Genomic DNA, 57,529 nt, shown 5'->3' with positions numbered 1-57,529 from the left:
CGTGGCCGACGGCTACGGCGAATACCTGATTCACCGCTACGACAAGGACGGGCGCTGGCTGCAAAGCTGGGGCGGACGCGGGGATGCGGAGGATGGGAAGCTCTACGAGCCTCACGGCCTATGGGTCGAAGGCTCCGAATCCGGCGAGACGACCGTTTACGTTGCCGATCGCAGGCACCGGCGGTTCGTGCAGTATGCGGCGGACGGACAACTGCTGCGCGCGTTCGGCGGAGATTACATGCTGCCGTGCGATCTGGTCGGCGCAGGCGACTATTATTGCATCCCCGATCTGAATAGCCGCGTCGTCGTCGCGGACCGCGAGTTTAACGTCATCGCCCGGCTAGGCGAGTCGAGCTCGCTCTGGCAGGACGCCAGATGGCCCGCGATCCCGCCTGCCGAATGGCCGGAGCGGGGCTTCGTATCGCCTCATGCGGTGCATGTAGACGGCGAAGGCGCCATCTATGTCGTGGAGTGGGTGCCGGAGGGCCGGATCACGAAGTGGGTGCCGCAGGCTTGATACGATAAAAGCTGTCTACCGCGCCGTACGCGCGGTGACAGCTTTTTTGGCGTGGATGATTGGCGGCCGGCGGCGGTCTCGAGCGGACTTGCCGCTTCGCCGCTCTTTCTTCTCATATCGCCGTAAAGCCCCCGTCCACCATCAGATCGCTGCCCGTCACGAAGCTCGCGTCGTCCGATGCGAGGAAGGCAACAGCGCCCGCGTCCTCCTCGACCGGATCGATGCCGAGGAGCTCGCAGGATTTATCGAAGGCCTCGGTTCGAATGTATCCGGGACATACCGCGTTCACGCGGATGCCGTCCGGTGCCAGATCGTACGCCCAGCACTTGGTCAGCCCGCGCAGCGCGAACTTGGTGGCGTTGTAAGTGGCGAACTGCCGCTGTCCCACGAAACCGCTGACGGAGGACAGAGTGACGATCGAGCCGCCTCCGGCCGCCTTCATCAAGGGCACGACGGCCCCGGTCAACGCGGATGTACCCTTAATGTTAACGTCGAGTATCCGGTCCCAGTCGGCCGGCGTCGCCTCGACGCCCTTGAACACGAACGCCGCGGCGTTGTTGACAAGCACGGTCGGCTGCACGCCGCCCTGCGCCCAGCGCTCCGCCAGCGCGGCAATCTGTCCGGCGTCCGCAAGATCGATCTGCTCGAAGCGGACCCGACGTCCCGTCTCGTCCCTTATGCGCCGCGCCGTATCCGCTCCTGTCCCACTTTGGTCGAGCAGCCATACGTCGCAGTTCTCCTCGGCGAGCCTGCGTACGATCGCTTCGCCGAGTCCCTGCGCGCCGCCGGTAACGACGGCCGTCTTGCCTGCCAGTCCCCGCATGTCCCCTGCCCCCTCATTGATTCAGTTCAACGCCGCCGTTTGGCTTGACGATAATCTTTCCGTAAGGACTGACGCTGCGGTCCAGCGCCTCGAACGCCGCGGCGGCCTCCTCCAGCGCGCAGGCTCCCGTCCATCCTTCCATACGGATGGCCCCGGATGCCAGCAAGCCGACAGCTTCCGCAAAATCACCTTCGCTGTACGTGTACGAGCCGAGCAGCGACAGTTCCTTTCGCACGGCCAGGTTCATCGGCATCGGGCTCTCGTCCTGTCCGAGCCCGACGAGCACGACGCGCCCGCCCGCGCTTGCGAGCCGGACTGCGGTCTCCCGCGTCTGCGCCACGCCGACGCAGTCGACGACCGCCTCCGGGCCGTCCTCGCCGAACAGCGCCCGGCAGGCGGACTCGGCTTCCTCCGGCGCGCAAGACTCGCCGCCCAGCGCCCGGACAAAAGCAAGCCGCGACGCCAGCCTGTCGGAGACGAGCACGCGCGGCGCGCCCAGCGCCAGCGCCGCCTGCAGCGTCAGCAGGCCGATCGGGCCGGCGCCGAGCACGAGCAGCCCGTCGTTGGAGGCGCGGTTGTCCGCCCGTGCCAGCCGGATCGCGTGCACGCAGACGGCCAGCGGCTCGGCGAGCGAAGCCAGCGCGGCATCCATGCCGTCCGGAACGACGGTGACGCTCGACGCGGGCACGGCCACGTATTCGGCGAAGGCGCCCGGAAGATGAATGCCGACGATGCGCCGCTCGCGGCAGACGTTAGGTCTGCCTTCCAGGCAGCGCGGGCAGCGGCCGCAGGCGAGCAACGGGTTGACGACAACGCGCCGTCCCACGAGGTCGGCGGCGGCTCCAGTCCCGGTCGCGGTGGGGGGGACAGTCACGGCTGCTGCGGCAGGAGCCGCTTCGGCCGACGCGGCGACGACCTCGCCCGCGAACTCATGCCCCATCACGAGCGGTGCGCGCCGCACTGCGCTGTGGCCGCGATAGCCTTCAAGCTCGCTGCCGCAGATGCCGACTGCCTCTACGCGGATGAGCACCTCACCGGGACCGGGCACGGGCTGCTCGACGGTCTCCACCGCGAGCGAGCGCGGTCCGTGCCAGACGAGCGCCTTCATCCGCCGACCCCGTTTACGACATGCTGCGGGCTGCCGCCCTCCAGTACGCGCCGGACCTCAAGCGCTGCATACCGCTGAAGACGGACCAGCGAGCTCTCCGAATACCAAGCGCAGTGACTTGTTAGAATGCAGTTGTCCAAAGCCAGCAGCGGATGCCCGGCGGGAACGGGCTCCTCCTCCAGCACGTCGAGCGCCGCGCCCGCCAGCTTGCCGTCCTGCAGCGCCCGCACGAGCGCTTCCGTGTCCACGACGCCGCCCCGCGACGTGTTCACCAGATGCGCGCCGGGCTTCATCGCGGCGAACGCGCGATCGTCGAACAGGCGCCGCGTCGACTCCACGAGCGGCAAATGAACGGAGATGAAGTCGCTCTCCGCCAGCAGCGTTTTCCAGTCCGCGCGCGCCGTATCATGCTTGGCGAACAGCTCCCGATCCGCGTACGGATCGTACGCGATCGTCTGCAAGCCGAACGCCTGCGCCCTGCGGACAACCGCCCGCGCGATGTTGCCGAAGCCCGCCACGCCGAGCTTGCGGCCCTGCAAGCCGACAATCGGGCGCCGCGGCGCGATCTCCCAGACGCCCGCCCGCACCTGCGCCGCGACTTGCGGGATCTTGCGGACCGAGGCGAGCAGCAGCGACATCGCATGATCCGCGACCTCCTCGATCGCGTAGTCCGGCACGTTCGCCACCGGAATGCCCTTCGCCCGCGCCGCTTCCAGATCGACGTTGTCCACGCCGATGCCGTACCGCACGATGACCCGGCAGCGCGTCATGCGCTCGATCGCCTCCGCCGTCACGGGCGCCCACTGCGTCAGCACCGCGTCGGCGTCCGCGCACAGCTCCGCCACCTCGCCGGCCGTCCGGCACTGCCCGGGCAGCAGCACCGCCCCCGTGCCGGCCAGCGCTTCGGCCTCCGGCGCCAGATCGGGGAAGCCGCTGTCCGTGACCGCGACTTGCCAGCTTGCTTGCTGCGTCATGATCGCGCCCCCTCTTCCGCTGCATCGCGGCTCGATTGACCCACATTTTCGCCGGATGCCTTCTTTTCCGTTAGCCCGGTCTGCCCGCCGTCATCCACCATGCCTACCGCCCGGATCGGCGCGCCGTCCCGCCCGGTAATCTTGAGTGGCGCCGCCATCAGGAAAAATTCGTCCCGGCCGATCGCCCCGAGATTCGCCAAGCCTTCCACAATCACGATCTCCGCCCGTAGCAGCGCCTTGTGCACCGGGTCGAAGTCGGTCGGATTGGGCGTCGGCACGTCCATCCCGATGAGCGCGATCCCCCGGTCGGTCAGCCATTCCGCCAGCTCCAGCGTCATGTACGGGAAGTCGCTGAAATAATGCTTGCGCGGATACTGCAGATGCCAGTCCGTGCGATAGACGAGCCGGGTCCCTTCGCCGATCCGGTCCGCATAGGGAGCGAAGTCCGCCACGCCGATCGGCTCCTTTGGACGCTTGTGCGACAGGTCGACGAGCAGCGCTTCCCCGATGCAGCGGTCCAGGTCCAGGCGGTCCACCGTATTCCCTTCGTTCAGAAAATGGAAGGGGGCGTCGAGATGCGTGCCCTGGTGCGTGCTCATTGACAGCTGCGAGATGTTGTAGCCGATCGTGTCCACCGTGTTGTGGACGATGACGGCGCATTTCGGATCGTAGGCGAACGTCGGCGCCCCGTGATAAATATCCATCGACAGATCGATCAGTCTTCGCGTCATGGCTGCGAGCCTCCTTGAGGATGTTGAGGGTGCCATTGGGATTTGAAAAGATAGCGCCCGGACGCGACCCGGTACGTCTCGCAGTCGCAGAGCCGTCCCAGCGCTTCAATCCCCTCCGCTTCGACGGGGGATTTGCCCGATTCCAGCACGGGGGTCCCGGCGTCGGCCGGTACGTGCACGATCGCCTCCCCGCCCGTGGGCACCCTCACCGCCAGCTCAAGCGCGCCGCCGTCCGCGAGCCGCCAATCGACCTCGTAACGGCCGCGGATCGAATCGTAGCCGCACATTGCCCACGTAAATCCGCCGAGCGGACGCGGCCGAACGATAGCGCGTCCAAAGCCCGGCGACGCAGGATCGGGAGCGATGCCGCCGACATGCTTGTAGATCCATTCGCCCACCGCGCCGAACGCGTAGTGGCAGAGCGAGTTCATCCCCGGCCGCTGGAAGCCCCGTTCCTCCGTCCAACCGTCCCAGCGCTCCCAGATCGTCGTCGCGCCCTGGATCACCGAGTACAGCCACGAAGGATACGCTTGACGTGTCAGCAGACCGAAAGCCAGATCCTCGCGTCCTCCGTCGCTCAGCACGTCCATGACCAGCCGCGTACCGTGAAAGCCCGTCGCCGCCATCACGCCCGCGGACTCGATCTTGCTCGTCAGACTCGCCATCGCTGTCTCCCGCTGCGCCGGAGGCAGCAGATCCCAAGCGAGCGCCATGGCATACACGGTTTGCGTATCGCCTTTGATGCGTCCGTCCCGGTCTATAAATTCGCGTTGGAACGCTCGCTTGATTCGTTCATGCAGCGCTGCGAATCGCTGCGTGTCGTCCGTCTCGCCAAGCTCGCGCGCGATGTCGGCCATGATCGCCGCCCCGTTCGCATAATACGCGGTGCCGAATACGTCATACGGCGTCGTCGAGAGGTTGTCGATCAGCCAGCCGAGCTCGGCCTTCGCTTCCTCGTAAGGCCGCTCCGGCAGCGACAGCCAATCGCCGTATTGCGGCGCATCGCGGCGGATGCCGTCCGGGTATAGCATTTCGTTAAAGTCCATCCAACGCCGCAGCGCCGGATAATGTCGCCGCAGCACCTCGCGGTCGCCGTACAGCTCGTGCAGCAGCTTGGCGATGATCGGCGGCGCATCCGCCCAGCCGGACGAGGCCGTGTGCGTGTAGGTAAAGTCATTGTCGAACTCCGTCTTCGGCCCGAAGATGAACGGCGCGAAGTCGGTATACGCCCCGGTCGGACGCTGGCCGTCGTCCAGGTCAGTCAGCCATTTGGCCAGAAAAGCGGACACGTCCATGTTGTAGGCCGCCGTCCGCGCGAAAATCTGCGCGTCGCCCGTCCAGCCGTGGCGCTCGTCGCGCTGCGGGCAGTCGGTCGGCACGCTCATGTAGTTGGCCCGCTGCGTCCAGCGGATGTTGGAGAGCAACCGGTTGACGAGCGGGTCCGACGTCTCCAGCGAGCCCGCCTCGGGCAGCGCGGAATGCACGACGACGCCGACGATGTCCTCGGGCTTGGGTGCCGGGCCGCCCGAAATCTCGACGTAGCGGTAGCCGTGATAAGTAAACAGCGGCTCGAACGTCTCTCGCCCGTCGCCTGCGCAGATGTAGGCGTCCGTCTGTCTCGCATAGCGCAGGTTGGCGGTGTACAGCTCGCCTTGCTCATCCAGCGCTTCCGCGTAGCGCAGCGTGTACTGGACGCCCTCCGCCGCTTCAAATACGACCCGCAGGTAGCCGCTCGTCATCTGCCCCATGTCCACGAGGGCGCGGCCTTCGGACAACAGCCGCACCTCTGCTGGCGCGAGCTCCTGCGTGACGCGGATCGGCGGGGACATCTGCGGGACCACCATGCCGCGGTAATCGTACATGCGCGTCGCCGGGGACCATGCGGCGTCGTCGAATGTCGGCAGCTCCCATTGCGGCTCCGCAAGCCGCGCGTCGTGCGTTTCGCCCATCTGAATGTCCGCTGCGACGATCGGACCGTAGCTCGCGCGCCACGTTTCGTCGGTGCATACGGACTCGGTCGTCCCGTCCTCGTATTCAATGTTCAGCTGGAGCAAAAAGGACGGATCCATCCCGTACTTCTGATAGCCGTACATGCCGATGTAGCCGGTGTACCAGCCGTGTCCGAGCGTGACGGCCAGCGCGTTGTCCCCTTCCAGCAGCAGCTCCGTGACGTCATACGTCTGGTACTGCACCCGGACGTGATAGTCGGTCCACTCCGGCGCGAGGGCATCGCGGCCGATGCGCACGCCGTTCAGGTGCATCCTGTACAGGCCGAGCGCCGTCGCGTACACGGTCGCGCGGCGCACGCCTGCGCGCAACGCGAAGCGGCGACGCAAATAAACCGCGGGCAGCGGCTGCTCGCGAGTCGGTTTGCGGCCGATCTTGCGGCCGATCCAGATCCCCTTCCATTCGCCTCGGCTCAGCAGGCCGATGGTCCAGCGCGCGCTGTCGCTCCACGCGCCCCAGTCGCCGCGCTCGTCCCGGATTTGCACCTTCCACCAGACCTGTTGTTCGGAACGTAGCGCAGCGCCTTGATAGAAGATATGAGCGGAGGAGGCCGACGCCGTGATGCCGCTGTCCCATAAATCTCCCTCGTCGGTCGCGAGTCGCTCCGGCGATGACGCGGCCAGTATGCGATAAGCCGTCTGTGCCGCGCCCCGTCTCCCGCCCGCGTCCGGCAACGTCCACCCGAGCCGCGGCGCGAGCGTGTCGATGCCGAGCGGGTCCTCCAAATATTCCGCCCTGAGACGTACGGCTTGCAGCGTCGTCATGATTTTTCTCTCCTTAAAGACGTCATTTGTCGAGCCAATCTGCCCAGCCCAGCCTTGCCTTGCAAATATGCGACATTGGTTCCGCGAAGCGCACAGTCGGCTTGCTGCGCGGACAAGCTCGTGCCGTCACCCCTTCACGCCGCCCGCCGCCACGCCCTCGATGACGCGGCCGGAGAAGAAAAAGAACAGGATGAGCAGCGGCACCGTCGCCATGACCGAGCCGACCAGCGCGAGATCCATGTTGTACAGCACGTTCGTCGTGAACTTCATGATCATGAGCGGGATCGTCTTGCGGCTCTCGCTCTGGAGGAAGATGAGCGGCACGAAGAACTGGTTCCAGATCTGCATGGACATGATGATGCAGACGCTGAAGGTGACGGGACTCGCCAGCGGGAACATGACGCGCAAAAAGGTCGTCCACTCCCCGGCGCCGTCGATTTTGGCCGATTCGTACAGGTCGTGCGGCAGTCTGGCGAAAAAGGTGGTCAGCAGAAACACGGGCATCGACAGCCCCGAGGCGAGCACCAGGATGACGGCCCACTGGCTGTTCAGCAGATGCATGTCGCGAATGAGCAGGAAGATCGGGACGATGCCGAGCTGCACGGGAAACATGAGGCCGATCAGAAAGTAGAGCAGCAGCCCGCCTTTGAAACGGAAATTGAACTTGCCGATCCCGTACGCGACCATCGTGGACAGCAGCACGACGATAGCGAGCGAGCCGAACAGGATAAGCGCGCTGTTGAGCAGGTAAGTGAAGAAGCCGGCCTCGGCGAACAGCTTGCGGAAATTGCCGAAGCCCAAATGCTTCGGCATGCCGAAGGTGGCGGAGAGCAGCTCTTTTTTGGGACGCAGCGATTGGTAGGTCATGTAGCAGAGCAGCAGCAGCGTCAGCAGCGAGTAGATCCAGAGGATCGCCGCGCTGACGGGCGTCCGCTTCGGTCTCAGTCTCATGTCAGTCCTCCGCTCTGCGGTAAGTGAGGGCGACCTGGACGAGCGCGACGGCGAAGACGATGACGAACATCACGCAGGCGATCGTCGTCCCCATGCCCATCGCGTTCACGTTGGTCGTGCCGCCCACCGCGCTGTTGTCGCCGAACGAGATCCGGTAGAAAAACAAGGCCATCACGTCTACGCTCCGATTGATGCCGCCCGACGCGCCGCCGAGAATGAAGCTGTAATCGAACAGCGTCATGGCGAAAATGTACGTCAGGATCAGCATGTTGAGAATCGTCGTCTTGATCTGCGGCAGCACGATGCGGAAGAAGCGCCCCCAGTAGGAAGCTCCGTCAAGCAGCGCAGCCTCGATGATCTCGCCGGATATCATTTTCATCGCGCCGAGGAAAAAGATCATGCCGACGCCGATACCCGACCAGGCGACGAGCAGCCAGACGATGTAGATGCCGAGCTCGGGCAAGCCCATCCAGGGCCGCGTCCAGCTGCCCAGGCCGACCGTCTCTAGCAGCTTGTTGAACACGCCGATGTTGCCGTCGAACACGAGCGTGCCCATAAATACGATGACAGGCGTCGCTATGAATTGCGGGGAGAAGATCATCGCCTGGAAAAAGCGGTGCCCCCGGATTTTGCCGTAGATAAGATAGGCCAGGTAGAGCTGCGCGGGAAGCACAACAAGCGCATTCAGCGCGAAGATCGTGGCGCTGTGGCCCAGGGCGTTGGTGAGCTGGCGGAACAACTCCGGGTTCGAGAACAGCTCGCCGTAGTTGCCGAAGCCGACAAACGTCTTTTTGCCGATGCCGTCCCAGCGCGTCAGGCTGATCTGGATCGCCGAGAAGATCGGATAGACGGAAAAGAGCGAATAAAGCAGGAAGCCCGGCAGGATGAACCAGATAAACGGCTTGCTGCGGATCCAGGCCATGGCGGCCACCTTCCTTCATGCGCGAGACGCGCGGGCGGCGATGCGCCGCCGCCCGGACGTGCCGGATTTCGTGGATTAACGTGCCTTATTGACCTGGATACTTGGCCGCTTTGTCGAGGATGGCCGCGCCTTCTTCGCCGGTAATCGCGCCGGTCATCAGCTTCGGAATGACGTCCTTCATCATGATGTCGGCGGCGTTGGATTCCGGCGTGGACAGCGCGGTGAGCACGGAATAGATGTTGAGGCCGGCTTCGTCAAATACGGCGAGCTCCTTGACGCCCTCGTCCTTCGGCGTGATGTCCTTAATCGTCGGCACGAGGCCCGTCGAGTCCTCCATGATCTGCTGCGCTTCCTGGCTGCTGAGGAACGCCAGATACTTCACCGCTTCGGCGGGATGCTCCGACTTGGAGGAGATCGCGTAGGTCATAAAGTTGCTGTAGCTCGACTGCACGACGCGTTTGCCGTCCTTGTTCGGCACCGGGAAACGGCCGAGATTGATGCCCGACGCGACGTAAGTGGCGTTGTTCCAGGTGCCGTCGATGATGGCCGCCGCCTTGCCGTTGGTGAAGGCGAACTGCGCGCCCGCCATGTCCTGGGCGAGGAAGTCTTTGCCGAAGTACCCTTTGTCGGCAAAATCGCGGAACGCCTGCAGCGTCTCGGCGACGGTCGGATCGGTCAGCTTGCCCTGGCCCGCTTGCGCCTTCTGAAGCGCGGCGTTGGCGAACGCCGGGGCAAAGGCGAAGATCGGCCAGGCGCGGTCCCACTCGCTCTTGCCCGCCAGCGCGATCGGCGTGACGCCTGCCGCCTTCAGCTTGTCGAGGCCCTGGACGAATTCGTCCCAGTTGGCGGGTACGCTCAAGCCGTTTTTATCGAACAAGTCTTTGTTGTAGTACACGACGTTCGTATCGAAAAAGGACGGGAGCGAGCAGTAGAGCTTGCCGTCAACGGTGCAGTAGGCTTTCTCCGGGTCGGCGTTGCGGCCAAGGTCCATGTTGTAGGACGTCAGGTCGAGCAGAAATCCGTTTTTGACCATCTCGCCCATCTTGGACGTCTTGTCGCCCTGCACCCAGAACAGGTCGGGCAGCTCGTTGGCCTGCAGGGCCACGTTCAAGCTCTGGTCGTTTTGGGCGAAATCGTAGGTCAGCTTGATGTTCGGATACTTTTGCTCGAAGGCCGCGTTGACCTTTTTGAATGGCTCCTCCAGCACGGCCTGGTTGCCCAGGTCTCCCCACACTTTGAGCGTGACGTTCTCTCCCGAAGGAGCGGCGGCGCTCGGCGAAGCCGATGCGGACGAGCCGGCGGAGGAAGGCGCTGGCGCACTGGAAGACGCGCTGCCTTCGTTGTTGTCGTTGCCTCCGCAGGCTTGCAGCGTCAGCGCGAGCAGGGCGGCGGCGGCGAGGACGGCGAACGGTTTGCTTTTTTGCAAGATGAACCCCTCCTGAATAAACAAATCCTTAGATGGTGGCGCAAGGCACAGCGGATCGCGATCTGGTTTTATTGTAAGCGTTACCACGTCGTCCGTTCCATGCACGCCGCCCCGCGTTCCGTGCCATAAAAAACGGAACCTGCTGTGCCAGATTCCGCTCGTATGCCAAATTCAACGAATCTCGTGCCACGATCAACGCGGAACGCGTGAAGACGGTGCCGTCCGTCGGCTGGGAGCGGGCACGCAGCCAATAAGCGCATTTGTGGTGCCTATCTAGGCACCGCCAAGCCCCCGCGCGAGCCGCCGATAAGCGCTTTTGCGCCCTATCTCGGCACCGCCACGCCCCCGCGAGCCGCCGATAAGCGCTTTTGCGCCCTATCTCGGCACCGCCACGCTCCCGCGAGCCGCCGATAAGCGCTTTTGCGCCCTATCTCGGCACCGCCACGCTCCCGCGAGCCGCCGATAAGCGCTTTTGCGCCCTATCTCGGCACCGCCAAGCCCCCGCAAGCTGCCGATAAGCGCTTTTGCGCCTTATCTCGGCACCGCCAAGCCCCCGCGCGAGTCGCCGATAAGCGCTTTTGCGCCCTAGCTCGGCACCGCCACGCTTCCGCGAGCCGCCGATAAGCGCTTTTGCGCCTTATCTCCCGCAAGCAATCACCGCCGGCCCTTGAAATGGCTGATCGTCTGGCCCGTGGCCCGCTTGAACACCTTGACGAAGTAATTGGGATTGGCGTAGCCGACGCGCGACGCAATCTCCTCGGTCGACAGCTCCGTCTCGCGGAACAGCCGGACTGCCTCCTTGATGCGCACATCCGTCAGGTGGTCCGAAAAGGACTTGCCCGTCTCCTGCCTGAATCGCTGGCCGAAGTGATTCTCGCTGAACCCGGCCAGCTGGGCCACGTCCTCCAGGCGAATCGGATCGGCATAATGCGCGTCCACGTAATCCCGCACCCGCGCAACCCAGCCGTCGCGCGCCTGCTTGCGCGCGACCAAATCCGCCGCATTCGCAGCGATGGCGCCGAGCGTCCGGCTCCATTCCTCTGCCGTGCGGACGCTTCCCGCCGCCTCCGCGAAGGGCCACAGGGCGCCGAACCGTTCGCGCAGCTCCTCCGGCCCCGGATTATATTGCTCGATCAGGAAGTCCGCGAGCTGCGAGACCGCCGCCACGCCCAGCCGGATCCACTCGGCGGGCCTGTACCGATCTCCGCGCTCCGCGCGAAGCGCGAGCAGATCGTCAGCGAGCGCGCCCGGCTGCAGCAGCCGAAGCCGCTGCTTAAAGCCTTTGTACAGCGCCAGCCATTCGGCATCCGGGATCGTGCCTCGCTCGCCCGCCGTCTCGCGGAAGCGGACCCCGCCCTCGAACAGCGCGACGGCCGCCGCCGACTCGGCGCCGCGCCGCGCGGCAGCCCAGTCGCCGTCAACGTCCTGCGGCGCGGAAAAACCGATGGCCAGCGTCACGTTGAGCTTCTGCTGGAAAGCCGCCGCCCACTCCTGCGCGATGCCGGCGAAGGCGTCGCGGTCCGCCTCCGCAACCGTATCCGACGGCGGCGCATCCACATCCACACCCACATCCGCCCGCGTATCCGCATTCGCGCGCTTCTCCACCGCTCGTTGCTGGTCGGCCGCAGCCTCGGGCCGGGGCGCCGATGCCGACTCCCCCCAGGCGCAGCCGCCGTGCAGCATGTTCTCGCTCTCGCCGAACAGCACGGGAAGACGCAGCCGCACGAACAGCTCCTCCGCCAGGTGCAGCATCGCCCGCCGTTCCGCCGCGGCGTAGCCGCCCTCGCGCGGGACGGGCTTCAGCGCCGCCCAGCGGAAAAGACGGCCGCGGCCGCCCAGCGCGCCCGCGAGCGCCGGGAACGCCGCCGCATCCGCCGGCGGCGCCTCTCCCCCAGCCGAAGCGCGGACGTCCGTGCGCTCCAGCAGCAGCCGCGACTCGTTCGCGATCGCGGCCTCTCCGCCCCCTTCCGCAGGCGCACCGCCGACGGGCGTCCCCGTCCCCGTCTCCGTCTCTTCCGCCGCCTCGAATTCGAGTCCGCCCAGCACCCGCAGCAGCTCCTCCGGCTCCATTTCATACTTGGAGATGTAATCCTGCACCCCGAGCCGGATCGCCTGGCGCGTATGCTCGAAGTCGTTGTAGCTGCTCAAGATGACGACCCGCGCGGCAGGCGCGGCCGTCCGCAGCCCGCGGATCAGCTCGAAGCCGTCCATGCCGGGCATCCGGATGTCCGTGAGCACCACGTCGAAGGCTTGCTGCGCGCATGCAGCCAACGCCTCCTCTCCGTTTTTGAAGACGCCCGCGATCCGAAATCCGTGCGCCTCCCAGTCGATCATCGACTGCAGGCCGATCCGGACGAGCGATTCGTCATCCACGATCATGACGCTGCGCATCCGCCTCTCCCCCTTCCTCCCGCAGCAGCGGCAGCCTTACCGTTAGCGTCGTGCCTTCGCCCGGCGCGCTCGCGACCCGCAGCCCGTACTGCGCTCCGTAGTGCAGCTGCACCCGCTCGTGCACGCTCCGCAGCCCGATCCGCGCGCCGCCCTCCTCGGGCAGCTGCCGTCCGTCGGCGCCGTCCAGGCTCGCGACCACCGCCGCGTGCCCCTCGGGCGACATGCCGACGCCGTTGTCCGACACCGTCAGCACGAGCGTCCTGCCCGCAGCCGCGGCCTCGACCGAGATTTCTCCCGGCCGGTCGGCGTCCGCCAGCCCGTGCAGCAGCGCGTTCTCGATCAGAGGCTGGAGCAGGAACTTCGGCACGAGCGCATCCTCGAGCGCCGGCGGGACCCGTGACTTGAAGCCGAAGTGCTGGTACCGCACCTTCTGGATCGTGACGTAGCTCCGGAGCATCCCTACCTCCGTGCCGAGGGGGACCGGCCCGCCGCCGCCTCGCAGCGCGTACGTCAGCAGCCGATTCAGGGAGTCGACGGTTTCCTTGATGTTGTCCTGCTTCTGAATCATCGCCATCCAGCGGATCGAGTTCAGCGTGTTGTGCAGAAAATGGGGAGACAGCTGATTTTGCAGCACGCGGATTTCCGCCTCTTTTTTCTGCCGCTCCTGCCGGGACGCTTCCTCGATGAGCCGCTCGATCTCGTACATGACGGAGATAAACGTGTCGTTCATCTCCACGATCTCGATCGCGCCCCCGAACCGCTTGAGCCGGCCGGGCCGCACGCCTTTGACGCCCTGCTTCATGTTGACCATGAGCCGCCGGATCGGGATGACCAGGTCGATGACGAGCAGCTGCGTCAGGACGAGCCCCAGGACGATGCAGCCCAGCACGATAAACGTCGCCATGCGCGCCGTACGGTAGATCGGCTCGTACAGTTGATTGAGCGGGAGCTGCGCGGACAGCTGCCAGCCGTTGCGGATGCTATCCTGCGAGTAGGTCAGCAGCTGCCGCTCCCCCGCCTGCGCCGTTTTCCCGTTGCCGAGGATCTCCTCGCCCTTGGCCGTCAGCAGACGGATCGCGGCGTTCTCTCTGAACTTCGTCTGGCTGAAAATATCCGTGACCGCCTCCGTCCGAATCACGATCGTCAGCGTCCCGAGCGCGCTCAGCTTTTTGTCCCGGATCGAACGGCCGAGCCGGAACGCATCGAACGATGCGTAGCCGTCGCTGTAGGCTTCCGGCCGAAACCAGACGGCCCCGCCCTTCATCGCGGCCACGCTCGCCTGATAATCGGCATCGTCCGCCCCAAAGCCGTCGATCGCATCGGTGCCGTACGTATACTCGGTCTCCGGCGTCGTCAGCTTGATCGCGCGGATATAGGCGTTCTGGTCCGAGCCGAGCCAGAAGACGTTGAGCCGTTCGTTGATCGCGTTCTGGATCTCGAAGCGCTCGTACACCGAGGCCGGCTTCACCGCAAGCCGCGACAGCAGCTCGTCGTCCGTCATAATCTGCTTGCTCAGCTGTTCGTAACTGCCCAGCCTGTCGTCGATCTTCTGCGCCATCAGGGCGAGCAGGTCGGTCGCATACTCGGCGGTCCGCGCCTTGGACGAAGCCGTAAAGCTGTCCGTCAGAATGTAGATGCCCGCCAGGGCGGGCAGCAGGATCAAGGGCATATAGACGAGCGGCAGCTTAAAAGGCAGACGGATGCGCCGCCATCCCGGCGGCCGCAGCTTGAACATATTCATGGCGATTCTCCCGTCCGACGGTGTCGGTCTCATTATGGAAGCGCTATCGCCATCATTCTAACACAATGTTCGGGCCCGGAGTGTGCTGCCTTCCGCCGTTTCCAGCACTGTCAGCAATACCCGCTTCAGGACCTTTTTACAACCGGATCGACCGGCCCTCGTCCGCCGATTCATTCGCCCTCACGACCAGCTCTAGCGATCTGGCCGCATCCGCGTAAGAGGAGCGGATCCCCGACGTATCGCCGGAACGCACCGCTTCGAGGAAAGCGGCCGCTTCGTCCACGTACATGTTCTCCTCCGGAAAATGCGCGGACACCTCTTCGCCGCGAAAATCCCCGTACAACCGGCTGCCCAGGCGGGACAGATCGACCGTGAGGCGATAATCCCGGCCCAGCAGCTCGATCTCAACCCGCGGCCGCTCCACGCCCCACGAATGCGTATGCGATTGGATCGTCCCGCGCGCATATGCCAGGTTGACGACGAAGTTGTCCTCAACCGTGTAGTCCGCGCTCTTGGGCCGCTGCACGTTGGCGCCGAAGGCGTGGATCGCTTCGATCTCGCCGCCCTGCGCGCCCGCGATATATCTGGCGGCGTCGATCAGGTGAATCGCCTGGTCGAACATCGGTCCGCCGGACCTGGACTTGTCGAGCAGCCAGCGCGGGGTAGGCGCTTCGGGCAGGCCGGCGGCGCAGGCATGCACGCTGCGCACGATCGGTACCGGCGCGCCGCTGCGCGCGATCAGCTCCCTGGCCATAGCGACGGCTCCCGCATAGCGGTACATAAATCCGACCGCGCATACGATGCCGCTCTCGCGGACGATCGCCGCGATCTCCTCCGCCTCGCTTACCGACCGCGCGGGCGGCTTCTCGACGAAGCAGGCGATGCCCCGCTGCGCTGCCTCGTGGATCGGGCCCTTGCGCACCCCCGGCGGCGTGCAGACGAACACCGCGTCGAGCGGCGTGCGCTCGAACAGCAGCCGGTAATCCGTAAAGGGCTCGGCGCCGTATTCTCCCGCGATCCTGGCCGTTTTGTCGGCGTCCGTACCGCAGACGGCGGCAATGCGGACGTCGTCCCCTTTGACCAGATTGCCGATATGCCTTAAGCCGATTACGCCAATGCCGATAATGCCGATGTTCATGAAAAGCGCCCCCTTCTTGTCATGCCAAACCGCGTTCATTCACGCCGTTCGCTATTCTTCCTTGCACCCCGGCTCGTCGAATGCAATGCCGCGAATCCGCAGCGTCGCATCGGTCGGCGTGCTCCAGTTGACCATCACGGCACGCGTGCGCGCGTCGGGCGGGTCATTGCGCATCGCGATCTCGTCATGCTCGTCCGCGCCGCCTTCAATGCGGATGCCGTATCTGCCGGACCTGTACACGGCCGCGCCGCCCGACAGTCGCATGGTCATGGGCCCGGTCGCTTCGAGTCCTGCCCCGCTCAGTTCGCCTTCCTCCGGCGGGAACAGGCAGACGGCCTGCAGATAGATGCCGCGAGGATCGTCCGAGACGACCCGCATGTCCAGCCCGTCCTCCAGCAGGGTCAGCTCGATGTCGACGGACGTGCGCACGGTGCCGATCCGGCGCCGCAGATGGTTCGGCATGTCGACGTAGCGGCCGCCGGCGTGCAGCGTATGCTCGTCCGCGAGCGGGCCGAAGTAGCAGCCCTCCAGCTCCGCGCGTAGCAGGTAGCGGTCGCCGCCGAGCGGCTCGATGCCCGGAAAAGAGACCGCGCCGGCGCCGAACCAGCCGATGCCGAGCTTCAGTCCGAGCAAACGCGCCTCGCCGTATTGGACGTACAGGCATTCCGCCTGCCCCGCCATGGCGGTGACGCTTAGCGGCCCCCGCCGATGCCGCAGGACAGGCGCGCCGTGCGGATGCTTGACGACCGGGCCCAGATAGGGCACGCGGTCGGGGACACGAGCGAGATTGCCTTCGCCGAGCAGCACGGTATAACGCTCGTTCGGCGGCGCAGCGGAGACCGTCGGCGTCATCCGCTCCGGCATGAGCATCCAGTGAAGCAGCGCCACGCTCCCGCGCGGCGCCGTCCGGTCCGCGGCCGCCGCGAGCGCGGCCAGCTCCGGGTCGCGCTCGCGCGCGGCGATCAGGTGAAACGCCACGTAGTAGCGGTCGTCCATACGGGCCACCTGCCCGAAATCCTGGCGCCCGGAATATTCAGTCGCGAGCGTGTCCCCCGGATGGAGCATGTAACGCATCATCCGCAGCGTGCTCGCCGACGCGGCCAGCGCAGGCGCATAATTGAACACCATGCCGACGTCATAGAGGTAATAAGCGCAAATCGCGTTGTAGATCGAATTGCTCCGCTCGGTCCACTCGCCGTAGTCGGTAATGTCCAGGCCTTCGTTTAGAAATTCAAACGCCCGCTCGCGGTACGCCAACCCGCCGAACAACTCCTCCATTTTGGCAAGCGCCGACGCCATCACCCAGCGGTGATTGGGCGTATGAATGCCGCCCTCCAGCAGCGCGGGCGAGGCCTGCCGCAGAAACGTCAGAACGGCGTTCGTCGCCTTTGCCGCCCCTTGTCCCGCATCCTTCAGCAGCAGCTGTGCGACAAGCGCGACCAAATGCGACGTGAACGCCGTGTCGGGCGGCGAATCGATGTTGCAGTTATAGAGCGATACGTTGCCGCTCGGCAGCTGAATGCCCAGCAGCTCGTCGGCCGTCTCCTCGAGCGCAGCCAGCAGCGCCGGATCCCGATAACAGGGCGATTGCTGCTGGCAGTAAAGCACGGCCAGCAGCGTCAGCCGGCTCAGCTCCCGTCCCTGAACCCTCTTTTTGCGGACGCTTCGCTTTTCGGCCTCCATCAGCTTCCATTCCTCCACGAGCCTCGCCTCCTGCAACCGGACGAGCTCGGCGATCCGCGCTTCGGCAGTCGTTTGCATACGCCTCCTCCTTCCCGCCCGAGGACAGACAGAAGGACGGACGGTTCGCGGACCGGTCCGTCCTTCGGCCTGCCCCGGGCATGCGCCCCAAGCGTTTATTCGTTCGTCGTCTTCCAGTTCATGGCGACCAGGTTCTGCGTCACTTCGGCGTCGTATTCCTCGCCGCCGTTTTTCTTCCAGCCGGACACGACGTTCTCCCATTCCGCGTCGAAGTCCTTGGCGATGACCGCCTTGGAGAGCGCGTCGTACAGGAACTTCGTGATGTTGGCGACGCTCTTGTCCGACACCGGCCGCGGCGTGTCGATGAGCGGACCCTGCTTGCCGAACTTCTCGAAGGATTTGAAGTAGGGGTCAAGAATATCGGCGATCTCGTCTGGATTCGGCTCGTTGGCGAACTGCTTCTTCATCTGATCCTTCGTCGGATTGCCCATGTAGCCTTGGGTGAGCAGGTTCAAGTCCTTGAAGTACCAGTCGATCTCCTCCGCGTTTTTGACCGGATCGATCGCCACGTACAAGCCGTCCTCCTCCTTGAAGTGCACGCCTTCGATGCCCGCCTGGACGAGCTTGATGTTTTTGGCCAGGACGTTCAGGTACTTGACTGCGGCCGCCGGATTTTTGGACGACTTCGGAATCATGTTAAGCAGGCCGTATACGTTGGCCTCGGTCATCGCCTGCGTGCCGTTCGGCCGCACGAGGGGATCGAGCGTCACCCATTTCGCTTCAGGCACCGTTTTGCGCGTTTCCTTGGTGACGGTCCACGGGTCCTCGTTCGAGTCCATGAAGCCGGCTACGCCGGACGTGTAGTTCTGGATGAACTGCTGCGAGTTGACGTCGGTGACGAATTCCTTGGAAATGAGACCTTCCTTGTACAGCTTGTTCAGGAAGCGGAAGAACGCCTTGCCTTCATTCAGCGCGACTGCGGAGTGGAACGTGCCGTCCGCGAAATTGCCGCTCGGCATATACATCTCGGTGGCCGGGCCGTCGATCGCCACGCCCGCGCCCCACATCGGGCCGAAGAAGAAGCCCTTCATACCCTGCGAGATCGCCGGCAGCGCATACGGCACGACGTTGTCCTTGCCGACGCCGCCCGGGTCCTTTTCCTTGAACGCCTTGAGGGTTTCGTACAGCTCGTCGAGCGTCGTCGGCGCTTTCATGCCAAGCTTGTCGAGCCAGTCCTGGCGGATTTTCATGTTAGAAGCCGCCGCCGTGCTCATCCGCATCGCCGGAATCGCGTAGCGCTTGCCTTTGTACGTGCCCGCGACCTCAAGCGATGGAGCGATCAGCTTTTTAATGTCCGGGCCGTACTGGTCGAGCAGGTCGTCCAGCTCCCACAGGCCGCCCTGCTCCGCCCATTTGAACATGGCGTTCATATCGTACGTGATAATAATGTCGGGGCCGCCGCCGGACGCCATCCAGATGTTGTTTTTCTCGCTTTCCTGCGAGCGCGGCAGGATGACGTATTCGACGTCGAGGCCTTCCTTGCGGGCTTCCTCCTGCAGCTTTTTGACGATAACGGTGTCTTCGAGCTTCTGGCCGTTCGGCGAATTCGAGCGGTCCCACAGCGACACGCGCACCTTCTCCAGCTTGCCGTCTCCCGCCTGCGTCGCGCCGGACGTGCCGCCGGTCGCGACAGCGCTCGATGCGCCGCTGTTGTCGTTATTGCCTCCGCATGCCGCGAGCGGCAGCGTGACCAGCGCGATCGCCAGCGCCGTCTGCAATCCCTTTTTCCAACTCCCCATCATTCCGGTTGCCTCCTCGGTAATCTAGACTGAAGTAGCGCTATCGTGAACCCGAACGGCGCGGCGCCGCGCGATCCGGACGTTCAACCTTTTACGGAGCCGAGCATCGAGCCTTTGACGAAGTACTTTTGCAAAAACGGATACACGATCAGGATCGGCACGGTCGCGACCACGATGACGGCGGCCTTGAGCGATTCCTGGATGACCGTGAACTTGCTCTCCATCGTCATCTGCTCCAGCGACGTATCCATTTGCGACAGCAGCAGGATGTTGCGAAGCTTCGCCTGCAGCGTGAGCAGGTCGGGATCGTTGATGTAAAGCACCGCGCCGAAGTAGGCGTTCCAATGGCCGACCGCATAGAACAGGCCGATCGTCGCCAGCGACGCTCCGGACAGGGGAAGCACGATCCTGATCAGATAGCGCATGTTGCCGCAGCCGTCCATGACCGAGGCCTCCCGCAGCTCGTCGGGAATCGTCTGGAAAAAGCTTTTCATGATGATGACGTTAAACGCGCTGATCAGGCCCGGTATGATGAGCGCCCACAGCGTATCGAGCAGATGGAGCGACTTGACGACGAGGAAGAGCGGGATCATGCCGCCGCTGAACAGCATCGTGACGACCATAAACCGCATGAAGATTCCGCGGCCCTTGAGATCCCGGCGGGACAGCGGATAAGCCGTAATGATCGTGAACAGCAGGTTCAGCGTCGTGCCGACGACCGTCAGGAAGACGGTGACGAACAGCGATCGCATGACCGAGCTGTCGGCCAGAATCATCTTCATCGAACCGGTCTGGAACTCGACCGGCCACAGCAGTACTTTGCCCGTCTGGATCGCGGTGCTGCTGCTAAAGGCATTTGCAAGCGTATTCAGAAAGGGAAACAGGCAGATAAACGTAAATACGATGAGCGCGCTGTAAACCAAGATGTCGAAGACGAGTTCGCCGGGCGTGCGCTTGGCCTTCCTCGGACGGGTCGCCGGAGCGGGCCGGGCGAGTTCGCCCGTCGACTTCGCCTCGCTGCTTGCCGAGCTGCTTCCCGAGCTGCTTGCGGTGCCGCCTACCATAGTCCCTCGCCTCCCGCCCTTTTGGCAAAATGGTTGGCCGCGACGACAAGGCATAGATTAATGACCGACTGCACCATGCCGACCGCCGTCGTCAGCCCGAATTCGCCCTGCTTGATGCCGACGCGGTACACGTACGTGCTGATGACCTCGGATACGTTGCTGACGACTGAATTGGCCAGCGCGAGCGGCTGCTCGATGCCGATCGACACCATGTTGCCGACGGCGAGGATGAACAGGATGACGATCGTCGGCATGATGCTCGGCAGCGTGACGCTGGCGATCTTGCGGATGCGGCCCGCGCCGTCGATAGACGCCGCCTCGTACAGCGCCGGATCGATCGCCGTGATCGCCGCCAGGTAGATGATCGTCCCCCAGCCCGCGCTCTGCCAGACGGCCGACAGCGTGTAGGTGATGATCCACCACGTCTGGTCCGCCATGAAGTAGATTTCCTTCATGCCCAGCCAGCGAAGAATCTGGTTGACGACGCCGTACTTCGGCGACAGCACCGCGTACACGATGCCGCCGAGCACGATCCAGGACATGAAGTGGGGCAGATAAAGCATCGACTGCGATATTTTCTTGAGCGACCGGGACCGCACCTCGTTCAGCATGAGCGCGAGCAGAATCGGCGCCGGGAAGCAGACGATCAGCCCTAGCAGATTCAGCAGCAGCGTATTGCGCGTGATCCGGAAAAACTCGGGGATCGAGAACATCTCCCGAAAGTTGGCGAGTCCCGACCAATCGCTGCCCCAGAGGCCCCGGAACAGATTGTAGTCCTTAAAGGCGATGACGAGCCCGCCCATCGGGACATAGGCGAAAACGATGAAAAAGACGGCTGCCGGCCCGAGGAGCAAATAAAGATCATAGTTTTTTTTCCATTCCTTCACGGTCCGCTCCCTCCCTGCGAAATGCCGAAGCGTTCGGCGGCTTAAGATGTGGCTGTGGAGACGAATGATGCTGAGCCTATCGATGATGCTGGTTTTGTCGATGTTGCTGATTTTAGTGTAGAGAGGTTTGTAAGCGTTTTAAATGCGGAAAATTGGACGTTTTATTAGATTTCTTGCACCGGTTCGGCCGCATGCTTGAGACTCTCCGCCAGCATGAGCAGCGCCATCGATTGACCATACGGCATCGGACAACGGGGAATTTGCCGGTAAAAGTCCAGCGTGTGCCCCATCCGCGTGCCGTAGGACACGTCATGCACGGCACCGTCCGCGTCGATCCGTCCGACGACGGCTTGCAGCGCGCGCAGGCCCGGCTCCCTGTACCGCGCGTCCAGATAGCCTTTGCGCACCGCCTTGAGCAGTCCGTAGGCGAAGCCCGCCGTCGCCGACGTCTCCTCGTACGAGGACGGGTCGTCGAGCAGCGTGCGCCACATGCCGGACGGCTCCTGAAGCTCCGTCAGCTTGGCCGCCTGCCGATCGAGCGAGGACAGCAGGAAGCGCCGCACGCCCGGCGATACGTCCACGATGTCCAGGTAGTCGACCAGGCCGGCCGTATACCAGGCGTTGCCGCGCCCCCAGCGCGCCCGGGCGAAGTTATGATTCTCCTTGAACGTCCAGCCGTGGAAAAACAGGCCGGTCTCCGTATCCGTCAAATATTTCAGATGCACGAGAAACTGCCGCACGCTCTCCTCCACGTAGTCTTCGCGCTTCAGCAGGACGCCCATGCGCCCGAGGAACAGCACCGTCATGTACAGCGTGTCGTCCCACAGCTCGCCCTCGTTCGGGCTGTCCACCGCCGTATGGGCGATGCCGGACTCCGGCGTGCGGGGCATGCGGACGGCCGCATAGTCGGCCCATTCCTCGCAGACTTTTAGATAATCCGCCTTGCCGGTCTCCTCGTAAAGGTAGCTGAGGGTGAGCAGCGGGCACATGGTATTCACGTTTTTGCCGGGCAGTCCGCGCGCGAGATGGCGGTCGAACCAGGACGTCAGATAATCGAGCAGGCCGGGGTCGCCGGTTTCCTTGTAATACAGGTAGAGGGAAAACAACCCCACGCCCTGCGACCAGTCCCACACGTCCATCGAGATGATGCTGTCGGCCGTATCCTCCTGAATCGCCACCTTCAGTCCCCGCATGCCCGCGATGACCCGCTCGATCAGCGCTTGCGCCTCCTGCCTGTCCAGCTGCCGTGCAATCATGGCTTCCACTCCCGTTTTGGATGTTTGTAGGTCTGTATGTTGAAATTAGGCCTTAGGCCCGCCCACGGAGCATACCCGCCAACGCTTGATCGATATCGGCCGTCAATGCGTCCGCGTCCTCCAGCCCGATCGAGAGACGGACGAGCCGCTGCGGCATTCCCGTCCGCAGCGACGTCTCCTCGTCGATGCCGAGCCCCGGCGTGTTGACGAGACTCTCGAAGCCGCCCCAGCTCGGCCCCTCCTCGAACAACGCCAAGCCTTTGACGAAGCCGACGATCTGCTCCCGCGTGCCCCGCGGCACGAAGCTGAGCAGGCCGGTGCAGCCGCTCATCTGGCTGCGGGCCAGTTCATATTGAGGGTGGCTCGGCAGGCCCGGATAGAGCACCCGCTCCACGAGCGGGTGCGTCTCGAGATGCGCGGCGATCCGCATCGCGCTCTCCTGATGCTGCTTCATCCGCAGCGGCAGCGTGCGCAGCCCCCGGATGAGCAGCCACGCCTGATGCGGATCCATCGCCGCGCCGAACAGCCCGCGCTCCTCGTGCGTCACGCGCTCCATCCGCGCCCGGCTGCCGACCATGACGCCCGCGAGAATATCGCTGTGACCGCCCATATATTTGGTCGCGGAATGCACGACGATATCGATCCCGAAGGCGATCGGATTCTGGTAGAGCGGCGTCGCCCACGTGTTGTCCGCGATCGTCGTCGCGCTATGCGCCTTCGCCAGCGCCGCGACCGCGCGCAGGTCCTGCAGCGTGAATACGTTAGACAGCGGCGTCTCCAGGTAGATCGCCCGCGTATTCGGGCGGAGCGCAGCCTCGATCTCGCCAACGTCGGTGCCCGATACGAACGTCGTTTCCACGCCGAACCGCTTCATGTAAACGTCGAGAAATCCCTTGACCGGCGGATATACATTCAGCGGGCAGACGATATGGCAGTCCTTCTCCATGACGCTCATGAGCGCCGCGGAGATCGCCGCCATGCCCGAGGAGAAGCAGCGAGCCGCCTCCGCCCCCTCCAGCGCCGCGATCTTCCGCTCCGCGATCTCGGTCGTCGGATTGGCGACGCGGGTGTAGGTGTAGCCATGGTTCGCCGTCTTGCGCGTGAACAGCGTATTTTGAAAAATCGGCGGCACGATCGCGCCGAGATGACGGTCGTAGTCGTCGCCGAGATGCAGGCAGATGTCCTGCTTGGCTCCCCATCCGCCTCCAGTAACCTCGTCCATTTTCTTCGCCTCCTGTCGCGGTCTGCTTGAGTAACTATGCTTTACATTGCCGCGTCCGCCGTAACGTACGCCTTGCCGTCAACCCTACTGCAGACCATGCTGCTTGCCGTTTTAACGGTATCCCCTTCGCACAGGAAGGCCGCCGGCATTCTCGCGCTCGCGCTGCAACTGCACAAATCTCGCTTACAGCAGGCTCTGCCCACCCTACCTGTGCTGCAACCGCACAAATCTCGCTTACAATCTGTGTTCAGTAATGAGTAGTGTGGGAGTAGAGCGCTAAATTGCAGTTACAGCGACGCTGGGACGTTTAATGTGAACTGTAGGAGCAAATTTTGCGGTTACAGCGATGTTGCGACGTTTTGCGGTTACAGCGGTGTTGCGGCGGCTAATGCGGACTATAGCGGCAATTCTTGCTCCTACAGCTTTACAACGCCCGCAAACGCAGACCAATTGCTTCAAATTCTGCTGCCATGGCACTCCGAGCCCGGTGTGCCGCCTCGGTTCCTGACTGAAGGGGATACTGTTCAAACGCCGCGGAACCCGCCTTTGTCCCTATCCCGACAGCGGTGCGGGCAGCTCATCTTTAATCTTCGGTTTCCAGCTATACGTGGCCTGAAACTTCGCTTCCCGACCCGTCCGCCGGACCAGCACGCCCCAGCGGAGCTTGTCGAGCCGATGCTCGTAGCCCTTGAACAGGTAGACGGAAGTGCCGGCCGCGCCCGTCATCAAGAGCGTGACCTGTTTGTCGGCGAGCGTCCATACCGCCTCCCAGTCGCCGTCGACGTCGCAGCACGCCGTTTCCAGCATGAGCGAATAGCCGTCCTCGACGCCCGGCGGCTCGCAGGGCGCGAATGCAAGCGTAGAGCTGAACTCGCCCGCGCAGTGGAACAGCCAGTCGAATTCGTGCGCGCCCCCATGGCCTGCAGCGGGCCTCACCTCGAACTCGTCGTGCAGCCGGTCCGCCTCCAGCCGAAGCGTACGTGCGAAGCTGATACCCGGATATACGTCGTCCGCGGATACCGCGCACAGGTTGCGCTGCGCATCGAACCGGTCCATGCGGCCGTTCGGGCGATAAGGTTGGTTGCGCCGGTCGACCATCAGCGAGTTGTGCGCGATCGTCTTGCGCTGCCACTCCCTGAAGAGTGCCGATCCGTACCCGCTGTTGGAAGGGTCCCGCGACACGATCTCGTCTTTCACGAACAGCTCGAAGTTCATGATGTCCGCATGCGCATGACCCTCGATCACATAGCCGTACTTGAGAAAAACCGACGCCTCCCCGGCATGCAGCTGGGCAAAGTAAATATCCTTGTCGTAGCGCGACAGTCCGTCCGGCAGACCGTTCCCGGCAGGCAGCCCGTCGAAACGCTCGTTTTCCCAGTCCCGACCGAACAGCAGCCGCGCGAGACCGCCGATATTGGCGCCGGGATGCGCCTTGTTCGGCTCGTCGTAGCTGCGCGACAGCGCGTAGCGGAACGGCACTTCATCCTGGACGGCGCGGATCCATTCGTACTGGTGGGCGTAGTTGCCGAACCGCAGCAGCGGCCAGCCGTCGTTCGGATTCGGAAACTCGCCGCTCGCGAAGGCATATTTGACCGGGTAGCGGTACATCCGCAGCAGCGCATCCTCGAGAATCGGGAAGTCGTAGCCGTACAATTTGCAAAACGCCAGGTAATAGGTCATCCCCTCGGCGCAGTAGAAGTGGTAGTGGAAGGAAGCCTCGTACCAGAAGCCCTCGGGCAGCAAGCCCTCGGCCAGCTTGCGCTTGATGCCGTGCTCGCCTTCGGCGGCCCGTTCGCACCAGATCGTCTCGCCGAAAAACAGGCCGATCATGCCCGCCGCCGCTTTCATCCAGCAGATGATGTTGGGCGTCACCCCCACCTTCTCGATGAGGAAGGCCGCCTCGGGAATGAAAAAGGTCTGCTTGTAATGCTCCGTCTCTTCGTCCGTGAATGCATCCTTGACCAGCTCCATGCCGTTGAGCAGCCAGATGACCGCCACGCCGTCCGTCAGGTCGCAGCCGGTGAACTTGCCCTCTTGACCGGGAGGCGTACGCACCTCGAAGCTGCCATAGTTGTCGCACAGGAAGCCGAGCACCTTGCGGATAAACGCAAGATAGGCCGGGTCGCCGTACAGGTTGTAAAGCACGGCCGCGTGAAACACTTGGGTGCAGGCAGAGGTTCTGTATATATAGCACCAGGCATCGTCCGCTTCCTGGGCGGCGCGTAGCTCGCCGCAGCCGCTGCAGCGGTGCTCGCCGGGCTTGCCGGGATCGAATAGCAGCGCGGCGAAACATTTGTCGCAAAAATAATGGTGTCCCCAGCCCGCGACGCGCGAGGCGTCGTCGGCATAATGGGCGACCCACCAGTCCGTATCCGGCTTGAAGCCCTCCACGATCCCCCGGGCCCAATCGAAGTTCACGATCTTGTCCCTTACCGCCTGCCAGTCCTCCACCATCTTCTTCGTGCGGTTCGTCATCGGCTGCACTCCTTCGCGTAGCCTTGCGTCCGGCAAGGCCGATTCGACAGGCGCGGCCCCGGGCCGCTCCGCGGCGGTCGGCGGGGCGGGCTCGGGGCCGCGTCTGCGCAAGCTTATTTTCGCAATTGGCGGAAGCGCTTACTATGGGGTGATTTTGCGATTATATTAGCTATTTTGACTTTGTGGCGTCGGGGCGGGGACAATTGATTCGTTTTTGAAAAGAGGGGGACAGGGCCGATTGGGATCAGTGCGCGATTGGGCGCATCAATTAGTGCCTTATTGCGCTTATCGCTGGGCAGTTGAGCTGCCAGATGGGGACGATAGTGCCCGAATGTGCTTATCTCCAGGTGGATGAGCGCTTTGATGGGGACGATAGTGCCCGAATGCGTTTATCTCCGGGCTATTGAGTGGTTAGATGGGTGCGATGGTGCTCAAATGCGCTTATCTCCAGCGATTGAGTGGTTTGATAGGGACGTTTGTGCCCAAACGCGCTTATCTCCAGGTGGACGAGCGGGTTAGACCCGTCTCTGCCTACCCATCCCGCCGCACCGCCGGCAGCCTGACCGTTACGGTCGTCCCTTCGCCCGGGCGGCTCGCAATAGAAAGTCCGTAGGCATCGCCGTGCAGAATCCGGATGCGCTTGTGCACGCTGATGACGCCCACGTTGGTATGCTTGCCCGACCCTTCGCCCGCTTCCCCGTACAGCTCGGGGCGCAGCAGCCGCTCCACCTTTTCCCGCTCCATGCCTACGCCGTTGTCGGACACCTCGAGCACAAGATCCCCGTGCTCCGCCCGGCAAGCGATGCGAATCAGCGCCTTGCCCGGCTTTTCCTCGATGCCGTGTACGATCGCGTTCTCGGCGAGCGGTTGGAGGATGAACTTCGGGACGCGGCAATCGGTCAGCGCCGGGTCGTCGTCGATCCGCACCTCGATCCGGTCCCCGTAGATGATCTGGTGGATGGCGAGGTATCTGCCGACGAATTCGAGCTCCTCGCCGAGCGTGATATCGTCGCCCTTTTTGCCCAGACTCTCGCGCAGCAGCCTCCCCAGCAGGTAGATCAGCTCGCCGATCTCCTCCTCGCCCTTGAGCTTGGCCATGCTGTAGATCGTCTCGAGCGTGTTGTACAGGAAGTGAGGGTTCATCTGCGCCTGCAGCGCTTTGTAATCGAGCTGCAGCGAGCGGTACTCGGCCTGCTGGACGAGCATCTTCTCGCGATAGACCGAGTGGAACAGATCGTCGATCTTCTCGGCCATCGAGTTGAACCTGGCGGCCAGCATGCCGACCTCGTCGCGGCTGCGGGGAACGATGATCTCATGCTTGGAGTCGAGCGTGAACTTGGACATGCTCTGGAGCAGCAGGCGGATGTTCGCGGTAATACTCTTGGAGATCCGGGCGGCCATGAGAAAAGCGAGCAGCAGCGCGGTCAGCAGCGTGCCGATCGTCCAGTATTTGAGACTCTCGGTTCCGCGCGTAAGACGGCCGACGTCGATGATCTGCACGATTTTCCACTTGTCGTAATCCGTGGACAGGACGCTCGATATATAATGCTTGCCGCCGTACTCGAAGTCGCTCTTGGTCTTGCCCGACAAGTACAAGTTCTGGTCCAGATAATGCTCGGCGGCGCCGCTGAGCGCGCCCGAGACGAACAGCTGGTCGAACTCGTTGAGGATAAGAACGTCCCCGTCCATCAGATTCTGGACGTTTGCCAAGATATCGCCGACGTAGTCGCTCTCCAGGCCGATCGCGATAACCCCGACGTAGCTCGACGTCTCGATATCGTACAGCGCCTTCGCCATGTAGAGGGTATCGTCGCCGTCCCTGAACCAGAGCGCTCTCCCGCGCATCTCCTGGACCTGCGCCAGATCGATCCGTGCCATCAGATCCTCGCTATCCTGCACGGCCTTGCGCTTGATGGAATACGGCCGTCCCGCTGCATCCAGGATGGAGACGGACCGGTAATAGTCCTCGAAAAACAGGAGATCGCTCAGAAAGTCGTTAATGTACCTGTTGCGCGCGTACGCCTCCGCTTCGCTGTCCGGCTCCCGGCTGAGCGTCTGGCTGAGCGAGGAGTTACGGAATTGCTGGAAGGCCGCCTGCTCGACGTCCGTCGTCAGCTTGTCGACGTTGATGCCGATCTGGCCGATCAGATACTGCGAGAACTCGCCCGAATTGCGCTTGATGACCCCGAGCGACACGAAATAGTTGATGCCGCTGATGAGCGATACCGTAATCATGACGATAACCGTAAACGCGAGCAGGAACTTCGTCCTGAGCTTCGCGTCCGCATATAAGCGTCTAAGGCTCCGCAAAGCGATCACCGTCCCGGTCGTTATTGCGGATCGTCGACATGGTGAAGCCCCTCCACCAGCATGAGCAGCGCCATCGACTGGCCGTACGGCATCGGACAACGGGGCACGGTCCGGTAAAAGGACTTGGTCGTTCCGAGCCGCGTGCCGTACGACACGCCCTGCACCCGCCCTTCCGCGTCGATCTGCCGGATGACAGCCCGCATCGCGGACATGCCGGCGGCGCGGTATTCTTCGCTGATATAGCCTTTGCGAACCGCCTTCAAAATGCCGTAGGCAAAGCCGGCCGTCGCGGACGTCTCTTCGTAGCTGTCCGGATCGTCGAGCAGCGTGCGCCACATGCCGTCGCCGGTCTGCCATTCCGCGAGCCGACGGACCTGCTGTTCCATCGAGGCGATCAGATACATCTCGATGCCGAGCGGGAGCTCGACGATATCGAGATAATCGACCAGGCCCGCCATGTACCAGGCGTTGCCCCTTCCCCAGAGCGCGCCTGCGTAATGGTCCCGGCGGTCGAACGACCAGCCGTGATAAAACAGCCCCGTCTCCCGGTCGGTCAAATATTTCAGATGGACGAGAAACTGGCGCACGCTCTCCTGCACGTAGTGCTCCCGCTTCATCGCCATCCCCATCCGTCCCAGAAACAGCACAGTCATGTACAAGGTCTCGCTACGCAGCTCCTCGGCGTTCAGCCCGTCCAGCGTCGAGTGCGCGATGCCAAACTCCCGCGTGCGCGGCATTTCTTCGGCCACATAGCTGACCCATTCCTCGCAGACGGCCAGATATTCGGGATTGCGCGTCTCCTCGTACAGGTAGCTTAGCGTCAAGAGCGGGCACATCGTATTGACGTTTTTGGGCGGCAGCCCCTCCCGGATGCGGTCGTCGAACCACTTGGTCAGATAGGCGAGCATCCGGTCGTCGCCCGTGTTTTTGTAATACAGATAGAGCGAGAACAAGCCCACCCCCTGCGACCAATCCCACTTCTCCATCGAAATGATGCTGACCGGCGTATACTCCTCGATCGCGATCTCCAGCCGCTGCATGCCCCCGACGACCTTAACGATCAGGTCCTCAATCTCCGCTCTCTCCGGTTGCACGGACGCCATCGCATTTCCTCCCCCGACTTTTGCGGCATTTAACGATTATTCGCTTCGGTTCTTGTACTCTTTGGGCGATACGCCCTCGACCTTCTTGAACACTTGGTAAAAGTAGGCGTACTCCTTGTACCCGACCATCTCGCCGACCTCGTTCACCTTAAGCCTGGGATCGCGCAGAAGACGCTTGGCAGCCTCGATCCTCGCCTTCACGACCAGATCGACGAAGTTGATGCCGGTCTCCGCCCGCAGCAGGCGGCTGAGATAACCCGAGCTAAGCCCGAAGTGGTCGGCGAGAGAGGTCAAGCTGATCGTTTCGGCGAAATGCGCGTTAATGTAGTCGATCGATTTTTTGACGACGAGGCTGTAGTCCTTGTCCCCGCCGTCCAGCTTGTCCTTGACTGCCCGGATCAAGGCTGCCACGTATTCGGAGGCCTCCTTCATGTCCGCCAGCCTGTACACGTCCTCCAGCATCTCGTCGATACTCTTGCCGAATCCGAGCTCGTCCCCCGTCGTCCGATAATAATAGCGCGCGGCGGCCAGGCAGATCTCCGACAGCAAGCCCTTCGCGACCCGGATGTTGCCCTCGCTGTACAGCTGGACGCGCGCTAAAAACCGCTCCAGGTGGCCGCCCATCTCCTCGGCCGTCGACTGCTCCAGCATCCGGTTGAACGTCTCCAGGTCCCGGACGATCGCGAACCGGCCGCTTTCCGTACCCGACTCGTCGGGCGCCGGCAGCAGGACGGGCTCCTCGGTGCGAAAGAAGCTCGTCTCCATCAGCGCGGAGGCTTCGGCGAACGCCTCGCCGAGCTCCTCCAGCCGCTTGTACGCATGGCTGACCGCCATGCAGCACGACAACCCGCGGCGCTCCCTGGCCAGCTCGATCAGGTCGTGGCAGAAGCTCTGCAGCTTCATCCGCAGCTCCCGCGGCGTGAGCGGCTTCGGGAACAGGCAGGCCAGCGCGAGGTCGTCGCGCACGCCGCCGTCGATCGTCTCGAAGTCGCGCCTGTCGGCGGCCGCTCTTGCCAGCGCGGCTACCTCGTCCCGCAAGCGCGGATCGATGCGCTGGCTGCCGTCTCCCCGCGCGGCGTCCGAAGCACGCTTCGAACGGACGACGACGACGGCGCAGCGGCTCCAGGTCACGCCGAGCTCCGCCGCTGTCTTCGCGAGCTCGTCACGGTCCGGTCCGCCGCCGCCGATCAGCTCGGAGACGAGCTTGCTGCGCAGCGTCGGCAGCGAGCTTTGGTGTCGCTCCGACAGCCGGCTGTACGCCGCTTCCCGCTCGGCGCGCCGGGACAGCTCTTCCCTTTCTCCTGCAATCTCGTCCACCGCTTGGGCGATGACGCGCTCCAGCTCGTCGTTGCGGATCGGCTTCACGACGATCTCCTTGACGCCGAGACTGAGCGCCCGCTTGGCGAACTCGAAGTCCTGATAGCCGGTAATGAGGATCGTCTTGGAGAGCGGCAGCGCCGCATGCATATGCGCGGCGAGCTCCAGTCCGCTGATGCCGGGAATCTTGATGTCCGTAATCAACAGATCCGGACGGCATTCGTCGATGACCCGCTTGCCTTCGACGCCGTCCATCGCCTGCCCGACGACGGTGCAGTTCAAGCGCTCCCAATCCACGGTACGCACGATCGACTGCAAAATCAGCGGCTTGTCGTCGATGACCACGACCGTCATCTTCATGGCAAATCCCTCCCCGCAGCGAATCTCATGTATTGGAACCGTTTGCAAAACGGGCTGCAATAGCTATTCCAAAGGCGTAGCCGCCGGCGAACGCTTGCGGTATCCGCTCGGCGACGTCCCGCTGTAAGCCTTGAACAGCTTGCTGAACGAGTACAAGTCGGCATAGCCCAGCGTATCGGCGATCTGCGTGACCGGCAAGTCGGACTCCGCAAGCAGCAACCGGGCCCGTTCCATGCGCAGTCCCGCCGCATAGGACTTCAGCGTCCGGCCGGTATGGCGCTTGAACAGCTGGCTCAAGTATCGCTGCGAAACGCCGGCCTCCTCGGCAACCGCCTCCAGGTCGGCCTCGGCCCAAGCGCCTTGCCTGAGCGAGTCGCTGGCTCTTCGCACCAACTCCCGGTGACGCATGGACGCCCTGCCGGCGGGCAGCGTCTCCCGCTCGCTCCGGTACAGCTCCAGCAGAAGCAGCTTGACCGTATAGTCGAACTCGATCTCCGCCCAGAGCGGCGGCATGTCTTGCAGCTCCAGCAGCCTGCCCATCAGCGCCTCGAAGCGCGCGCCGTCGTGCACCTCCACCCGCCTGCATGGGGGCGAGAAGCTGCCGGCCTTCTCGTCGTCGACAGTGGTGCGGAAGTGGCAGTAAATGACCGTCAGCCGGTCGTCCGGATGCTGCTCCACGTCGATCCGGTCGCCGGGACGCAGCGTGAAGCAGCATCCGGAGGCGATCGGATACCGGCTGCCGTTGACGGTCATGATGCCGGTTCCCGCGAGCACATGCCAAAAATCGTAATCCGGCATCGCCTGCACATGCCAGCTCCAGCCAGGCTCGCAGCGCGCCTTGCCCATGATGCGGCCCGGTCCGAACGCGACGCCCGACAGCGGACGGACGTCACGGACGGACGTGTTTTCCCCGTTTGTTCCCGATTCCATGCCGCCGCTCCCTTCCGGCGCCATCCGTCGGGCGCACGAGGTTCGTCCTTTGCCTAACATTATACAGAAGCCCGGAGCATCGGGAAGGCTTTCCGCGGATTAATTTCATGCGTTGCGTTTTCATACAAATCGGCTCCGCTCGCTCCATTCCGGCGTTTCCGGTGAGCCGCTATACTTGGCTGCAAAGACCAAAAGGAGTGATCACGATGAGTCTTAAGCCGCTCGATCCCCAGGAAATTAACGAAAAGCTATACAAGCACCGCTGGATTCACGACGCGCTGCCGGGAATAGAAAACCTTCGCGACGAAGATTATCTTCATTACCGCACGCAAGGCTTCATCGCCGTATCCGACATTTTGAGCGCCGCCGAGGTGTCGGAATCGTCCGATGCAATCGTGCGCATTATTTTTAACCCGGACACGCAGGCGAAGGTCCAATTCACGAAGCCGCAGCGCGAGCTGAAGAATGACACGGAGCGGGAGCTTGCCGTCCGGAAGGTGTACGAGTTCGTCGGACACGACGAACAGCTGCGCGCCATGGCTTACCATCCCAACATCCTGTCCATCGTCGAGAAGCTGCTCGGCGGAAAAGCGAAGCTCGTGCAGGATATGGCGCTGCTCAAGCCGCCAACGGGCGGCGGGGAAAAGCCCTGGCACCAGGACATGGCGTACGGTCCGCTGGCATTTCACCAGGCCGTCGTCGGCGTCTGGATCGCGCTGGATGCGGCCGGCCTGGATAATGGCTGCATGCACGTCATCCCGCGCTCGCAAATGTCCGGCGCCGTGCCGCACTACGCCGTGCGGGACTGGCAGCTGTGCGACGAGGCGGTGCCCGTGGAGCGCGACGTCGCCGTGCCCCTCGCGCCGGGCGGCGCTCTCTTTTTCCACGGCCTGCTCTTCCACGGCACCCCGAACAACACGTCCGACAAGCGCAGACGCGCCCTCCAGTTCCACTACGCCCTGGAGACGTCCGACAAAATGTCGCCGCAGGAATACAAGCGCGTGTTCACTAACGAGCTGACAGGCGCGGAGTGCTGATCGTGAAGGATCGTTGAAACAAAAATAACAGCCGTGCGCCGGACGCGCCTCTTGGGGCTCGGAAACCGTCGCACGGCTGTTTAATTGCAGGGAGCTGTCTTGTATAGCGATAGGAGGCGCGGTCCGGCAATGTGGCGCTGTACAGCGTTACTTTGTGCTGACGGGGGCAAGATCCGGCAATGTAGCGCTGTATAGCGCTACTTGGAGCTGGTTGGTGGATCGAACCGGCAATGTAGCGTTATACAGCGTTACTTTGAGCTGACGGGAGTCGCGGTCCGGCAATGTAGCGTTGTACAGCGTTACTTTGGGCTGGTTGGTGGCTCGAACCCGCCATGTGGCGCTGTACAGCGCTTCTTTGGGCTGATTGGTGGATCGAACCGGCAATGTAGCGTTATACAGCGTTTCTTTAGGCTGGCGGGGTGCAAGATCCGGCAGTGTGGCGCTGTACAGCGTTACCTTAGGCTGACGGGAGGCGCGGTCCGGCAATGTAGCGCTGTACAGCGCTACTTAGAGCTGGTTGGTGGCGCGAACCCGCAATGTAGCGCTGTACAGCGCTACTTAGAGCTGGTTGGTGGCGCGAACCGGCAATGTAGCGTTATACAGCGTTACTTTGGGTTGACGGGAGTCGCGTTCCGGCAATGTAGCACTGTACAGCGCTACTTTGGGCATGCGGGGGGGCAAGATCCGGCAATGTAGCGCTGTACAGCGTTACTTTAGGCTGACGGGAGGCACGGTCCGGCAATATAGCGCTGTACAGCGCTACTTGGAGCTGGTTGGTGGCGCGAACCGCCATGTGGCGCTGCTCAGCGTTACTTCTTGCCGGCGGGAGACGGTCTCGCTACCGAAAAAACAACCGCCAGGGCTGCTGCCCCGGCGGTTGTCGTCATTGATCCGATTCGGTAGTCGCTTCGTATTCGCTATTCCAGAGGCTTGACCGGGATGCCCGCCGCCACGAACTCGTCCAAGTCGCGGTTGGCCTTGGTCTGGTTGCACAGATTGCAGGCGCAGACGCAGTTGTCCGGAGTCGTATGCCCGCCCTTGGAGCGCGGCAGCAGATGGTCGATCGTGTCGCCGTAATCGCCACAGAAGTAGCAGGTATACTTGTCCCGGTTCAAGATCATGAGCCGGAAATCCCGGTTGCTGAGCAGCCTGCGGATCGTATGACGGTTGACGACGACGGCCGCGTGCTCCCGCACCAGCGTGACCGCCATCTCCAGGTCGATCTCCTGGTACCAGCCGCGCCCCTTGTCGGTTCGGCCGCGCATGCGGACGAAGCCCTCCCGTGTCGCCTGAAGCTGCGACGCGTCATGCGGGTCTATGCCGCGCGCCGCGCCGCCCGGCGCGCTCGCCCGGGCGCGGGCCGAGCCGCGCGGCTGGACCCGCGGCACGGTCTCGCCGGCCGTCGCCGCCTGGCGCGGCTTGTCCTGCTGCAGCCTCGCGGCGGCCGCCTTCGGCTGCGGCGAGGCCGCCCGTGCGGGCGCTGCCTGCGCTGCCGGCAGCACGGCGTCCTCCGCCGGCTGCTGCTGCGCGGCAGCCGCGCCGCCGCGGCCCTTGCGCCGGCCGCGGCGCTTGCGCTTCGGCGCGCCGGCAACGGCTGGCGCCGCCGGCTCCTCCGCAGGCCCCGCGGGCGCGGCCTGCTCCGGCGCAGCCTGCGCGAGCGCGCCCGACGCGCTGGCCGCACCGCGCTTGCGCCGGCCGCGGCGCTTGCGCTTCGGCGCGCCGGCAGCCGCTGGCGCTGCCGGCTCCTCCGCAGGCGCCGCGGGCGCGGCCTGCTCCAGCTGCTGCGCATCGCCGACAGCAGCCGCAGCCCCTCCGCGCCGCCGCCGGCGCTTGCGCGTGGGACGCGGCGCCTCCTCGGGCGCGACGGCGAGCGCGGCCGCCTCGTCGAGCGCAGCCTCAGGCGCGGCCGCAGGCAGCCCGCGTCGGCGCCGGCCGCGCTTGCCGCCCGGCGCCACGCCTTCAGCGAAGCCGCCTGCGGGCAGGCCTGCCTCTGCCGATGCGGCAGGGGCGTCCGTCTCGCCAAGCGCGCGATCTGCGCCGGACGCCGCCGCGGGCAGGGACGCCCTGCACTGCTTGCAGATGCCCCTTCGGGCGTTCGCTCCCGCCCGCCGTCCGGACCTGCGGCGGAACTCCGATATCGGTTTAAGCTCGAAGCAGCTCACGCATTGCTTCAATTCCGCGGACGCCGCCTGGCTCTCAGGTGTCGATGTCGGCTTGCTCAACGCTGTCAGCTCCGTATCTCGTTAGAAGTGTTATGTCCATTATACTTGATTTGCCAACGTTTGGCTCGGCTGGCCCATACATCTCGCGAGGCCTCGGTCTACGCGCCCTCCCTCAAGCCTCCCCGTTACCGTCCCTTCTCGTACCTCCGCGTCACACCTCGGCATTACATTTCGCATGACTGCGGTAACTTACCAATTACTGCATCTCTGTGCCACAATATGCCATAGTCGAGCCCGCTTCGCGGCGTTCGAGACGGAACGAATGAAGGAGAGATCGAAGCATGAAGTTCAACAAAAACGCGCTGCGCCTGACTGCGGCAGCGGCGCTGGCCATCGCGCTGATCGCGCCCGGCGCGGCCCAGGCGGCGAACGCCGTCGTCAAGACCGACAGTGAAAAGGGATTCGCCGCCCTGCAGGTCGGCAACCGCGTGTTCGTTCACGACAGCGAGAAGCAGCTGTTCCAGACGAACGGCAAATTCCACGACGGCAAGCTCATCGACCTGTTCACGCTGCCCTACGGCCCCGCGACGATCCCGCTGATCCTCGTTTACAACGACAAGGCCGGCTTGACGGTGTTCAGCGACCTGTGGCCCGAGTTCGCCAAAGGCAAGGAAACAAATACGACCGAAGAGTACATGAGCGGCCATATTTCGTTCAAGCCGATGAAGAAAGCCGCCAACCGAACGAACCACAACTATGCCGAGCAGGTCGGAGATACGGTGCACGTGTATACGGCCAATGACTTTGGCGATCTGAAAAAAGGCTATCATGAATCCTATGCGGTCAAAGGCACGCTGCGCGGCCTGATCCTGTACGATTGCTGTCCGTACGCGGTTCTCGAGAGCCCTGACGGCGGGCTGGACGTCTACCATGCCGGCAAAGAAGGTCCGATGAAGGCGGGACATATCAATCTCTAAAATGACGGATCCGCAGACCCGGGCCTTTGCGCTTCGCTGCGGATTTTTTTCTCACCCACCCGGCCCGCCGCCGTCGGCCCCCCACTCCTCCGGCAGCAGCCGCCGGTAAGGCGCGCGTCGGTACCGGTCGTCGATCAACATCAGCACGCCACGGTCGTTCTCGGTCCGGATCAACCTCCCGCCGGCCTGCAGCACCTTGTTCATGCCGGGATAGACGTAGGCATAGTCGAAACCCGGCAGGCCGGCGTCATCGAAATGCTTCCGCATCAAATCCCGCTCGAAGCTCGGCTGCGGCATGCCCACCCCGACGACCGCCACGCCCTGCAGCCGGTCCCCCGCCAGGTCGATGCCTTCGGAAAAGACGCCGCCCAGCACGGCGAAGCCGATCAACGCCGCCTCGTCATCGGCCTCGAAGGCGGCAAGATAAGCGCCGCGTTCTTCCTCGGTCATATCCGGCCGCTGCGCCATCGTGCGCCAGACGCCCCCGCCCTGCTCGAGAAAGGTCTCGTAAACCGCATTCAGATAGGCATAGGAAGGGAAGAAAAATAAATACCGGCCGGGTCTGCCGGAGAGCAGCTCCAGCAATCTCGAAGCGATCCGACCGCGGCTCGACTCCCGGTCCGCGTACCGGGTGGACAGCGGGACGATCTTCGTCTCCCACTGCTCGGTCCGGAACGGCGAAGGCACCGAGACCGAATAGTCCGTCTCCTCCGCGCCGATAAGATCCATGTAATAACCGAGCGGAAAAAGGGTTGCCGAAAAGCAGATCTGCGAGCGGTAGCCTTTGCGCATCTGCCGCAGCAGCCGCGAAGGGTCCATGCAAAACAGCTTGATCCGCACGTCGCCGCGCTGCCGCTCGGCGAATACGATATGTCTTTTCTCGTCGTACAGCTTGACGATTCGCATCCAGTGGACCGCCGCGAAATAGGCCTCGAGCAGCAACGCGTACGGATCCGCTTCGGCAGCCGGCGCATCCTCCGCATCCGCAGACGAAACGTCCGCCGCAGTAGAAGGGACCGCGATGTTGGAAGAGCCGGCGAGCGCGAGCGTCTCCCAGGTACGCAGGCCTTCGTCCGCTTCTGCGCCGCTTCGCTCCCTCCCGGCCAATGCAGTCTCGGCCGCTTCGGCAAACGACTCCACCGCCTCGTTCAGCGCTTCCGGCAAGCCCTCGGGCAGCACGAGAAAAGCGCCTTCGCCTTCGTCCCGCTTGCGAATGGCCAGCAATGCGGCGTCGACGGACTTGGCTGCGGCGCGCACGGCATTGTCCTTGCCTTTGAACGCGCGGACGAGATGCAGGAAGTCTCGCTTCGTCAGCTCGGCGGAGTACATCTCCCTTGCCCGATCGGGCAGATTGTGCGCTTCGTCGACCAGCAGCGCGCAGGCAGCCTTCCATTCGGCGGCCACTCGCTTAAGGGAGATGCGCGGATCGAAGATATAGTTATAATCGCAAATGACGGCATCGGCGACGTAGGCGGCCTCCAGCGACATCTCGAACGGACAGACCCGGTGCTTGGCCGCGTAGCGCAGCAACTCGTCCTTGCCTATCAACGTCTCGTTCGACAGCAGGTCCAGGATCGCGCCGTTAATCCGGTCGAAAAAGCCCTCCGCATACATGCATATACCGCCTGCGCAGCCCTCGACCCCGGCTTGCCCGGCGGCTGCCGAGCATAGCTTGTCCTTGGCGGTGATCGTCACCGCATGCATTTGCAGCCCGCCGTCCTGCAGACGCCTCAGCGCGTCCTCGGCCGACGCGCGCGTCGTCGTCCTGGCCGTCAGGTAGAAGAGGCGCGACAGCTGGCCTGCGCCGATTGACTTCACGGCCGGATACAGCGTCGACATCGTCTTGCCGATGCCGGTGGGCGCTCTGGCGAAAAGTTGGTGCCCTGCCTCTATGCTGCGATAGACGGCGGCGGCAAGCTTCCGCTGGCCCGTGCGGTACGCGGGATACGGGAAAAGCAATCCCGCGATGCTCGCGTCCCGGGCGGTGCGATGCCGCAGCTGGAGCTCCGCGAACGGCGCATAACTGGCCACGTAGCCCTGGATGCGGCGTTCAAGCTCGGCGAAGTCGACCGTACGCTCGAAGGATCGCCGCGCGGCGCCTTCCCCTCCCGTTTCCACATACGTCATTCTCACCCGCATGCGGTCCAGGCCCTCGATATTCGCGTACATATACGCGTAGCAATAAGCCTGCGCCCAATGGACTTCAGGCGTCTCGGCCTCCGATAGCGGCAGGCTTCCGCCGGTGGACTTGATCTCCTCGATCGTGACGCCGCCGTCCTCGCCGGTCAGCAAGCCGTCGCATCTGCCCTCGATCGCAAACAGCAGCTCTCCCCACGGAATCTCTGCGCGCAGCTGCACTTCGCTGCGGTCCCGCTCCCCGTAAGCCTCCTGTATCTGCTGATGCGCCTTAACGCCATCCGCCATCGATGCCGTCTGACGAAAGCCGCTTGCCAGATCGCCGCTCCGCAGCGCGTATTCGACCAGCGGTCTCACCGCGATCGTGACCGTCCCCCGCATATTGCCGTCCCCCAAGCCGTCTTGCGTTTTTCTGCCGGAACACCTGTTCTCTCATTGTATCACGCAGGGGGCGGCATGGGAAAAGGCCGGCGATAAATTGGCACAAACAAACCCGCTCGGACGCGGAAGCGCCAGCGGGTTTGTCTTGGGGAGGGCGGAGCGTTAGGGCTGTTTTTCCGACAGCTTTTCCTGCGCCATTCGAATCATCTCGCGTACCATGGAGCCGCCGATCTTGCCGCCGATATGACCCGCGTCTTCGGTCGTGAGATGACCGTTGTCCCCGGGCGTCAGCGGCACGCCAAGCGACTTGGCGACCTCGTACTTGACGTCATCCGGATGCGCGGGATCCACCGCGTAGCCTTCCTTGCGCATGACCTCCGCCTTGAACGCATTGACGCCTTGCTCGGCGCCGGGGACGGCGAGCCGTCGCGACCTTCTTCTGGACATGCCTCGCACCACCTTTTCGTCGGATGATGCTAGCTTGCGCGTTCGCCGCGCCGTTATTCCCAAAAAGAAAAGGAGCGGGCAACAATTGCTGCCAGCCCCTCTTTAATCGCTTATTTGCTCAACAGGTCGACGACGTCATGCAGCTGCCACTTCAGTGCCGCGGCGCTGAAGTCGTTCCAGTGACCGCTGTCTACGAGGTACACCTGGTTTTTCTGAACGGCGGGGATGTTCTTCCAGGCCGAATTCTTAAGCGAATCGTACGTATCCTTGTCGGCTTGGCCGTCGACCATGATGAACAGGCGGTCGGCGTCGGCCACGTTAGCCGGTACGGCCTCTTGCGTAACTTCGGTCGTGGCGGTCAGCGTCTTGACGTGCTCGGTCGGCAGGAAGCCGAGATCGTCGTACAGCGGCGTGAAAACCTTGGTCGGGTGTTCGTAGATTTTCTTGCTCCAGAATTGGAGAATGCCGACCTTTTCGCCATCGGCAATTTTACCCTTGAGCTTTTCTTTGGCATCGGCGACTTCGGCCTTATAGCCATCCAGGAACGCCTGCTTCTGGTCTTCGATGTCAAGCAGCGCGGCCAGATCGTCCAGCTGCTCGTACGGCGTGCGGCCAAACGTCGTCGCGTAGGTCGGCGCGATTTTTTGCAGCGCGTCGACGACTTCGGGCTTGAAGTAATTGCTCACGATGATCAGATCGGGCGTTGCGGCGACGACCTTCTCATTGTCGGCTTCTTGATCGCCGACGCTAGGAATGCCTGCGATGGCTTCCGGATCGTCTTTGTACTTGTCCAGGTAGTAGTTGATCGTGCCGACCGGCTTGACGCCGAGCTGCAGCAGGTCGCCGAAGTTGTTGATCGCGACGACGCGCTGCGCCTTCACGGGCACCTCGATCTCGCGGCCCATGCCATCGGTGACTTTTTTTGTCGCTTCAGCGTTGTTGTCTTTGCTGCCACACGCGGTGACGACGCTGACGAGCAGCAGGATGAAGGTGAGGAGCAAGCCGGATTTGCGGAAGTTAGACATGTAAGTAATCTCTCCTTGGAGGTCGGTTGTTTGTATCTGTCGCTAGCGCTGCAAAATGTCATCGATAACGATTCTCAGTCTCACTCGGACTATATTACCGGATATCTGGAGAAATGGCAATGGCAAGATGAGCGGCGCGAGGTGGTTTAAAAAGCGAGGGCCGCCGGAAGCGGGAGCTGGAGAGGCTTTTGCCGTTCTGAAAAGACCAGTAAGGGGCGACAACTGGCTGCATTAGCAAATAGTGATGCGCCACATCCTCAACTGACTAACGGTGCATGCAAAAGTGCAATAACGATACGCCATATCCGCCGAAGTAAGGCCGCAGCCGAAAAAGCAAAATAGCGATGCGCCATATCCTTATTCCGCAATATTCTGACCGAAAAAGCTAAATAACGATGTGCCACTTCCTTATTTCCCCGCCAGCACGCCGCATGTGCCGCAGCCTTTTCTTATTGTGCCGCCATCCGCTCCCACCTTAAACGCAAACAACTCCGCCCCGGCCGAAGCCGAAGCGGAGCTGCTTGCAAACACATCAATCCTATTCGAGCACCGCGAACAGACCCTTGATGTGCGTCAGATAGCGGATGTTGCTCATTTCCTTCATCAGCGTCGCAGGGAAGCCCTTGAAGCGGGTGCCGCTTGCGCCGACGGTGCCAACCGCGTCCTTGCGGCCGAGGCTGCCCAGCGTACCGGAGAATACCGGCTGGAACGTGTCTTGCACGCCGCCCTTGATTACGGCAGCCAGGTTGTGGCCGATGAGCTCGCCCATTTGCCAAGCCAGCTGTGCCGTCGGCGGATAAGGACGAGCGCCTTCGCCCGGAATAACGACTGCGCAGTCGCCTGCGAGGTAGACGTCAGGGTGCGAGGTCGATTGCAGCGTATCGGTAACCGATGCGCGGCCGCGGTTCACTTCGATGCCGCAGTTCGCGACGATCTCGTGGCCTTGGACGCCCCCGGTCCAGATGATGGTGTTGGACTTCAGCGTGCGGCCGTCCTTCAGGGAGACGGTGTCCTTGGAGGCTTCGGTGATCGCTACGCTGATGATGAACTCGACGCCGCGCTTCTCGAGGCTCGCTTGCGCGCGGGCGATGAGCTCCGGCGGGAAGATCGGCAGGATCGCCGGGCCGGCTTCTACCACGTAGAGCTTGATGTCGGCCGGGTCGATGCCCTTGGCGCGCGCGACTTCAGGCAGCTTGTCTGCGAATTCGCCGACGAGCTCGATGCCCGTCAGGCCGCCGCCGCCGACGACGATCGTCGCGTCAGCCGGATCCTTGGACGCCTTGTAGGCATCCAGACGCGCATGTACGTGTTCGCGGATCTTGTTGGCATCGCTGACGGACTTCAGCACGAAGCTGTTTTCTTGCAGTCCCGGGATGCCGAAGTAAGCCGTCTCGGAGCCGAGGGCGATGACGAGGTTGTCGTACGTGTACGAGCCGCCGCCGGCCGTCGTTACCTTTTTGTCGTTCGGCTTGATTTCCTTGACCGTATCGATGATCACATTGATGCCTTGGTTCTTCAGCAGCTTGGCAAGCGGCAGCGCAACGGCAGGTTCGCTGATCGTGCCTGCAGCCAGACGGTGCAGCTCGGTAATGATCTGGTGGGTCGGATAACGGTTGATGACCGTAATCGCCGCTTCGTGGACGCTCAGGTGCTGACGAGCCGTCAGCGCGCTCAGCAATCCGCCGTAACCGCCGCCCAGGATCAAGATTTGTTTAGCCATGGTCCATCCTCCGTTCGTGAGTCAGTGGTTTGGGGATTAGCGTTGCTGCTGGCGCTCCGCCAGTACGTTCAGGAATGCTTGGGTGTATCGCAAAGTCTTTTGCACTTGCGGATCCTTCAGCATTTTGAGCAGACCGAACAGGCCGACAGCCTGCGTGTCGGCTTCGGCACGGTCGCCGGCTTCGATCGCTGCGGAGGCGAGGCCCTTGGCCTTGTCTACGACAGGCGTGAAAAACTCGACGATTCCCGCCTTCGTATCGTTGATGAAAACTTGGTCCTTCGCGAGGCCGGAAGCAAAGTCGTACGCCGCGGTCAGCGTCGTCACCATCTCGGTCAGCTTGGGCAGGTTGTCCACCAGCGTGGTGAGCGATTGTTGAACTTCCGGCTTCATCAGTTGATCCAGCACATCCTGGGCCTTCTGCGCGTCGACAGCTTGCTCGGCGCCTTGCGATTGCGGTGTGGTAGTCATGAGACAAAGTCCTCCTTTACAGTAAGGTCATGCGGTCTCTTGCGATTCTCCGTCTCGTCGGACGAAGGGGCACGGGGAGGCGGGCGACATTTGTACCATTTTTCACATAAAAAGGCGTGCCGCTATTCCTTTGGCTTCTTCGTATTCGATCCGGAAGGTCGAAATGAACCCTTGTTCCCCATTTTACACCCGTTTGTGCCCTAGATGTAAAAAAATTAAAAAGGTTAATTGTGTCTATTTTGTGTCGGCGCCTGTCGAATCATTGGAGCCCGGCACGGATGCTGACGATACATAGGAGGCTCGGCTCGAGCCCAGCCCGAACAGCGCAGCCAGCGCCACGACGACGACCATCACCACGAGCGGCGTCTGCCATCCGCCCGAGCGGTCGTGGATAAAGCCGATAAAAGCAGGGCCGACCGCCGCCACGAGGTAGCCCACGAATTGAGCCATGCCCGACAGCTCCGTCGCCTCGGTCGCGGTGCGGGTGCGAAGCGAGAAAAACACGAGGCAAAGGCTGAAGCTTGCTCCCGCGCCGATCCCGATCAGGAGTACCCACGCAACCGTCAGAGGTCCCGTGCCGGCATCGAAAAGCAAGCCCCCGTATCCGACGAGGAGCATCGTCATGACGATCGCCATAATGCCCCGCTGGCTCGGACGCCGCGCAGCAAGCACCGGCGCCAGGAAGTTAGCGGGCAGGCCGATGATCTGCATGAGCGACAGCATCCATCCTGCCGTGCCCGCACTCATGCCGCGATCCTGCAGAAGCTCCGGCAGCCAGGTAACGTTGACATAAAAAATAATCGACTGGAAGCCCATGAACAACGAGACCTGCCAAGCCAATGGCGAACGCCATGGACGCGCGGACGCCACAGCCGGGCGGCTTAAGCCCCGCTCGCGCCGGCCGCGGCTGACCTGCGGCAGCCAAGCGATCATCGCCAGCGTGGAAGCGAGCCCCCATACGCCGAGCGCGCCGCGCCAGCCGAAGCCCGGCGCGTCCGCAATAGGAATGCTGACGCCGGAGGCGATGCCGGCGACGAGCGTCAGCGCGACCGAGTAGATACCGGTCATGAGTCCGGCGCGGTTCGCGAAGTCCCGCTTGATGAGCGCGGGCACGAGCACGTTGCCTACGCCGATGCCGATGCCGATCAATACGGTGCCCGCGAACAACAGCGCCGAATAAGGCGCGGCCCGCACGATCACGCCTACCGTGACCAAGGCCATGCCGGCGAGCAGCGTGTTCTCAGCGCCGAATCGGCGCGACAGCTTGGGCGCCACCGGCGAGATCACGGCGAAAGCAAGCAGGCCGAGCGTCGTCAGCATGCCTGCGCCGGCGCCCGACAGCCCGAGATCGTCCTTGATCCGGCCGACTACCGGTCCGACCGCGGTAAGGGCGCCGCGCAGGTTGGCCGCGATCAGCACGATGCCGACGGCCAGCCAGAGCAGCCTGCCGCGCTTGGCCTTCTCCGCGCGCTCGCGCTCCTGGGCTTGCTCGAGGGCAAGCTCCCGATCCGATTCGGATAACGCGCCCGGGCGATCTTCATCAAGCATTGCATTATTTTCGCGATTCGAAGTGTTCTTCATCTTCATTCATCCTCCGGACATCACCTACAGCATACGCCAAACCCGCCGCGCGAATGCCGAGCCGGCGCTGTAACTTATCTCCGGCAATGCCCGAATTGTAGCACACGGTGTCAAGTTCGTGATACCTCGACGATTCTTTTTATCGCTTCGAAGCCCAAGCGGTCCATCTGTGCGAATCGCATAATCCCCTTTGACGCAAGGAAGACTATAAAAGCAATTTTAACGATGCTGAGGAGGAGATAACGACATGTCCGGACGTAACAACAAACCGAAAACCGGCGGACCTGCGGGTCATCCCGGCAGACTGGACCAGTTCGGCGAAAAGCTCGGCTCGCGGAACGAAGAAGAGTTTCGCGCAGCGGCGGATACGTCCTGCAGCTCTGGCGCGAAGGGAAAAAATAGGAGCTGATTGTGCACTCATTTTATTAAAATCATAAGCAAGGGGGTTCGCGGACATGAGCGATACGCATGAATTCGTGGAGCAGGTCCATGATCGCCAGCGCAAGGACAAGCGCAATAAAGCGCATCAGGGTCAAGGCACGCAAGGTCAAAAGGTGTCTTCCCGCCAGCACAGCACCAATAAATAACGCGGCGCGCCTCCGAACGAAAGCCGTTCGAAGGCGTGCTTTTTTACATCCGTGCTCCTCAACTCCGTCCAAGCAGAAGCCTGGCCAACCTGAGCCCCGAGCGAAGCCTGGGCCGCCGCAGCTTTTCCCGCACATACCGGTAGTCCGTCAGCTGCACGCCCGCATCCTTCATCGCTGCCGAGAAGTCCGGATCCAGCATGAGCTTGTATTCCCACACCCTTTTGTCCCAATGAGGAATGCGCGCGCCAAGCTCCGCATCCGGGACCGCGGGGTGGATAAATGTCTCTACGACACCTTCCGGCAGCGTATACAGCTTGGCGATCAGCATCTCCTTAAACGTTTCGTACGTTTCCCCCGTCTCGATCTCGTAGGGATGGCTCAGCAGGTAGTCCGGCACCGCCACGCCGAGCGTGTCGCACAATGCCACGGCTTTGGCCAGGGTCGCCTCCACGCCCGGCGCGTTCGCCGTTATCGCTTCGGCAGGATCGATATGCCGGAACAGCCGAAACGGCAGCCTCCTGCGCGAGCACTTCCAAAAGACTTGCGGCAGATAGCTGCGGCCGGTGGCGACGCCGTAGAGGCTGCCCATATGATTGTCCGCGTGCGTCACGGCGATGCCGGCCCGCGCGACGGCGTCGAACTGCGCCTTCATCTCGGCGATGACGTCGGCCTTGTCGGCTCCGCGTTCGAACGCCGCGACGGTCTTGTACATATAGCCGTCCGCGTCGTGCAAGGAAGCGCGGCCCGTCAGGCTCGCAAAACGCACGGCGTCGTATTCGCTTGTGAAAGTCAGATGCAGGCCGATGTTGGCCTCGGGATGACGTCTGCACCAGTCCGCGGCCTGGTCAAAGCCCCGGGCGGGCGTCATGATCGTGGCGGACGAGACTCGGCGCTCCTCAAGCAGATGCATGATGGCTTCGTTCGCCGGTGCGCTCTGGCCAAAATCGTCGCAATTCAGAATCAGCAGCTTCGCCATCAGGCGTCGATCCCTCCTTGCATGTGCGGTGCCACAGGGACGGGCTGCGGCTTCAGAAATAACGAGATGACAAACGAGACGACGAGCAGGCAGAGCGGAACGATGCAGATCAGATAGCGGAACGTCGCCTCCGGATGCGGCCCCGGTTCGTCGCCGCTCACATAGCCGAACAGATGCCCGACGATAAAAAAGGCGAGCGCCGAGATCAGGCCGCTGGAGCGCGTGAGGAAGCCGCCGACTGCCGTGTACATCCCTTCTCTGCGTCGGCCGGTCCGCACAGCGTCCCTGTCGATGATCTCGCTGGTCAGCAGCGCCGGGGAAACGAGGAAGCCCGCCAATCCAAAGCCGAAGCAGATGCCCGCCGCGATGCCGGTGCCCAGATTGTCGGCGAACCAGAGGGAATCACGGACAGCCCGTATACGATGAAGGAGAAGCGCCAGCTGCGGTAGCCGCCCAATTTTTTCACAATATAAAACCATACCGCGACGAGCGGAATGACCGATACGAAGACGGAGGCCATCAGCAGCGTGACGTCGCTCTCTTCGACGCCGAGCGCGTACTTGGCGTAGAAGGGAATCATCGAGCTGACGAGGCCGTTCACCGTCTGGGCGAAGGAGCAAGCCACGTAAAAAAGCCAGAGCTCCTTGTTCTTCAAAGTCTCGCGAAACGCCTGAACGAGCGGCAGCGGCTCTTCCTTGGCGAACGTCTCGTTCTCGCGGACATTCAGGACGAAGAGCGTCATGAAGATGCCGAATAGGGCCGCGTACACGACGGACATCGTGCCGAAGCCGAGCGCCTTGTAGAGGATCGGCGTCAGCGCCGTACCGATCAGGATGGCAAAGATCTGGTAAGCCTGCTGGACGGCCGAGGCCTTGGCCCGCAGACTGTCGCCGGTGAACAGCTCGGGGAAAAGCGCGCCGTAGTTCACCCATAAGATCGTCGCGATCGCTTCGAAGAGGATGAGCGCGACGAGGAACCAGGTAAATAAAGCGCTATCATGTAAGCCCGAAGGAACGGCGAACACCATGACGAAGGCCAGCATGAACAGCGGGATGGACACGAAAATCCACGGCCTGCGGCGGCCGTGCCGCGAGCGCGTACGGTCGGAGAAATAGCCGGCCATCGGCTGGTTGACGGCGTCCCAGATCAGGTAGATCGTCCGTGCGAGGGTGGCGAGTCCGACAGCCAGCCCCAGCTTTTCAACATAATAATACGTGTAAAACGAACTGAAGGCCTGGCTGGGCACCATCATCGCGAACATCCCGAGCGCATAGGCCGTCGGGGAGTTCAGGAATTTCCTGCTCATCGGCATTCTCCCGTCGCGTGTAGATTCGCGGCCTGCTCCGCGGAAAGCCGCCGGTCGGCGACGTCCGGCGCGGCACGCCGTTCATCTACACCATTCTACAAACGGGCGGCAATTTCCTCCAATCCTCCAAATCGCTGGAATGCGCGGAGGCGTTAGCACAAATGCGAATCTGTCTGAAGGGTTTACCAGACCGGCCTGAACTTCACGGTCCCCTCGCCGAAGGAATGAACGATGTTGCGCATGCTCTGCGTCAACCGCTCGGCCTCGCTCTCCCCGAGCCGCTCGCGCCATCTTTTCTCTATGCTGCCGAACTGCGCTTCGGTCGCCCGGATGCAAGCCCATCCTCGCTCGGTGAGCACGACCAGCTTGCCGCGACCGTCGCTCGGATGCGGACGACGCTCGACATAACCGCATCCTTCGAGATAATCGATCATCTGCGTGGCCGCCTGCTTGGTGATCTCCAGATGCTCGGCCAGCTCAATGCCCGTCGCTCCGCCGAACGAGAGCTTCTGGAACGCGTAGCCGTGCGACGGACGCACGTCGTCGAAGCCCTGCGCAGCCAGCTCCAGGTGGAGCTCGTCAACCGCCGCGCGGAAGGCCGTCGCAAACAAAAACGTCAATTCGTAACCCCAGGCGCCCGCCTCGGACATGGCGCTTCCCTCCCGGTCCCTTGTCCTGCTTGTCGCTGTCCATTGTATCACAAGCGGCCGGGAGGGGCGGGCGCGTTCGATACGCGGAGAGGCTGTGGCGAACAACGCACGGTCTATCGCCCTATTCGTCCAGTAACCAGCTTCCCGCACCACGCCACCTCGGTACCTCGCTATTCGAGTCCCGGCGCCCCATTCACGCGGCAGGCAGGCTGTTCGTTAAGCTCCGCGCCGATCTGACGCAGCAGCGTGGCGGTGTCGAACAGGGCCCAATGCTCGGCGATCCGGCCGTTCGCGACGCGGTACTCCCGGTACAGCTTGGCGTCAATCGGAAGGCCCGTGGCCGCTTTACCTCTAAACGTACCCAGATGGGTTCCCTTCATCCGAAGGCGGACGACGACGCGATCCCCCTCCGCCGTGACGCTCTCGACCGTCGACCGCTGATCGGGAAACGCCGTCCGCAGCCTTTCCGCCATCGCGAGCAATCCGTCCGCATTACCCGGTTCATAGGCATGATCGAGGTAATCGTCCGTCAGATATTGTGCGATACAGGCAGAATCGCCTTCATTCCAGAATCGTTCGATGAAGTCTCGCGCTACTGCTGCGGGAGTCGGGACTTCTTGAGAGATCGTACTTTCCCCTTGTTCGCCAGACTGAGTACGCTCATTTCCGCGGAATAAACTTGAAGCTTGCGGCTGTTGGTCCATGCACTTTGCCTCCTTTAAATATAGTCAATTTAGTTGACTACTTGAAGGATAGCATGAGATGGTAATTTAGTAAAGTAAATTGACTATAATAGTCATCTGCCATTCCGCTCCGCCGACAAGCATGCATCATTGTTAACCAACCGTTATAATTAGGGTTAACAAATTAGTCAAAGGAATGACGAACACATGACAATCAAGCTACGCGGGCATCATCTGCTCTGCCTGTTGGGTTACCGGGGAAAAGGATATTCGGAAGGTTTTTGCGCGAACATGACGCGCGTGTACGAGCGGCTCCGGACGGAGCCCGAAACGGAGATCGAGCTGATCCTCGGGCCCGACGACATCTGCGCCGCGTTTCCCGAGGACCAGGAGCCGCATTGCGAAAATGCGAGCGTGTACCGGAAGGATGAAGAGATTGCGCGGCAAATCGGCATCGCGATCGGGGAGCGCCGCGCATGGGCGGACGTCATAGCCGCCGTCGCAATACGAGTCGGGCCGAACGACATCGGCTCCCTCTGCCGCGATTGCAGATGGGAGCCGTATGGATTGTGCCGCGAAGGCGTGGCGCATGTTCACTTGTCGCCCAGCCTGCGGGAGCTGCCTCCCGCCTGACGGGTCAGACGGCCGTGCGGCGCAGCAGCGCGTAGGAGATCGCCATGCACAGGAGCGTCAGCGGTGCGGTGCCGCCGGCGATCTCGAGCATCGTGCGGTCCGCCAGCCAGTGGCCGAGGTCGATCCACCAGCCTTGCTGCGTCATGACGTAGCTCCAGACCGTGCCGATCGCGAGGACGGCGATGGAGAGGATGAACATCCCGTTTTTGCCGAACCGCTTGGCGACGCAGGCGATCAGGAAGCCGAGGTAGAATAAGAAGACGATCAGCAGGAAGTAGACCAGGAACTGAACGGGTGCGGAGCCTTCGCTGATATAGGGCAGGTGGAAGAAGTAGAGTCCGACGCCCCAGCCGTCTGTCCAAGCGCTCTCGATGTACGACAGCAAGGTCAAGCCGGCCGCGCAGATGACGCCCACCAGGCCGATCGCGCCCCCCGTGCCCCAGAAATAATCGGTCCTGCGGACGCTGAAGCCAAGCAAGAAGGGCAAAGTATTGGACACCGACATGATGCCTGCCGCGAGCATGTAGATGTACAAGGACGCGACGCCGCCCGTCGTGATGTCTTCCTTAGCGAAGTAGGCGGTGATCAGATTAACGACGAAGCTCGATCCGGAAATGATCCAGGGCAGCAGGAACCAGCTGAATTTGTCCTTCAGAATCGTGGACGTGACCGCCTTCATTCTTCCGCGTTGGACGATATTCATGACGAGACCGCCTCCCTTTCCTCTTTTTTGCCGCCCGTCAGATGCACGATCAGCTGTTGAAGCGACACCGGCGCGAACTCCAGACCGCGCTCCGCGGCGGCCCTGCGCTCTTGCGGGCTCGCCTCTCCCATGACCGTAGCCGAAGCGATCGCGCCCATCGCATCCCGCGACAGCACCTTTTTCCCCGACACGAACGCATCGATTCTGGCGGCGGCGCCCACGACGGTATAGGCCATCCCGGACAGCCCTTCCACGTCCCGGTCCAGCAGCAGCTTGCCTTGATCGATCAACAGGACGTGCTCCAGCAAGCGGCTCACCTCGTCGATCAAATGCGTCGACAGAATGACGGTGCGCGGATGTTCGGCGTAGTCCTCCAGCAGCCGGTCGTAGAACAAGGTGCGCGCGACGGCGTCCAGCCCGAGATACGGCTCGTCGAAAATCGTCAGCGGCGCCCGGCTGGCCAGCCCGACGACCACGCCGGCGGCGGACAGCATGCCCCGGGACAGCTTCTGCATCTTCCGCTTCATCGGGAGCCCGAACGCTTCGGCCAGTTCGGCCGCGAGCGCCGCGTCCCAGTTCGGATGCAGCAAGGCGGATACCTCCAGCACGTCCTTCACCGTGAACATCGACGGGTACTTCTGGCTCTCCTTGATGAAGCAGACGCGCCGCAGAACCGACTCGTTCTCGAACGGTCTCTCGCCGAACACTTGAATGTCGCCGCCGGACGCGAACTGCTGCGCCGTCAGCATGTGCATGATCGTCGTCTTGCCGGCGCCGTTGCGGCCGAGAAGCCCGTAGATCTTGTTCTCCTCCAGCTCGAAGCTCACGCCGCGGACCGCCGCGATGCCGCCGTAGGACTTGGTCAGGTTCGTTACCTTCACGATCGCGCTCATGACTTGTTCCCTCCCTTGCGGACCATGTCCGCGAGCTGATCCTGCGTAATGCCGAGCTTCTCCGCTTCCCGCATCATCGCCACGACATATTGTTCGAAGAACTGCTCCTTGCGCTTCTCGACCAGTCTCGCCTTCGCTCCCGCCGCCACGAACATGCCGATCCCTCTCTTCTTGTAGAGAATGCCTTGCTCCGTCAACAGATTGACGCCCTTGGCAGCCGTCGCCGGATTGATCTGGTAGAATGCCGCGAACTGATTGGTCGACGGCACCTGGGATTCCTCGGGCAGCGCGCCTTCGATAATGTCGTTCTCGATGCGCTCGGCGATTTGCACGAATATCGGACGGCTGTCGTCGATCAGGAAGCTCATCGTTACCTCACCACCACATTGGTTAATTACTTATGTAACTAACCATATAACACTCCGATGACAACGTCAAGCGGGCGAATGCGTATTTTGGGAAAAACGTTGGGATTTGAGCAATCGACGAGAAATCCCGGCGGCGGGCGCATGCTAAAATGAGGATGGACGAGAGGCTTGAGGCAGGCGGACAAGCTTCGAACGAATCGGCCGCGAGCCATGGAGGAGACAGCTATGACCAAGGAATTGTGGATCAACCTGCCCAGCAAGGATCTGGCACGCACCAGACAGTTTTATCGCGATATCGGCTTCACGTTTAATCCTAATTTCCCGGGCGGCGATTCTGCCGTCAGTCTATTGGCCGGCAACCCTGCGGTCGTCGTGATGATATTTCCCGAAGAGACGTTCGCAGGCTTTGTTTCGAGCGGCGCCTCGGATGCCCGCGCTGCGGCGGAGGTGCTGCTCTCGATCGGGGCGGATAGCCGCGAGGAAGTGGACGAGCTGGCTGCCAAGGCTGCAGCCGCGGGCGGCGAAGTGTACGGCAAGCCCGGGGAGAGCCAGGGCTGGATGTACGGCTGCGGCTTCGCCGATCCGGACGGGCACCGGTGGAACGTGCTCTATATGGACACGGCTAAGATGCCGGGGAGATAACCGGCATCTAGGCTAAGACATTGCGTTGAGACGTCAAAGACCGCCCGAGGCGAACGCCCGGGCGGTCTTTGACGTTGTTTTCAACAGGCCAAGCTCAGCTCCCCCGCATGCGGGAAACGAAAAGCTCGACGTACACGGGGTCCCACTGCGTGCCCCCGCCTTCTTCGAGAATGGCAAAGGCTTTGCCGAACGGCATCCCCTTGCGATAAGGCCTGTCCGAGGTCATCGCGTCGAACGCATCCGCTACCGCGATGATGCGGCCGGCCGCCGGGATTCCTTCGCCGCTTAGACCGTCCGGGTAGCCGCGGCCGTCGTAGCGCTCATGATGCGAACGCACGCCGGGCAGCAGCGGCGCCATCGCTTCGCGGGGCTCGACCTGCAGCAGAATGTTTTCTCCCAGCACGGGGTGCTGCTTGATCTGCTCGAACTCCTCGTCCGTCAGCTTGCCCTCCTTGAGCAGCACGCTGTCGCGGACGCCGATCTTGCCGATGTCGTGGAGCAGCGCCGACTTGCGAAGCACGTCGAGCTCGTCGGCGGAGAGGCCCGCCGCCCGTCCGATGACCGAGCTGTACTCGGCTACGCGCTGCGAATGGCCGGCCGTATACGCATCGCGGGCATCCAGCGCCGCAGCCAGGGTAGCGTAATAGCTCTGCAGCAGCTGCGCGTTCATCCGCTCCCGCGACCGCAGTCCTTCGACCATGCCGTTGAAGCCCGCCGTCAACCTGGCGAACTCGTCCGAGTACAGGTCGGACGCGGAAGTGTGCAGCCTGCCGGCCTGCACCTCGGACATCGCCTCGTACAGCTCCCGGATCGGCTGCTGGACGTCCCTCCCGAGCAGCCAGGCGCCAAGCGATGAAAAACCGACGCCCGTCACGAGAATGAGACCCGCCCACCGCCAATAGTCGTAACCGAGATCCTGCGACCAGCCGTTCAAGCGAATCTGCGTCGCCAGGCTGAACAGGATGACCGGAAATGTCCCGATCAGAAACGCGCTCAGCTGAAATTTGCGCTGAATCGAGACGAGTACGCGCCCGCTCAGGGATATATCGGCGCCGTACATGCGGCGTCCCGCCGCCCTCAAGTGTGCGAGCAGCGGACGGATGGATTGGGCCGTGAGGAAAAACTCGATTAAGGCGTGCATGCAAGCGACGAGCACCGCGCCGGCTGCCGCCAATCCGATGTAGTAGTAGGGCAGCTTCGCCCAGCCGAGCCGGATCGCCAGCAGCGCCAGCGCGCTCGCGGGCAGCGACAAGCCCAGCAGATGCGGGCCGAGCGTGCGTGTCACGGCGAGCGAGGGCAGACGGTGCGCCCTCAGATAAGCCGCTTCGATCTGCGCCAAAGCCGGCCGCTCCGACCGGAACAGCTCGCGGATCGGCGCGATATGCCTGCGGAAGGCGAAATATTCGGCGACGAACATGGTCAGGAGAGAAATGAGCAGGATCGCCTGCAAATGCAGCAGCTCGACACGCGGCAGGCTCAAGCTGCCCGATAGAATCGCGCCGCCCACGCCGAGCACGGCGACGACCGAGCCGATGATATAGTTTCGGACGAGACGGATCACTAAAGATCTGTACGGCGACTGCTCCATGCCGGTAATGCCTCCTCTATCTGTCTCTCTCACTATGAGGGAGGGCCGTACGCGCGTAAAGGCCTAACTTGCGCCTCTCTGCGGGGATTGCGGGGATCGCGGGGATTGTCCGGCTTCGTCGGCGCACGGGAGCTCGCTTTGTTTTCCCATGCCCGCTATTTGGGTTATGATGTGAACATATGCAGCTTTAGCGCCAGCACGAGCGCCATCCTGAGGAGGTGCCTGCCATGAAGCAGGAATTAATCGATCGGTTCGTGAAATACGTGCAAGTCGACACCCAGTCAAACGACAACAGCCCGTCTTGCCCGTCTACGCCGGGTCAATGGACCTTGCTCCGCATGCTGGAGGAGGAGTTGAAGAGCATCGGCATGCAGGAGGTGTCGGTCGACGACAACGGCTATCTGATGGTGACGCTGCCTTCCAATACGGATGCGGATGTCCCGACGATCGGCTTTTTGGCGCATGTCGACACCGCCACCGACTTCACGGGGACGAACGTCAAGCCCCAGCTCGTCTACAACTATGCCGGCGGCGATATCGTGTTGAACTCGGCGCTCAAGATCGCTTTGTCACCGAATATGTTCCCTGACCTCGCCAGGTATGTCGGCCATACGCTCGTCACAACCGACGGCACGACGCTGCTGGGAGCCGACGACAAGGCTGGCATCGCCGAGATCGTGACTGCAATGGCCTATCTGATCCGTCATCCGGAGATCAAGCACGGCCGCATTCGCATCGCATTTACCCCTGACGAGGAGATCGGGCGGGGGCCTCACAAGTTCGACGTCGCCGCGTTTGGCGCGAAGTATGCCTACACGATGGACGGCGGACCGCTCGGAGAGCTGGAATACGAGAGCTTCAACGCTGCGGGTGCGGTCGTCACCGTCAAAGGCACTAACGTGCATCCGGGCACCGCAAAGGGCAAGATGGTGAACTCCGCCAAGATCGCGATGGCTTTTCATGCCCGGCTGCCGGAGGCAGAAGCGCCCGAGTTTACGGAAGGCTACGAGGGCTTCTATCACCTGCAATCGATTGAAGGCGACGTGGAGCGGACGACGCTGCGTTACCTGGTGCGCGACCATGACCGGAGCCTGTTCGAGCGGCGCAAGCACGTGCTGGAGAATATCGCTGAAGAGTTCCGCCAGACGTACGGCGAACACAGCATCGAGCTGTCGATGAAGGATTCGTACTACAACATGCGGGAGAAAATCGAGCCTGTCATTCATATCGTCGACATTGCCCGCGAAGCGATGGAGAGCCTCGGCATCGAGCCGATCATCAAGCCGATCCGCGGCGGCACGGACGGCTCGCAGCTGTCCTACATGGGACTGCCGACGCCGAACATCTTCACCGGCGGGGAGAATTACCACGGCAAATACGAGTTCGCGTCCGTCGACAACATGGTGCAGGCCGTCAAGGTGATCGTCGACATCGTCCAGCGTTATGAGCAGCGGGCGCGTGAATAACGGGTTCGGGGAGCACGAGGAGCTTGCGGATAGCGGGATCGGCTGGCGCGAGGAGCCCGCAGATACCGCGGATTCGCCGGCCGGCGGTTCGTCCAACGACCGCACATGGATGGCCGGTCTGCTGATCCTCGACCGCACGGACCAGCTAGAGGCGGTAGATCCGCTGTATGCGTTCGCACTGGACGAGCTGCTATGCCGTGCGGCCGGCGCCGGCGGGACGGCAGTCTGCCATCTGTGGCGGCACCCGCGCGCCTTCGTCATGGGCCTGCGGGACAGCCGTCTCCCATATGCGCGGGAAGCGGCGGATCGGCTGGCGGGCCAGGGATACGGCGTCGCCGTCCGCAATTCGGGCGGCGCGGCCGTACCGCTCGATCCAGGCGTCGTCAACCTGTCGCTGATCCTTCCGAAGGATCGGGCGGAGGATATGGCGTTCCATGGCGATTTTGAGCGAATGTACGACCTGATACGGTTGGCCGTCCGGCAGCTCGGGGGCGAGGCTGCCAAAGGCGAGATCGTCGGCTCCTACTGCCCCGGCGACTTCGACCTGTCGATCGCGGGCCGCAAGTTCTGCGGCATCGCCCAGCGCAGGCAGGTGAAGTCCTACAACGTGCAAGCTTTCATCATTGCCGAAGGCGAAGGAGATGAGCGCGCAAGGCTCGTGCGCGAGTTTTACGGGCTGGCGGCCGCAGGCGCGGATCCCTCAGCGTACCCGGACGTCGGCACGGACCGGATGGCGAGCCTAGCCGAGCTGACGGGGGCGGGAGCCGAGGGCGGTGGCGGTGATCGTGCCAGTGGCGGCGATGGTTATGGTGACGGTAATGCCGTAGGTGACAGTAATGCCAACGGTGTCGGTAACGGGCTGTCCGCGCGATTCGCCGCCGCGGTGAAAGACGTCATCCGCGCGCATCAGACACCGGCCGGTCTCGCCGGCGCCGAGGCTGCGCTTCGCCTGCCGATGCCGGAAGAGATCGAGGCGATGGCAGCGTCGCTCCGGACACGTTATGGGATTTAGAGCGAGCAGCGCCAACCGCGTCAATCGTTCGAAACGCAAAAATTGCGGTTGCAGTCCGCTATCATGCGACGCGGATCTTCCAACCGCAATTTTTGCGCTCGCACAAGCATTCAGCTGAGAGCGGCGTGCCACAGGGGCAAATTTTGCGCTTGCACAAACTGTAATCAGAGCGCGGCGTGCCGCAGACGCAAATTTTGCGCTTGCAGCACGCCTTTGCTTTCAGTTCCGTGCTCTAACCGCAAAAATTGCGCTTGCGACATCGGCATCGCAATCGGAATCAGCATTGCATTCTCGCTTACCGCACCCGCCGCTCCACACAACCGCGTTTTCCTCGCTTACTACCCGGCTAATTAGCTTTTCGCCTCCCGCAACCGACAGCTCACTCAGCTTCACGCAACCGCAGTTTCGCTCGCTTGCAGCTCGGCCCGGCTCCGCCACTAAGCTCGCTCAAGATCGGCCTTCACATCAAGCGAACGCCTCGTCCGTCATATCCTCGTTGATGCCGATTGCGGCACGGGTGCCGTCGGCGGCGGCTACGATGAGCTGCGCCGGCATGATGCACGTCGCGTCGCCCGCCGCATAGATGCCTGGCACGCTTGTCCGGCCCGCGCCGTCCGTCTCGATGCCGCCGTATGGCGTCATTTCGCAGCCGAGGCGCTCCGCGAAGGGAGCCGCCTGCCGCAGCCTTTCGGCGATGAAACCGCCCGTGCATGCCGCCTCCTCGCCGTCCGCGAACCGCACCGCCGACAGCCGGCCTTCCTCGCCGACGAATCGATTAATCTCGCGATGGTCGATCCGGATGCCGCGCTCCCGCAGTACGCGTTCCTCTTCCGGCTTGAGCGAATCGTAGCCGTTGGAGCAGACAAGCAGGTCCTTGCTCCAATTGTAGACCGTCTTGGCCAGGTGGAACGTGTGATCGTTGCCCGCAATGAGCACGAGCGGACGATCGCGCAGCTCCCAGCCGTCGCAGTAGGCGCAGCAGAACAGGCTCCTGCCGTAAAAATCGTACAGGCCCGGGATTTCCGGCAGCAGCTCCTTCAGTCCCGCGGCCAGCAGCAGTCTGGCTGCGCGCCAGCTCTCCCCCGCCGAATCCGTCAACCGGAAGCTGCCGTCCGGTTCGCGCGTCACTTCCTTCACCAGGCTCTCCCTCACGCGCACGCTCGGATAAGCTGCCAGCTCGTCATGCGCAATTTTCCGCATGGCTGCCGGCGAGGTGCCGTCCCGCGTCAAAAAACCGTGCGAGGCCAACGCCACCCGGTTGCGCGGCTTACCTTCGTCGAAGAGCGCGACCGACCGTCTCGCCCTGCCCAGTACGAGCGCGGCACTAAGCCCCGCGGGCCCGCCGCCTATAATTGCGCAATCGAACAAGTTTCACATCCTCCTCCGTTCACCATGCGGCTGCCCGCCATGACCGCTTTTGGCATTCCATGTTCCATACAGCTCCATGTTCCATACAGCTTCGTCTTCCAAACAGCTCGATTATTCGGCCGTAATCCGCAAGACATAATTGCCGCCAACACCCAATCAAGATAATATACCCGAAATGCCAAGAAAAACCGCCAAGAAAAATCGCTCTGACGGTCTCTTTTATAAGTTGGCGAATATCCGAAACTTGATTGTGCGCAATGCCTGCCGATGACTAATTCGTCAGCCGTTCCGATGGCTGGGCGATCGTCGCCTTCGTTGCTCTTTCGCCATCGTGTTGCTCTTTCCTCGTCATGTGGCTCTTTCCTCGTCATGTTGCTCTTTCGCCGTCGCGTCGCTCCCTGGCAGCAACGCCTGCAAATATGCATCTTTTTTGCCGATTTCGACCCTTTTGTACAAAATAGATGCCAAAGCGCAGTTATTTTCCTTTATCGGCCCCATTTCCGGCTTGTTCTTTGAATTTACCTGCACATTTGCATGTATTTTATCAAGTGTCGTTTGCCGGCAGAAAATGCATGTATAAATGCAGGTTTTACGCCCCGCAAAACATCGAAAAGCCTGCACGCCGAAAGCGCGTTTGCCTGTCGCGAATCGCCGCCAAATATAACAAAAAAGCCCCGCCGCCGATAGGCAGAGCTCAGCAAGCTTATAGTCTCACTTATAGTCTCACTCACAGACTACTCATAGCTTACCTTGGTTTATTCATCATGCTCATTCTCCGCCCGCACTCAACAGGAGACAGGCAC

49 protein-coding genes (2 of these 49 cut by a window edge) are annotated in these 57,529 nt (G+C 62.6%); 9 read left to right on the top strand and 40 right to left on the bottom strand.

Features of this window, described 5'->3' with window-relative positions:
- Window positions 1-517, top strand: the 3' portion of a protein-coding gene (locus ACFSR7_RS18425; protein ID WP_378164048.1) for an NHL repeat-containing protein. The gene continues 425 nt to the left of window position 1, outside the view; the window shows 517 of its 942 coding nt (coding positions 426-942); its start codon lies off the left edge, out of view; it ends in the stop codon at window positions 515-517.
- Between the two features lie 112 nt (window positions 518-629).
- On the opposite strand, the gene ACFSR7_RS18420 is transcribed toward ACFSR7_RS18425, so the two are convergent.
- The 22 genes from ACFSR7_RS18420 to ACFSR7_RS18315 form a co-directional block, all read right to left on the bottom strand.
- On the bottom strand, window positions 630-1,340 hold the full coding sequence (locus tag ACFSR7_RS18420; protein ID WP_378164046.1) for an SDR family NAD(P)-dependent oxidoreductase: 711 nt from the start codon (window positions 1,338-1,340) through the stop codon (window positions 630-632).
- Window positions 1,341-1,353: 13 nt separating this feature from the next.
- The gene (locus ACFSR7_RS18415; RefSeq protein WP_378164044.1) at window positions 1,354-2,409 is read right to left on the bottom strand and encodes a zinc-dependent alcohol dehydrogenase; all 1,056 of its coding nucleotides are present in this window, start codon (window positions 2,407-2,409) and stop codon (window positions 1,354-1,356) included.
- Between the two features lie 35 nt (window positions 2,410-2,444).
- Complete coding sequence (locus ACFSR7_RS18410) at window positions 2,445-3,422, bottom strand: C-terminal binding protein (RefSeq protein WP_378164042.1); 978 nt, start codon at window positions 3,420-3,422, stop codon at window positions 2,445-2,447.
- A complete protein-coding gene (locus tag ACFSR7_RS18405; protein ID WP_378164040.1) occupies window positions 3,419-4,153 on the bottom strand; it encodes a cyclase family protein in 735 nt (244 codons plus the stop codon). The genes ACFSR7_RS18410 and ACFSR7_RS18405 overlap by 4 nt, the downstream gene beginning before the upstream one ends.
- Window positions 4,150-6,924, bottom strand: coding sequence for an alpha-L-rhamnosidase (locus ACFSR7_RS18400; protein ID WP_378164038.1), 2,775 nt, complete (start codon window positions 6,922-6,924; stop codon window positions 4,150-4,152). The genes ACFSR7_RS18405 and ACFSR7_RS18400 overlap by 4 nt, the downstream gene beginning before the upstream one ends.
- Before the next feature lie 126 nt (window positions 6,925-7,050).
- Entirely contained in the window at window positions 7,051-7,875 is an 825-nt protein-coding gene (locus ACFSR7_RS18395; protein ID WP_378164036.1) for a carbohydrate ABC transporter permease, read from the bottom strand.
- A gap of 1 nt (window position 7,876) precedes the next feature.
- On the bottom strand, window positions 7,877-8,797 hold the full coding sequence (locus tag ACFSR7_RS18390; RefSeq protein ID WP_378164034.1) for a carbohydrate ABC transporter permease: 921 nt from the start codon (window positions 8,795-8,797) through the stop codon (window positions 7,877-7,879).
- Between the two features lie 85 nt (window positions 8,798-8,882).
- Window positions 8,883-10,223, bottom strand: coding sequence for an ABC transporter substrate-binding protein (locus tag ACFSR7_RS18385; protein WP_378164032.1), 1,341 nt, complete (start codon window positions 10,221-10,223; stop codon window positions 8,883-8,885).
- Window positions 10,224-10,877: 654 nt separating this feature from the next.
- Complete coding sequence (locus tag ACFSR7_RS18380; protein ID WP_378164030.1) at window positions 10,878-12,614, bottom strand: response regulator; 1,737 nt, start codon at window positions 12,612-12,614, stop codon at window positions 10,878-10,880.
- The gene (locus ACFSR7_RS18375; RefSeq protein ID WP_378164028.1) at window positions 12,589-14,355 is read right to left on the bottom strand and encodes a cache domain-containing sensor histidine kinase; all 1,767 of its coding nucleotides are present in this window, start codon (window positions 14,353-14,355) and stop codon (window positions 12,589-12,591) included. The genes ACFSR7_RS18380 and ACFSR7_RS18375 overlap by 26 nt, the downstream gene beginning before the upstream one ends.
- Before the next feature lie 136 nt (window positions 14,356-14,491).
- Window positions 14,492-15,493, bottom strand: coding sequence for a Gfo/Idh/MocA family protein (locus ACFSR7_RS18370; RefSeq protein ID WP_378164026.1), 1,002 nt, complete (start codon window positions 15,491-15,493; stop codon window positions 14,492-14,494).
- A 51-nt stretch (window positions 15,494-15,544) separates the two neighbouring features.
- Window positions 15,545-17,254: a hypothetical protein gene (locus tag ACFSR7_RS18365; protein ID WP_378164024.1), complete on the bottom strand. Its 1,710-nt coding sequence runs from the start codon at window positions 17,252-17,254 to the stop codon at window positions 15,545-15,547.
- 95 nt (window positions 17,255-17,349) lie between these two features.
- Window positions 17,350-18,996 (bottom strand): extracellular solute-binding protein, encoded by a 1,647-nt coding sequence (locus ACFSR7_RS18360; RefSeq protein ID WP_378164022.1) that lies wholly within the window; start codon window positions 18,994-18,996, stop codon window positions 17,350-17,352.
- Between the two features lie 80 nt (window positions 18,997-19,076).
- Window positions 19,077-20,057 (bottom strand): carbohydrate ABC transporter permease, encoded by a 981-nt coding sequence (locus ACFSR7_RS18355; RefSeq protein ID WP_378164020.1) that lies wholly within the window; start codon window positions 20,055-20,057, stop codon window positions 19,077-19,079.
- Window positions 20,051-20,944 (bottom strand): ABC transporter permease, encoded by an 894-nt coding sequence (locus tag ACFSR7_RS18350; protein WP_378164018.1) that lies wholly within the window; start codon window positions 20,942-20,944, stop codon window positions 20,051-20,053. The genes ACFSR7_RS18355 and ACFSR7_RS18350 overlap by 7 nt, the downstream gene beginning before the upstream one ends.
- A 164-nt stretch (window positions 20,945-21,108) precedes the next feature.
- The gene (gene bglB, locus ACFSR7_RS18345) at window positions 21,109-22,200 is read right to left on the bottom strand and encodes a beta-galactosidase BglB (protein WP_378164016.1); all 1,092 of its coding nucleotides are present in this window, start codon (window positions 22,198-22,200) and stop codon (window positions 21,109-21,111) included.
- 52 nt (window positions 22,201-22,252) lie between these two features.
- Window positions 22,253-23,422, bottom strand: a complete 1,170-nt coding sequence (locus ACFSR7_RS18340; RefSeq protein ID WP_378164015.1) for a trans-sulfuration enzyme family protein — start codon at window positions 23,420-23,422, stop codon at window positions 22,253-22,255.
- Between the two features lie 552 nt (window positions 23,423-23,974).
- Window positions 23,975-25,897 carry a heparinase II/III domain-containing protein gene (locus ACFSR7_RS18335; protein WP_378164013.1) on the bottom strand — a complete coding sequence of 641 codons (1,923 nt, stop codon included), beginning with the start codon at window positions 25,895-25,897 and terminating at the stop codon, window positions 23,975-23,977.
- Between the two features lie 531 nt (window positions 25,898-26,428).
- The gene (locus ACFSR7_RS18330) at window positions 26,429-28,207 is read right to left on the bottom strand and encodes a sensor histidine kinase (protein WP_378164011.1); all 1,779 of its coding nucleotides are present in this window, start codon (window positions 28,205-28,207) and stop codon (window positions 26,429-26,431) included.
- Between the two features lie 20 nt (window positions 28,208-28,227).
- A complete protein-coding gene (locus tag ACFSR7_RS18325) occupies window positions 28,228-29,310 on the bottom strand; it encodes a glycoside hydrolase family 88/105 protein (RefSeq protein ID WP_378164009.1) in 1,083 nt (360 codons plus the stop codon).
- A 36-nt stretch (window positions 29,311-29,346) separates the two neighbouring features.
- Window positions 29,347-30,987, bottom strand: a complete 1,641-nt coding sequence (locus ACFSR7_RS18320) for a response regulator transcription factor (RefSeq protein WP_378164007.1) — start codon at window positions 30,985-30,987, stop codon at window positions 29,347-29,349.
- Between the two features lie 63 nt (window positions 30,988-31,050).
- Entirely contained in the window at window positions 31,051-31,917 is an 867-nt protein-coding gene (locus ACFSR7_RS18315; protein WP_378164005.1) for a helix-turn-helix transcriptional regulator, read from the bottom strand.
- A 206-nt stretch (window positions 31,918-32,123) separates the two neighbouring features.
- On the opposite strand from ACFSR7_RS18315, the gene ACFSR7_RS18310 reads away from it, so the two are divergent.
- Window positions 32,124-32,954: a phytanoyl-CoA dioxygenase family protein gene (locus ACFSR7_RS18310; protein ID WP_378164003.1), complete on the top strand. Its 831-nt coding sequence runs from the start codon at window positions 32,124-32,126 to the stop codon at window positions 32,952-32,954.
- A 917-nt stretch (window positions 32,955-33,871) separates the two neighbouring features.
- Here the strand turns inward: ACFSR7_RS18310 and ACFSR7_RS18305 are convergent.
- Window positions 33,872-35,176 (bottom strand): HNH endonuclease, encoded by a 1,305-nt coding sequence (locus tag ACFSR7_RS18305; protein ID WP_378164002.1) that lies wholly within the window; start codon window positions 35,174-35,176, stop codon window positions 33,872-33,874.
- Between the two features lie 281 nt (window positions 35,177-35,457).
- On the opposite strand from ACFSR7_RS18305, the gene ACFSR7_RS18300 reads away from it, so the two are divergent.
- Complete coding sequence (locus tag ACFSR7_RS18300; protein ID WP_378164000.1) at window positions 35,458-36,093, top strand: hypothetical protein; 636 nt, start codon at window positions 35,458-35,460, stop codon at window positions 36,091-36,093.
- A gap of 51 nt (window positions 36,094-36,144) precedes the next feature.
- On the opposite strand, the gene ACFSR7_RS18295 is transcribed toward ACFSR7_RS18300, so the two are convergent.
- The 6 genes from ACFSR7_RS18295 to ACFSR7_RS18270 all read right to left on the bottom strand — a co-directional run bounded on the left by ACFSR7_RS18295 (window position 36,145) and on the right by ACFSR7_RS18270 (window position 43,851).
- The gene (locus ACFSR7_RS18295; RefSeq protein ID WP_378163998.1) at window positions 36,145-38,610 is read right to left on the bottom strand and encodes an ATP-dependent DNA helicase; all 2,466 of its coding nucleotides are present in this window, start codon (window positions 38,608-38,610) and stop codon (window positions 36,145-36,147) included.
- Window positions 38,611-38,772: 162 nt separating this feature from the next.
- Entirely contained in the window at window positions 38,773-39,057 is a 285-nt protein-coding gene (locus tag ACFSR7_RS18290; protein ID WP_378163996.1) for an alpha/beta-type small acid-soluble spore protein, read from the bottom strand.
- Window positions 39,058-39,167: 110 nt separating this feature from the next.
- Window positions 39,168-40,082 carry an ABC transporter substrate-binding protein gene (locus ACFSR7_RS18285; RefSeq protein WP_378163994.1) on the bottom strand — a complete coding sequence of 305 codons (915 nt, stop codon included), beginning with the start codon at window positions 40,080-40,082 and terminating at the stop codon, window positions 39,168-39,170.
- Window positions 40,083-40,620: 538 nt separating this feature from the next.
- Window positions 40,621-41,802, bottom strand: a complete 1,182-nt coding sequence (locus ACFSR7_RS18280) for an NAD(P)/FAD-dependent oxidoreductase (RefSeq protein WP_282912652.1) — start codon at window positions 41,800-41,802, stop codon at window positions 40,621-40,623.
- A gap of 36 nt (window positions 41,803-41,838) precedes the next feature.
- A complete protein-coding gene (locus tag ACFSR7_RS18275) occupies window positions 41,839-42,270 on the bottom strand; it encodes a DUF1641 domain-containing protein (protein ID WP_277568086.1) in 432 nt (143 codons plus the stop codon).
- 234 nt (window positions 42,271-42,504) lie between these two features.
- Window positions 42,505-43,851, bottom strand: a complete 1,347-nt coding sequence (locus ACFSR7_RS18270; RefSeq protein WP_378163992.1) for a CynX/NimT family MFS transporter — start codon at window positions 43,849-43,851, stop codon at window positions 42,505-42,507.
- Between the two features lie 247 nt (window positions 43,852-44,098).
- Here ACFSR7_RS18270 and ACFSR7_RS18265 point away from each other — a divergent pair, with 247 nt between their 5' ends.
- Both ACFSR7_RS18265 and ACFSR7_RS18260 read left to right on the top strand, forming a co-directional pair.
- Window positions 44,099-44,260, top strand: a complete 162-nt coding sequence (locus tag ACFSR7_RS18265; RefSeq protein WP_378163991.1) for a hypothetical protein — start codon at window positions 44,099-44,101, stop codon at window positions 44,258-44,260.
- Between the two features lie 46 nt (window positions 44,261-44,306).
- Window positions 44,307-44,438, top strand: a complete 132-nt coding sequence (locus ACFSR7_RS18260) for a DUF4023 family protein (protein WP_378123147.1) — start codon at window positions 44,307-44,309, stop codon at window positions 44,436-44,438.
- Window positions 44,439-44,496: 58 nt separating this feature from the next.
- Here the strand turns inward: ACFSR7_RS18260 and ACFSR7_RS18255 are convergent, their stop codons facing one another.
- The 5 genes from ACFSR7_RS18255 to ACFSR7_RS18235 form a co-directional block, all read right to left on the bottom strand.
- Window positions 44,497-45,414 (bottom strand): polysaccharide deacetylase family protein, encoded by a 918-nt coding sequence (locus ACFSR7_RS18255; protein ID WP_378163989.1) that lies wholly within the window; start codon window positions 45,412-45,414, stop codon window positions 44,497-44,499.
- Window positions 45,414-45,752, bottom strand: a complete 339-nt coding sequence (locus tag ACFSR7_RS18250) for an MFS transporter (RefSeq protein ID WP_378163987.1) — start codon at window positions 45,750-45,752, stop codon at window positions 45,414-45,416. Before ACFSR7_RS18250 ends, ACFSR7_RS18255 begins: the two co-directional genes overlap by 1 nt.
- Window positions 45,719-46,720, bottom strand: a complete 1,002-nt coding sequence (locus tag ACFSR7_RS18245; RefSeq protein WP_378163985.1) for an MFS transporter — start codon at window positions 46,718-46,720, stop codon at window positions 45,719-45,721. Before ACFSR7_RS18245 ends, ACFSR7_RS18250 begins: the two co-directional genes overlap by 34 nt.
- 182 nt (window positions 46,721-46,902) lie before the next feature.
- The gene (locus ACFSR7_RS18240; RefSeq protein ID WP_378163983.1) at window positions 46,903-47,370 is read right to left on the bottom strand and encodes a MarR family winged helix-turn-helix transcriptional regulator; all 468 of its coding nucleotides are present in this window, start codon (window positions 47,368-47,370) and stop codon (window positions 46,903-46,905) included.
- Between the two features lie 170 nt (window positions 47,371-47,540).
- Window positions 47,541-48,074, bottom strand: coding sequence for an ester cyclase (locus tag ACFSR7_RS18235; RefSeq protein WP_378163981.1), 534 nt, complete (start codon window positions 48,072-48,074; stop codon window positions 47,541-47,543).
- 186 nt (window positions 48,075-48,260) lie between these two features.
- Here ACFSR7_RS18235 and ACFSR7_RS18230 point away from each other — a divergent pair, with 186 nt between their 5' ends.
- Window positions 48,261-48,686, top strand: coding sequence for a DUF1284 domain-containing protein (locus tag ACFSR7_RS18230; RefSeq protein ID WP_378163979.1), 426 nt, complete (start codon window positions 48,261-48,263; stop codon window positions 48,684-48,686).
- 4 nt (window positions 48,687-48,690) lie between these two features.
- Here ACFSR7_RS18230 and ACFSR7_RS18225 read toward each other — a convergent pair whose 3' ends face one another.
- From ACFSR7_RS18225 to ACFSR7_RS18215, 3 genes are read right to left on the bottom strand one after another with little or no spacing between them, the layout of a single operon-like run.
- Window positions 48,691-49,389, bottom strand: coding sequence for a hypothetical protein (locus ACFSR7_RS18225; protein ID WP_378163977.1), 699 nt, complete (start codon window positions 49,387-49,389; stop codon window positions 48,691-48,693).
- Complete coding sequence (locus ACFSR7_RS18220; RefSeq protein WP_378163975.1) at window positions 49,386-50,282, bottom strand: ABC transporter ATP-binding protein; 897 nt, start codon at window positions 50,280-50,282, stop codon at window positions 49,386-49,388. The genes ACFSR7_RS18225 and ACFSR7_RS18220 overlap by 4 nt, the downstream gene beginning before the upstream one ends.
- The gene (locus ACFSR7_RS18215; protein WP_378163973.1) at window positions 50,279-50,650 is read right to left on the bottom strand and encodes a GntR family transcriptional regulator; all 372 of its coding nucleotides are present in this window, start codon (window positions 50,648-50,650) and stop codon (window positions 50,279-50,281) included. The genes ACFSR7_RS18220 and ACFSR7_RS18215 overlap by 4 nt, the downstream gene beginning before the upstream one ends.
- A gap of 225 nt (window positions 50,651-50,875) precedes the next feature.
- Here ACFSR7_RS18215 and ACFSR7_RS18210 point away from each other — a divergent pair, with 225 nt between their 5' ends.
- Window positions 50,876-51,292, top strand: a complete 417-nt coding sequence (locus tag ACFSR7_RS18210; protein WP_378163971.1) for a VOC family protein — start codon at window positions 50,876-50,878, stop codon at window positions 51,290-51,292.
- Between the two features lie 94 nt (window positions 51,293-51,386).
- Here ACFSR7_RS18210 and ACFSR7_RS18205 read toward each other — a convergent pair whose 3' ends face one another.
- Complete coding sequence (locus ACFSR7_RS18205) at window positions 51,387-52,880, bottom strand: HD domain-containing phosphohydrolase (protein WP_378163969.1); 1,494 nt, start codon at window positions 52,878-52,880, stop codon at window positions 51,387-51,389.
- Window positions 52,881-53,107: 227 nt separating this feature from the next.
- Between ACFSR7_RS18205 and pepT the strand changes: the two genes are divergently transcribed.
- Both pepT and ACFSR7_RS18195 read left to right on the top strand, forming a co-directional pair.
- A complete protein-coding gene (gene pepT, locus ACFSR7_RS18200; protein WP_378163967.1) occupies window positions 53,108-54,346 on the top strand; it encodes a peptidase T in 1,239 nt (412 codons plus the stop codon).
- A 109-nt stretch (window positions 54,347-54,455) separates the two neighbouring features.
- Window positions 54,456-55,358, top strand: coding sequence for a lipoate--protein ligase family protein (locus ACFSR7_RS18195; RefSeq protein ID WP_378164633.1), 903 nt, complete (start codon window positions 54,456-54,458; stop codon window positions 55,356-55,358).
- A 465-nt stretch (window positions 55,359-55,823) separates the two neighbouring features.
- Here ACFSR7_RS18195 and ACFSR7_RS18190 read toward each other — a convergent pair whose 3' ends face one another.
- Both ACFSR7_RS18190 and ACFSR7_RS18185 read right to left on the bottom strand, forming a co-directional pair.
- On the bottom strand, window positions 55,824-56,726 hold the full coding sequence (locus ACFSR7_RS18190) for an NAD(P)/FAD-dependent oxidoreductase (protein WP_378163965.1): 903 nt from the start codon (window positions 56,724-56,726) through the stop codon (window positions 55,824-55,826).
- Between the two features lie 785 nt (window positions 56,727-57,511).
- On the bottom strand, window positions 57,512-57,529 hold the final stretch of the coding sequence (locus ACFSR7_RS18185) for an HD domain-containing phosphohydrolase (protein WP_378163963.1). It continues 1,023 nt past the right edge of the window; the window shows 18 of its 1,041 coding nt (coding positions 1,024-1,041); its start codon lies off the right edge, out of view; it ends in the stop codon at window positions 57,512-57,514.

Source organism: Cohnella sp. GCM10020058, assembly GCF_042683485.1.
GTDB lineage: Bacteria > Bacillota > Bacilli > Paenibacillales > Paenibacillaceae > Cohnella.
This window is presented reverse-complemented; position numbering and strand designations above follow the sequence as displayed.

Excerpts from the sequence above, each read along its gene's own strand:
- ACFSR7_RS18285 (WP_378163994.1), bottom strand. The coding sequence starts at position 40,082 with ATGTCTAACTTCCGCAAATCCGGCTTGCTCCTCACCTTCATCCTGCTG.
- ACFSR7_RS18325 (WP_378164009.1), bottom strand. The coding sequence starts at position 29,310 with ATGGCGTCCGTGCAACCGGAGAGAGCGGAGATTGAGGACCTGATCGTT.
- ACFSR7_RS18260 (WP_378123147.1), top strand. The coding sequence starts at position 44,307 with ATGAGCGATACGCATGAATTCGTGGAGCAGGTCCATGATCGCCAGCGC.
- ACFSR7_RS18355 (WP_378164020.1), bottom strand. The coding sequence starts at position 20,057 with ATGGTAGGCGGCACCGCAAGCAGCTCGGGAAGCAGCTCGGCAAGCAGC.
- ACFSR7_RS18215 (WP_378163973.1), bottom strand. The coding sequence starts at position 50,650 with ATGAGCTTCCTGATCGACGACAGCCGTCCGATATTCGTGCAAATCGCC.
- bglB (WP_378164016.1), bottom strand. The coding sequence starts at position 22,200 with ATGATTGCACGGCAGCTGGACAGGCAGGAGGCGCAAGCGCTGATCGAG.
- ACFSR7_RS18290 (WP_378163996.1), bottom strand. The coding sequence starts at position 39,057 with ATGTCCAGAAGAAGGTCGCGACGGCTCGCCGTCCCCGGCGCCGAGCAA.
- pepT (WP_378163967.1), top strand. The coding sequence starts at position 53,108 with ATGAAGCAGGAATTAATCGATCGGTTCGTGAAATACGTGCAAGTCGAC.
- ACFSR7_RS18405 (WP_378164040.1), bottom strand. The coding sequence starts at position 4,153 with ATGACGCGAAGACTGATCGATCTGTCGATGGATATTTATCACGGGGCG.
- ACFSR7_RS18240 (WP_378163983.1), bottom strand. The coding sequence starts at position 47,370 with ATGTCCGAGGCGGGCGCCTGGGGTTACGAATTGACGTTTTTGTTTGCG.
- ACFSR7_RS18340 (WP_378164015.1), bottom strand. The coding sequence starts at position 23,422 with ATGGACGAGGTTACTGGAGGCGGATGGGGAGCCAAGCAGGACATCTGC.
- ACFSR7_RS18375 (WP_378164028.1), bottom strand. The coding sequence starts at position 14,355 with ATGAATATGTTCAAGCTGCGGCCGCCGGGATGGCGGCGCATCCGTCTG.
- ACFSR7_RS18270 (WP_378163992.1), bottom strand. The coding sequence starts at position 43,851 with ATGAAGAACACTTCGAATCGCGAAAATAATGCAATGCTTGATGAAGAT.
- ACFSR7_RS18275 (WP_277568086.1), bottom strand. The coding sequence starts at position 42,270 with ATGACTACCACACCGCAATCGCAAGGCGCCGAGCAAGCTGTCGACGCG.
- ACFSR7_RS18380 (WP_378164030.1), bottom strand. The coding sequence starts at position 12,614 with ATGCGCAGCGTCATGATCGTGGATGACGAATCGCTCGTCCGGATCGGC.
- ACFSR7_RS18255 (WP_378163989.1), bottom strand. The coding sequence starts at position 45,414 with ATGGCGAAGCTGCTGATTCTGAATTGCGACGATTTTGGCCAGAGCGCA.
- ACFSR7_RS18225 (WP_378163977.1), bottom strand. The coding sequence starts at position 49,389 with ATGAATATCGTCCAACGCGGAAGAATGAAGGCGGTCACGTCCACGATT.
- ACFSR7_RS18220 (WP_378163975.1), bottom strand. The coding sequence starts at position 50,282 with ATGAGCGCGATCGTGAAGGTAACGAACCTGACCAAGTCCTACGGCGGC.
- ACFSR7_RS18335 (WP_378164013.1), bottom strand. The coding sequence starts at position 25,897 with ATGACGAACCGCACGAAGAAGATGGTGGAGGACTGGCAGGCGGTAAGG.
- ACFSR7_RS18265 (WP_378163991.1), top strand. The coding sequence starts at position 44,099 with ATGTCCGGACGTAACAACAAACCGAAAACCGGCGGACCTGCGGGTCAT.
- ACFSR7_RS18365 (WP_378164024.1), bottom strand. The coding sequence starts at position 17,254 with ATGCAAACGACTGCCGAAGCGCGGATCGCCGAGCTCGTCCGGTTGCAG.
- ACFSR7_RS18390 (WP_378164034.1), bottom strand. The coding sequence starts at position 8,797 with ATGGCCTGGATCCGCAGCAAGCCGTTTATCTGGTTCATCCTGCCGGGC.
- ACFSR7_RS18395 (WP_378164036.1), bottom strand. The coding sequence starts at position 7,875 with ATGAGACTGAGACCGAAGCGGACGCCCGTCAGCGCGGCGATCCTCTGG.
- ACFSR7_RS18280 (WP_282912652.1), bottom strand. The coding sequence starts at position 41,802 with ATGGCTAAACAAATCTTGATCCTGGGCGGCGGTTACGGCGGATTGCTG.
- ACFSR7_RS18310 (WP_378164003.1), top strand. The coding sequence starts at position 32,124 with ATGAGTCTTAAGCCGCTCGATCCCCAGGAAATTAACGAAAAGCTATAC.
- ACFSR7_RS18205 (WP_378163969.1), bottom strand. The coding sequence starts at position 52,880 with ATGGAGCAGTCGCCGTACAGATCTTTAGTGATCCGTCTCGTCCGAAAC.
- ACFSR7_RS18400 (WP_378164038.1), bottom strand. The coding sequence starts at position 6,924 with ATGACGACGCTGCAAGCCGTACGTCTCAGGGCGGAATATTTGGAGGAC.
- ACFSR7_RS18410 (WP_378164042.1), bottom strand. The coding sequence starts at position 3,422 with ATGACGCAGCAAGCAAGCTGGCAAGTCGCGGTCACGGACAGCGGCTTC.
- ACFSR7_RS18370 (WP_378164026.1), bottom strand. The coding sequence starts at position 15,493 with ATGAACATCGGCATTATCGGCATTGGCGTAATCGGCTTAAGGCATATC.
- ACFSR7_RS18360 (WP_378164022.1), bottom strand. The coding sequence starts at position 18,996 with ATGATGGGGAGTTGGAAAAAGGGATTGCAGACGGCGCTGGCGATCGCG.
- ACFSR7_RS18195 (WP_378164633.1), top strand. The coding sequence starts at position 54,456 with ATGGCCGGTCTGCTGATCCTCGACCGCACGGACCAGCTAGAGGCGGTA.
- ACFSR7_RS18315 (WP_378164005.1), bottom strand. The coding sequence starts at position 31,917 with ATGGAATCGGGAACAAACGGGGAAAACACGTCCGTCCGTGACGTCCGT.
- ACFSR7_RS18230 (WP_378163979.1), top strand. The coding sequence starts at position 48,261 with ATGACAATCAAGCTACGCGGGCATCATCTGCTCTGCCTGTTGGGTTAC.
- ACFSR7_RS18210 (WP_378163971.1), top strand. The coding sequence starts at position 50,876 with ATGACCAAGGAATTGTGGATCAACCTGCCCAGCAAGGATCTGGCACGC.
- ACFSR7_RS18235 (WP_378163981.1), bottom strand. The coding sequence starts at position 48,074 with ATGGACCAACAGCCGCAAGCTTCAAGTTTATTCCGCGGAAATGAGCGT.
- ACFSR7_RS18320 (WP_378164007.1), bottom strand. The coding sequence starts at position 30,987 with ATGAAGATGACGGTCGTGGTCATCGACGACAAGCCGCTGATTTTGCAG.
- ACFSR7_RS18420 (WP_378164046.1), bottom strand. The coding sequence starts at position 1,340 with ATGCGGGGACTGGCAGGCAAGACGGCCGTCGTTACCGGCGGCGCGCAG.
- ACFSR7_RS18295 (WP_378163998.1), bottom strand. The coding sequence starts at position 38,610 with ATGCGGGGGACGGTCACGATCGCGGTGAGACCGCTGGTCGAATACGCG.
- ACFSR7_RS18300 (WP_378164000.1), top strand. The coding sequence starts at position 35,458 with ATGAAGTTCAACAAAAACGCGCTGCGCCTGACTGCGGCAGCGGCGCTG.
- ACFSR7_RS18245 (WP_378163985.1), bottom strand. The coding sequence starts at position 46,720 with ATGAGCAGGAAATTCCTGAACTCCCCGACGGCCTATGCGCTCGGGATG.